The 57,671-nt window shown below is 73.3% G+C and carries 52 protein-coding genes (1 of these 52 running past the window's edge); 36 read left to right on the top strand and 16 right to left on the bottom strand.

Translation table 11 applies throughout. The features are described from left to right. Positions 1–349: 349 nt before the first annotated feature. A complete protein-coding gene (gene ileS / locus ACWGIS_RS20450; protein ID WP_453363847.1) occupies positions 350–3,496 on the bottom strand; it encodes an isoleucine--tRNA ligase in 3,147 nt (1,048 codons plus the stop codon). 610 nt (positions 3,497–4,106) lie between these two features. Between ileS and ACWGIS_RS20455 the strand changes: the two genes are divergently transcribed. The 6 genes from ACWGIS_RS20455 to ACWGIS_RS20480 all read left to right on the top strand — a co-directional run bounded on the left by ACWGIS_RS20455 (position 4,107) and on the right by ACWGIS_RS20480 (position 10,065). Continuing rightward, complete coding sequence (locus ACWGIS_RS20455) at positions 4,107–5,231, top strand: TraR/DksA C4-type zinc finger protein (protein ID WP_453363848.1); 1,125 nt, start codon at positions 4,107–4,109, stop codon at positions 5,229–5,231. A 183-nt stretch (positions 5,232–5,414) separates the two neighbouring features. After that, positions 5,415–6,041, top strand: a complete 627-nt coding sequence (gene lspA, locus ACWGIS_RS20460) for a signal peptidase II (RefSeq protein ID WP_453363849.1) — start codon at positions 5,415–5,417, stop codon at positions 6,039–6,041. Positions 6,042–6,113: 72 nt separating this feature from the next. Next, a complete protein-coding gene (locus ACWGIS_RS20465; protein ID WP_453363850.1) occupies positions 6,114–7,058 on the top strand; it encodes an RluA family pseudouridine synthase in 945 nt (314 codons plus the stop codon). Beyond that, positions 7,055–7,522 (top strand): GNAT family N-acetyltransferase, encoded by a 468-nt coding sequence (locus tag ACWGIS_RS20470; protein ID WP_453363851.1) that lies wholly within the window; start codon positions 7,055–7,057, stop codon positions 7,520–7,522. The genes ACWGIS_RS20465 and ACWGIS_RS20470 overlap by 4 nt, the downstream gene beginning before the upstream one ends. Before the next feature lie 145 nt (positions 7,523–7,667). Then, on the top strand, positions 7,668–9,254 hold the full coding sequence (locus tag ACWGIS_RS20475) for a Na+/H+ antiporter (RefSeq protein ID WP_453363852.1): 1,587 nt from the start codon (positions 7,668–7,670) through the stop codon (positions 9,252–9,254). A gap of 73 nt (positions 9,255–9,327) precedes the next feature. Further along, positions 9,328–10,065, top strand: coding sequence for an SDR family NAD(P)-dependent oxidoreductase (locus ACWGIS_RS20480; RefSeq protein ID WP_453363853.1), 738 nt, complete (start codon positions 9,328–9,330; stop codon positions 10,063–10,065). A gap of 98 nt (positions 10,066–10,163) precedes the next feature. Here the strand turns inward: ACWGIS_RS20480 and ACWGIS_RS20485 are convergent, their stop codons facing one another. After that, entirely contained in the window at positions 10,164–11,276 is a 1,113-nt protein-coding gene (locus tag ACWGIS_RS20485; RefSeq protein WP_453363854.1) for a mechanosensitive ion channel family protein, read from the bottom strand. Positions 11,277–11,381: 105 nt separating this feature from the next. Here ACWGIS_RS20485 and ACWGIS_RS20490 point away from each other — a divergent pair, with 105 nt between their 5' ends. Further along, positions 11,382–11,951, top strand: a complete 570-nt coding sequence (locus ACWGIS_RS20490) for a dienelactone hydrolase family protein (protein WP_453363855.1) — start codon at positions 11,382–11,384, stop codon at positions 11,949–11,951. Between the two features lie 13 nt (positions 11,952–11,964). Here ACWGIS_RS20490 and ACWGIS_RS20495 read toward each other — a convergent pair whose 3' ends face one another. From ACWGIS_RS20495 to ACWGIS_RS20515, 5 genes are all read right to left on the bottom strand, one after another. Next, the gene (locus ACWGIS_RS20495; protein WP_453363856.1) at positions 11,965–12,951 is read right to left on the bottom strand and encodes a zinc metalloprotease; all 987 of its coding nucleotides are present in this window, start codon (positions 12,949–12,951) and stop codon (positions 11,965–11,967) included. A gap of 315 nt (positions 12,952–13,266) precedes the next feature. Beyond that, positions 13,267–14,949 carry an alkaline phosphatase D family protein gene (locus ACWGIS_RS20500; protein WP_453363857.1) on the bottom strand — a complete coding sequence of 561 codons (1,683 nt, stop codon included), beginning with the start codon at positions 14,947–14,949 and terminating at the stop codon, positions 13,267–13,269. 125 nt (positions 14,950–15,074) lie between these two features. Then, positions 15,075–15,887 carry a DsbA family protein gene (locus ACWGIS_RS20505; RefSeq protein WP_453363858.1) on the bottom strand — a complete coding sequence of 271 codons (813 nt, stop codon included), beginning with the start codon at positions 15,885–15,887 and terminating at the stop codon, positions 15,075–15,077. 89 nt (positions 15,888–15,976) lie between these two features. Continuing rightward, positions 15,977–16,663 (bottom strand): hypothetical protein, encoded by a 687-nt coding sequence (locus ACWGIS_RS20510; protein WP_453363859.1) that lies wholly within the window; start codon positions 16,661–16,663, stop codon positions 15,977–15,979. 133 nt (positions 16,664–16,796) lie between these two features. Continuing rightward, on the bottom strand, positions 16,797–18,125 hold the full coding sequence (locus tag ACWGIS_RS20515) for a DUF2252 domain-containing protein (protein ID WP_453363860.1): 1,329 nt from the start codon (positions 18,123–18,125) through the stop codon (positions 16,797–16,799). 246 nt (positions 18,126–18,371) lie between these two features. Between ACWGIS_RS20515 and dnaE the strand changes: the two genes are divergently transcribed. After that, entirely contained in the window at positions 18,372–21,911 is a 3,540-nt protein-coding gene (gene dnaE / locus ACWGIS_RS20520) for a DNA polymerase III subunit alpha (RefSeq protein ID WP_453363861.1), read from the top strand. A 114-nt stretch (positions 21,912–22,025) separates the two neighbouring features. Here dnaE and ACWGIS_RS20525 read toward each other — a convergent pair whose 3' ends face one another. Then, on the bottom strand, positions 22,026–22,199 hold the full coding sequence (locus ACWGIS_RS20525) for a hypothetical protein (RefSeq protein ID WP_453363862.1): 174 nt from the start codon (positions 22,197–22,199) through the stop codon (positions 22,026–22,028). Between the two features lie 230 nt (positions 22,200–22,429). On the opposite strand from ACWGIS_RS20525, the gene ACWGIS_RS20530 reads away from it, so the two are divergent. The 4 genes from ACWGIS_RS20530 to ACWGIS_RS20545 all read left to right on the top strand — a co-directional run bounded on the left by ACWGIS_RS20530 (position 22,430) and on the right by ACWGIS_RS20545 (position 26,348). Next, the gene (locus ACWGIS_RS20530) at positions 22,430–23,647 is read left to right on the top strand and encodes an NYN domain-containing protein (RefSeq protein ID WP_453363863.1); all 1,218 of its coding nucleotides are present in this window, start codon (positions 22,430–22,432) and stop codon (positions 23,645–23,647) included. Positions 23,648–23,699: 52 nt separating this feature from the next. After that, complete coding sequence (locus ACWGIS_RS20535; protein WP_453363864.1) at positions 23,700–24,722, top strand: ABC transporter ATP-binding protein; 1,023 nt, start codon at positions 23,700–23,702, stop codon at positions 24,720–24,722. A gap of 116 nt (positions 24,723–24,838) precedes the next feature. Then, positions 24,839–25,660, top strand: a complete 822-nt coding sequence (locus tag ACWGIS_RS20540) for an ABC transporter permease (RefSeq protein ID WP_453363936.1) — start codon at positions 24,839–24,841, stop codon at positions 25,658–25,660. Positions 25,661–25,694: 34 nt separating this feature from the next. Next, positions 25,695–26,348: an AAA family ATPase gene (locus ACWGIS_RS20545; protein WP_453363865.1), complete on the top strand. Its 654-nt coding sequence runs from the start codon at positions 25,695–25,697 to the stop codon at positions 26,346–26,348. 250 nt (positions 26,349–26,598) lie between these two features. Here the strand turns inward: ACWGIS_RS20545 and ybaK are convergent, their stop codons facing one another. The 4 genes from ybaK to ACWGIS_RS20565 all read right to left on the bottom strand — a co-directional run bounded on the left by ybaK (position 26,599) and on the right by ACWGIS_RS20565 (position 30,654). Continuing rightward, positions 26,599–27,102 carry a Cys-tRNA(Pro) deacylase gene (gene ybaK, locus ACWGIS_RS20550; protein ID WP_453363866.1) on the bottom strand — a complete coding sequence of 168 codons (504 nt, stop codon included), beginning with the start codon at positions 27,100–27,102 and terminating at the stop codon, positions 26,599–26,601. Between the two features lie 36 nt (positions 27,103–27,138). Next, positions 27,139–27,879: an LON peptidase substrate-binding domain-containing protein gene (locus ACWGIS_RS20555; protein ID WP_453363867.1), complete on the bottom strand. Its 741-nt coding sequence runs from the start codon at positions 27,877–27,879 to the stop codon at positions 27,139–27,141. Positions 27,880–27,890: 11 nt separating this feature from the next. Next, complete coding sequence (locus ACWGIS_RS20560; protein WP_453363868.1) at positions 27,891–28,931, bottom strand: hypothetical protein; 1,041 nt, start codon at positions 28,929–28,931, stop codon at positions 27,891–27,893. 142 nt (positions 28,932–29,073) lie between these two features. After that, complete coding sequence (locus ACWGIS_RS20565; RefSeq protein WP_453363869.1) at positions 29,074–30,654, bottom strand: oxidoreductase; 1,581 nt, start codon at positions 30,652–30,654, stop codon at positions 29,074–29,076. 209 nt (positions 30,655–30,863) lie between these two features. Between ACWGIS_RS20565 and hisD the strand changes: the two genes are divergently transcribed. From hisD to ACWGIS_RS20630, 13 genes are all read left to right on the top strand, one after another. Further along, positions 30,864–32,186 carry a histidinol dehydrogenase gene (gene hisD, locus ACWGIS_RS20570; RefSeq protein ID WP_453363870.1) on the top strand — a complete coding sequence of 441 codons (1,323 nt, stop codon included), beginning with the start codon at positions 30,864–30,866 and terminating at the stop codon, positions 32,184–32,186. Next, positions 32,183–33,319: a histidinol-phosphate transaminase gene (locus ACWGIS_RS20575; RefSeq protein WP_453363871.1), complete on the top strand. Its 1,137-nt coding sequence runs from the start codon at positions 32,183–32,185 to the stop codon at positions 33,317–33,319. Before hisD ends, ACWGIS_RS20575 begins: the two co-directional genes overlap by 4 nt. Further along, entirely contained in the window at positions 33,316–33,909 is a 594-nt protein-coding gene (hisB, locus tag ACWGIS_RS20580; protein ID WP_355783631.1) for an imidazoleglycerol-phosphate dehydratase HisB, read from the top strand. The genes ACWGIS_RS20575 and hisB overlap by 4 nt, the downstream gene beginning before the upstream one ends. Then, complete coding sequence (locus tag ACWGIS_RS20585; RefSeq protein ID WP_453363872.1) at positions 33,906–34,070, top strand: hypothetical protein; 165 nt, start codon at positions 33,906–33,908, stop codon at positions 34,068–34,070. Before hisB ends, ACWGIS_RS20585 begins: the two co-directional genes overlap by 4 nt. Then, positions 34,061–34,708, top strand: coding sequence for an imidazole glycerol phosphate synthase subunit HisH (gene hisH, locus ACWGIS_RS20590; protein ID WP_453363873.1), 648 nt, complete (start codon positions 34,061–34,063; stop codon positions 34,706–34,708). The genes ACWGIS_RS20585 and hisH overlap by 10 nt, the downstream gene beginning before the upstream one ends. Continuing rightward, positions 34,708–35,436: a bifunctional 1-(5-phosphoribosyl)-5-((5-phosphoribosylamino)methylideneamino)imidazole-4-carboxamide isomerase/phosphoribosylanthranilate isomerase PriA gene (gene priA / locus ACWGIS_RS20595; protein WP_453363874.1), complete on the top strand. Its 729-nt coding sequence runs from the start codon at positions 34,708–34,710 to the stop codon at positions 35,434–35,436. The genes hisH and priA overlap by 1 nt, the downstream gene beginning before the upstream one ends. Then, positions 35,433–35,831, top strand: a complete 399-nt coding sequence (locus ACWGIS_RS20600; RefSeq protein WP_453363875.1) for a RidA family protein — start codon at positions 35,433–35,435, stop codon at positions 35,829–35,831. Before priA ends, ACWGIS_RS20600 begins: the two co-directional genes overlap by 4 nt. Beyond that, positions 35,828–36,583, top strand: coding sequence for an imidazole glycerol phosphate synthase subunit HisF (gene hisF / locus ACWGIS_RS20605; protein ID WP_453363876.1), 756 nt, complete (start codon positions 35,828–35,830; stop codon positions 36,581–36,583). The genes ACWGIS_RS20600 and hisF overlap by 4 nt, the downstream gene beginning before the upstream one ends. A 281-nt stretch (positions 36,584–36,864) precedes the next feature. After that, positions 36,865–37,827 carry a bis(hydroxyethyl) terephthalate hydrolase gene (bdeA, locus tag ACWGIS_RS20610; protein ID WP_453363877.1) on the top strand — a complete coding sequence of 321 codons (963 nt, stop codon included), beginning with the start codon at positions 36,865–36,867 and terminating at the stop codon, positions 37,825–37,827. A gap of 964 nt (positions 37,828–38,791) precedes the next feature. Further along, positions 38,792–41,128, top strand: a complete 2,337-nt coding sequence (locus ACWGIS_RS20615) for a LuxR C-terminal-related transcriptional regulator (protein WP_453363878.1) — start codon at positions 38,792–38,794, stop codon at positions 41,126–41,128. A gap of 116 nt (positions 41,129–41,244) precedes the next feature. Continuing rightward, entirely contained in the window at positions 41,245–42,780 is a 1,536-nt protein-coding gene (locus ACWGIS_RS20620; RefSeq protein WP_453363879.1) for a PucR family transcriptional regulator, read from the top strand. A 36-nt stretch (positions 42,781–42,816) separates the two neighbouring features. Beyond that, entirely contained in the window at positions 42,817–43,404 is a 588-nt protein-coding gene (locus tag ACWGIS_RS20625; protein WP_453363880.1) for an ArsR/SmtB family transcription factor, read from the top strand. A 118-nt stretch (positions 43,405–43,522) separates the two neighbouring features. Continuing rightward, complete coding sequence (locus tag ACWGIS_RS20630) at positions 43,523–44,737, top strand: MFS transporter (RefSeq protein WP_453363937.1); 1,215 nt, start codon at positions 43,523–43,525, stop codon at positions 44,735–44,737. A gap of 309 nt (positions 44,738–45,046) precedes the next feature. Here ACWGIS_RS20630 and ACWGIS_RS20635 read toward each other — a convergent pair whose 3' ends face one another. Further along, positions 45,047–45,682, bottom strand: a complete 636-nt coding sequence (locus ACWGIS_RS20635; RefSeq protein ID WP_453363881.1) for a TIGR03085 family metal-binding protein — start codon at positions 45,680–45,682, stop codon at positions 45,047–45,049. A 111-nt stretch (positions 45,683–45,793) separates the two neighbouring features. Here ACWGIS_RS20635 and hisI point away from each other — a divergent pair, with 111 nt between their 5' ends. The 11 genes from hisI to lgt all read left to right on the top strand — a co-directional run bounded on the left by hisI (position 45,794) and on the right by lgt (position 55,031). Further along, positions 45,794–46,195 carry a phosphoribosyl-AMP cyclohydrolase gene (gene hisI / locus ACWGIS_RS20640; protein ID WP_453363882.1) on the top strand — a complete coding sequence of 134 codons (402 nt, stop codon included), beginning with the start codon at positions 45,794–45,796 and terminating at the stop codon, positions 46,193–46,195. Between the two features lie 11 nt (positions 46,196–46,206). Then, complete coding sequence (locus tag ACWGIS_RS20645; protein WP_453363883.1) at positions 46,207–47,685, top strand: anthranilate synthase component I; 1,479 nt, start codon at positions 46,207–46,209, stop codon at positions 47,683–47,685. A 52-nt stretch (positions 47,686–47,737) separates the two neighbouring features. Next, positions 47,738–48,379, top strand: coding sequence for a TIGR02234 family membrane protein (locus ACWGIS_RS20650; RefSeq protein WP_453363884.1), 642 nt, complete (start codon positions 47,738–47,740; stop codon positions 48,377–48,379). 170 nt (positions 48,380–48,549) lie between these two features. Beyond that, positions 48,550–48,798: an HGxxPAAW family protein gene (locus ACWGIS_RS20655; RefSeq protein ID WP_358852213.1), complete on the top strand. Its 249-nt coding sequence runs from the start codon at positions 48,550–48,552 to the stop codon at positions 48,796–48,798. A gap of 110 nt (positions 48,799–48,908) precedes the next feature. After that, entirely contained in the window at positions 48,909–49,370 is a 462-nt protein-coding gene (locus ACWGIS_RS20660) for a DUF2752 domain-containing protein (RefSeq protein WP_453363885.1), read from the top strand. Positions 49,371–49,536: 166 nt separating this feature from the next. After that, a complete protein-coding gene (gene trpC, locus ACWGIS_RS20665; protein WP_453363886.1) occupies positions 49,537–50,346 on the top strand; it encodes an indole-3-glycerol phosphate synthase TrpC in 810 nt (269 codons plus the stop codon). Between the two features lie 37 nt (positions 50,347–50,383). Beyond that, entirely contained in the window at positions 50,384–50,641 is a 258-nt protein-coding gene (trpM, locus tag ACWGIS_RS20670) for a tryptophan biosynthesis modulator TrpM (RefSeq protein WP_453363938.1), read from the top strand. 146 nt (positions 50,642–50,787) lie between these two features. Then, complete coding sequence (trpB, locus tag ACWGIS_RS20675) at positions 50,788–52,074, top strand: tryptophan synthase subunit beta (protein ID WP_453363887.1); 1,287 nt, start codon at positions 50,788–50,790, stop codon at positions 52,072–52,074. Then, positions 52,071–52,886: a tryptophan synthase subunit alpha gene (trpA, locus tag ACWGIS_RS20680; protein ID WP_453363888.1), complete on the top strand. Its 816-nt coding sequence runs from the start codon at positions 52,071–52,073 to the stop codon at positions 52,884–52,886. Before trpB ends, trpA begins: the two co-directional genes overlap by 4 nt. 152 nt (positions 52,887–53,038) lie before the next feature. Continuing rightward, positions 53,039–53,815, top strand: coding sequence for a DsbA family protein (locus ACWGIS_RS20685; protein WP_453363889.1), 777 nt, complete (start codon positions 53,039–53,041; stop codon positions 53,813–53,815). Between the two features lie 130 nt (positions 53,816–53,945). Beyond that, positions 53,946–55,031 carry a prolipoprotein diacylglyceryl transferase gene (gene lgt, locus ACWGIS_RS20690; protein WP_453363890.1) on the top strand — a complete coding sequence of 362 codons (1,086 nt, stop codon included), beginning with the start codon at positions 53,946–53,948 and terminating at the stop codon, positions 55,029–55,031. Between the two features lie 91 nt (positions 55,032–55,122). On the opposite strand, the gene ACWGIS_RS20695 is transcribed toward lgt, so the two are convergent. The 3 genes in view from ACWGIS_RS20695 to rbsK are tightly spaced (each overlapping or abutting the next) and all read right to left on the bottom strand, a layout consistent with a single transcriptional unit that may run on beyond the window. Then, a complete protein-coding gene (locus ACWGIS_RS20695; RefSeq protein ID WP_453363891.1) occupies positions 55,123–55,959 on the bottom strand; it encodes an HpcH/HpaI aldolase/citrate lyase family protein in 837 nt (278 codons plus the stop codon). Beyond that, positions 55,956–57,278, bottom strand: coding sequence for a CaiB/BaiF CoA transferase family protein (locus ACWGIS_RS20700; RefSeq protein WP_453363892.1), 1,323 nt, complete (start codon positions 57,276–57,278; stop codon positions 55,956–55,958). The genes ACWGIS_RS20695 and ACWGIS_RS20700 overlap by 4 nt, the downstream gene beginning before the upstream one ends. After that, a protein-coding gene (gene rbsK / locus ACWGIS_RS20705) for a ribokinase (protein ID WP_453363893.1) crosses the window boundary here: on the bottom strand, positions 57,275–57,671 show its 3' end. Its footprint extends 506 nt past the window's final position; 397 of the gene's 903 nt are visible here — the last part of the coding sequence; its start codon lies beyond the right edge, outside the window — the gene reads right to left on this strand; the stop codon is at positions 57,275–57,277. The genes ACWGIS_RS20700 and rbsK overlap by 4 nt, the downstream gene beginning before the upstream one ends.

Consider the following 57,671-nt stretch of genomic DNA (forward strand, 5'->3'; position numbering starts at 1 on the left):
GCCCGGTGCGGGGCGGGCGTGGGGGTTTCTTCGCCCCCTCCGCCCCTTCCCGTCCCGTTCCCGGGGGCTGCGCCCCCGGACCCCCCTGTCGCGCTGCGCGCTCGTCCTTGAACGCCGGACGGGCTGAAAGCAGTCCCCCCGGGCTCTTGGCGTGCGCCTGTCCTCGAACGTCGGACGGGCTGAAAGCAGCCCCCGGGCTTTCGGCGTGCGCCTGTCCTCGAACGCCGGACGGGCTGAAGCAGTCCCCCCGGGCCCCCTTGCGCTGCGCGCTCGTCCTCAAGCGCCGGACGGGCCGACATCAGCCCGTCCGGCGTCTGTCGGACGGGCCGACAGGGGTGAGCGGGCCGGCTCAGTGGGTCTTGCGGAGATGGAAGGCCAGGGTCAGGGGGGTGTCCGTGAAGGCGGGGCCGTAGGTGTCGTCGGGCTCGCCCTGGGCGAAGTCCGTGGCGAGGACCTCGTCGGCGATGAGGCCGGAGTGCTCGGACAGGGCCGCGATCACCGCCGGGTCCGTCGCCGTCCAGCGCAGGGCGATGCGGTCGGCCACGTCGAGGCCGCTGTTCTTGCGGGCCTCCTGGATCAGGCGGATCGCGTCACGGGCGAGGCCCGCCCGGCGCAGCTCCTCGGTGATCTCCAGGTCGAGGGCGACCGTCGCGCCCGAGTCGGAGGCGACCGACCAGCCCTCGCGGGGGGTCTCCGTGATGATCACCTCGTCCGGGGCGAGGCCGACCGTCTCCCCGTCGACCTCCACCGAGGCCGTGCCCTCGCGCAGGGCGAGGGACAGGGCGGCCGCGTCGGCGTTCGCGACGGCCTTGGCGACCGCCTGGACGCCCTTGCCGAAGCGCTTGCCGAGGGCGCGGAAGTTCGCCTTGGCCGTGGTGTCGACCAGGGAGCCGCCGACCTCGGAGAGCGTGGCGAGGGAGGTGACGTTCAGCTCGTCCGTGATCTGCGTGTGCAGCTCCGGGTCGAGGGACTCGAAGCCGGTCGCGGCGATCAGCGCGCGGGACAGCGGCTGGCGCGTCTTGACGCCCGACTCCGCGCGGGTGGCGCGGCCCAGCTCCACCAGCCGGCGGACCAGGGTCATCTGCCGGGACAGCTCCGGGTCGATCGCGGACAGGTCCGCCTCCGGCCAGGACGACAGGTGCACCGACTCCGGGGCGCCCGGGGTGACCGGGACGACCAGGTCCTGCCAGACCCGCTCGGTGATGAACGGGGTCAGCGGGGCCATCAGGCGCGTGACGGTCTCGACGACCTCGTGCAGCGTGCGCAGGGCCGCCTTGTCGCCCTGCCAGAACCGGCGGCGCGAGCGGCGCACGTACCAGTTGGACAGGTCGTCGACGAACGCCGACAGGAGCTTTCCGGCGCGCTGGGTGTCGTACGACTCCAGTGCCTGGGTCATCTGGTCGGTGAGCGCGTGCAGTTCGGAGAGCAGCCAGCGGTCGAGGACCGGGCGGTCGGCCGGGGCCGGGTCGGCCTCGCTCGGGGCCCAGCCCGAGGTGCGGGCGTAGAGGGCCTGGAAGGCCACCGTGTTCCAGTAGGTGAGGAGCGTCTTGCGGACGACCTCCTGGATCGTGCCGTGGCCCACCCGGCGGGCGGCCCACGGGGAGCCGCCCGCGGCCATGAACCAGCGCACGGCGTCGGCGCCGTGCTGGTCCATCAGCGGGATCGGCTGGAGGATGTTGCCCAGGTGCTTGGACATCTTGCGGCCGTCCTCGGCGAGGATGTGGCCGAGGCAGACGACGTTCTCGTAGCTGGACTTGTCGAAGACGAGCGTGCCGACCGCCATCAGCGTGTAGAACCAGCCGCGCGTCTGGTCGATGGCCTCGCTGATGAACTGCGCCGGGTAGCGGCTCTCGAACAGTTCCTTGTTCTTGTACGGGTAGCCCCACTGCGCGAACGGCATGGAACCCGAGTCGTACCAGGCGTCGATGACCTCCGGGACGCGGGTCGCCGTGCGTCCGCAGCCGTCCTCGGGGCACGCGAAGGTGACCGCGTCGATGTACGGGCGGTGCGGGTCCAGGCCCGACTGGTCGGTGCCCGTCAGCTCGGTCAGCTCGGCGCGGGAGCCCACGCAGGTGAGGTGGCCCTCCTCGCACGTCCACAGCGGCAGCGGCGTGCCCCAGTAGCGGCTGCGGGACAGCGCCCAGTCGATGTTGTTGTTCAGCCAGTCGCCGAAGCGGCCGTGCTTGACCGAGTCGGGGAACCAGTTGGTCTTCTCGTTCTCCTGGAGGAGACGGTCCTTGATGGCGGTGGTGCGGATGTACCAGGACGGCTGCGCGTAGTACAGCAGCGCCGTGTGGCAGCGCCAGCAGTGCGGATAGCTGTGCTCGTACGGGACGTGCTTGAACAGCAGGCCGCGGCCGAGGAGGTCCTCGGTGAGCTTCTCGTCCGCCTTCTTGAAGAAGATCCCGCCGACGAGCGGGACGTCCTCCTCGAAGGTGCCGTCCCGGCGGATCGGGTTGACGACGGGGAGCCCGTACGCCCGGCAGACCTTGAGGTCGTCCTCACCGAAGGCGGGGGACTGGTGGACCAGACCCGTACCGTCCTCGGTCGTCACGTACTCGGCGTTGACCACGTAGTGGGCCGGCTCCGGGAACTCGACGAGCTCGAAGGGACGTTGGTACGTCCAGCGCTCCATCTCCGCGCCGGTGAAGGTCCGGCCCGTGGTCTCCCAGCCCTCGCCGAGCGCCTTCTCGACGAGCGGCTCGGCGACGACGAGCTTCTCCTCGCCGTTCGTCGCGACGACGTACGTGACGCCGGGGTGCGCGGCGACCGCGGTGTTGGAGACCAGCGTCCAGGGGGTCGTCGTCCAGACCAGGAGGGCGGCCTCACCGGCGAGCGGACCGGAGGTGAGCGGGAAACGGACGTACACGGAGGGGTCGACGATCGTCTCGTAGCCCTGCGCCAGCTCGTGGTCCGACAGACCCGTCTCGTCGCGCGGGCACCACGGGGCGACGCGGTAGTCCTGGACCAGCAGGCCCTTGTTGAAGATCTCCTTCAGCGACCACCAGACGGACTCCACGTACTCGGGGTCCATGGTGCGGTAGGCGTCGTCGAGGTCGACCCAGTAGCCCATGCGGTTGGTGAGCTCGGTGAACGCGTCGGTGTGGCGGGTCACCGACTCGCGGCACTTGGCGTTGAACTCGGCGATGCCGTACGCCTCGATGTCCTTCTTGCCGTTGAAGCCGAGTTCCTTCTCGACCGCGATCTCGACGGGGAGGCCGTGGCAGTCCCAGCCGGCCTTGCGGGCCACGTGGTAGCCGCGCATGGTGCGGAAGCGGGGGAACACGTCCTTGAAGACGCGCGCCTCGATGTGGTGGGCGCCCGGCATGCCGTTGGCGGTGGGCGGGCCCTCGTAGAACACCCACTCGGGGCGGCCCTCGGACTGCTCCAGGCTCTTGGCGAAGATCTTCTGCTCGCGCCAGAAGTCGAGCACGGCGTGCTCGAGGGCGGGCAGGTCGACCTGGGCGGGCACCTGGCGGTACGTCGGCGCTGTCATCGGCGAGCTTCCTCCAACGGACTTTCTGCCTTCCGTCGGAGGGACGAGAGCTCTGCTGCCGTAGCAACCCACGCCGTGTGCGGCGCGCTCCCGCGGTACCACCCTCCTTGGCCCTCCGGCGCGCGGTGTGCACCGGTGAGCCCCCTCATTGGGGTCGCGATGCCGGGTCTACTGGCCCCACGCGGGGTGTTCTTCCGGCGGCTCCGGGGTGATCTTCACGTCGCGCTGGCCCCCGGGCTTCCACCGCCCCCGGGTCGCTCCTGGCCGCCTACGCCGCTACTCGTCCCCATCCACGCTTCTCGCTGCGCCCAGTGTACGGCGCCCCGGGGACAGCGGCCGACCGGTTTCCCGGGGCCCGCCGGGGGCGGCCACCGGCACCGCGCCGGCCTGCGGGCTGACCCGAATGGCGCGGTCCCCGTATCCGGATCCCGGGACGCCGCGCTCGGCGGATTACCCGGCGGGGAGCTGGGCACAACGCTTGCAGGCTCGCCGCGCGACACGCGTGGGGCGGGCGAATCGTTGGCGTGCCCCGTTGCCGCGGGCCTGAAGTCGATTTATCGTCCCAGCACGATTCGCGAGCAAGATCACAATATGTGAAGGGGCCGCGGCCATGGTGGCGAAAAAGACCGCCGTACAGCAGTCGGCGTCCGGCAGATCCACGGGTCCGGCGGCCAGGGAGACGGGGAGCGGCGAGCAGGCCGGGGGACGGGCCCGGGGGACCTCGGCCGCCGGGGCGAAGACCTCCGCCGGGGACGTCCCCGGCGAGGAGGCGCCCGTCGGGAAGGCGGCGGCCGGGAAGAAGACGGCTGCCGGGACGAGCGGCGGGAAGACGTCGGCGGGGAAGAAGTCGGCTGCCGGGACGACGGGCGGGAAGACGTCGGCTTCGCGGAAGGTTGCGGGGAAGACGGCTGCCACGAAGGCGGCCGGTGCGGAGGTGGCCGCCGGGTCCGAAGCGGGTCCGGCGAAGGCGGCGGAGGGCGGCAGGACGGCGCGGGCGAAGACGCCGGCGAAGAAGGCCCCGGTGAAGAGGACGCGGACGGCCGGAGGCGGGAAGAGCGCGGAGCACGAGGCGGTGGCGGACGGGCGGGACCCGGCGAAGGGCGACGCGGCGCCGGGCGCCGGGAAGAACGGCACCACCAGGAGGGCCGGCGCGAGGAGCGCGGCCGGCAGGAGCACCAGCACAACCGACAAGGCGGCCGCTTCGGCCGCCGAGGGCGCGGCCGAGGCCGCGAAGAAGACGGGAGCCACGACGGTGGTTGCGAAGAAGACCCCTGGCACGGCCACGGCGGCGAAGGACCCCAGCGCGGTTCCCAAGGCGCGGCTCGCGGCGGTGGAACCCGGCGAGCTGGCGGTGCGCCCGGGCGAGGACCCCTGGACGCCCGAGGAGGTCGAGGAGGCACGCGCGGAGCTGGCGTCCGAGGCGGCCAGACTGGGCGCCGAGATCACCGCCTCGGAGGAGGCGCTGGCCGGTCTGATGCGGGACTCCGGTGACGGCGCGGGCGACGACGAGGCCGACACCGGCACCAAGAACATCACCCGCGAGCACGAGATGTCCCTCGCGGCCAACGCGCGCGAGATGCTCGACCAGACCGAGCGCGCCCTGCTCCGCCTCGAAGCGGGCACGTACGGCCTGTGCGAGAACTGCGGCGAGCCCATCGGCAAGGCCCGTATGCAGGCCTTCCCGCGCGCCACCCTGTGCGTGGAGTGCAAGCAGAAGCAGGAGCGCCGTTACTGACCGGCCGGAGACGGGTGCCCGGCGCCGCGTCCGGTGCGCGCCGCCGGGCGGCCCGGGGCCGGCCGCGGGCCGGTCCCGGATCGGCTGCCACCGGGGCGGCCGGCGGGACCTCCTGAGCACGTGGCCGCCGGGGCTCGTGCCGTACTCTCGTCCTCAGTCAGGCACCTAGGTTGAGGGACTCACGTGGCAGAGGCGGAGCGCATCATCGGTACGCCGGAAACCCCAGACGCGTCGGGGGCCGGGCCGGAGCAGCCCGACGGGGACACGGCGCCGGCCGGGCGCCCCGGGTCCGAGGGCTCCCCGGACACGCCCGCGCGCCCCAGGGGCGGCCGGCGCATCGCCGTGCTGTTCACGGTCGCCGCGCTGGCGTACGCCCTCGACCTCGTCAGCAAGATGCTCGTGGTCGCGAAGCTGGAGCACCACGCGCCGATCGAGATCGTCGGTGACTGGCTCCGGTTCGAGGCGATCCGCAACGCGGGCGCGGCCTTCGGCTTCGGTGAGGCCTTCACCATCATCTTCACCGTGATCGCGGCCGCCGTGATCGTGGTGATCGCCCGGCTGGCGCGCAAGCTCTACAGCCTGCCGTGGGCGATCGCGCTCGGCCTGCTGCTGGGCGGCGCGCTGGGCAACCTGACCGACCGGATCTTCCGGGCGCCCGGCGTCTTCGAGGGCGCGGTCGTCGACTTCATCGCCCCCAAGCACTTCGCCGTCTTCAACCTCGCTGACTCGGCGATCGTCTGCGGCGGCATCCTGATCGTGCTGCTGTCCTTCCGCGGGCTGGACCCGGACGGCACCGTCCACAAGGACTGACGGCACCGCGCACGGGCACTGGCGTTCGGGTTCTGGTCAGGGGGTGCCGGACCCGTCCGGCATACTCGACGGGTGAGCACGATTCCCGAGATCCGTACCCTGCCCGTGCCGGACGGCCTGGAGGGCGAGCGTGTCGACGCCGCCATCTCCCGCATGTTCGGCTTCTCCCGTACGAAGGCGGCCGAGCTGGCCGCGGCAGGCAAGGTGCTGGTCGACGGCGCGGTGGTCGGCAAGTCCGAACGGGTGCACGGCGGCGCCTGGCTCGAGGTGGAGATGCCACAGGCGCCCGCACCCGTGCAGGTCGTCGCCGAGCCCGTCGAGGGCATGGAGATCGTGCACGACGACGACGACGTGCTCGTGATCGTCAAGCCCGTCGGAGTGGCCGCCCACCCCAGCCCCGGCTGGTCGGGGCCGACCGTGATCGGCGGGCTGGCCGCCGCCGGGTACCGGATCTCGACCTCGGGCGCCGCCGAGCGCCAGGGCATCGTGCACCGCCTCGACGTGGGCACGTCGGGCCTGATGGTGGTCGCCAAGTCGGAGTACGCGTACACCTCGCTCAAGCGTCAGTTCAAGGAGCGCACGGTCGACAAGCGCTACCACACGCTGGTCCAGGGCCACCCGGACCCGACGAGCGGCACCATCGACGCCCCCATCGGACGGCACCCGAACCACGACTACAAGTGGGCGGTGACCGCCGAGGGCAAGCCCTCCGTCACGCACTACGACCTGGTGGAGGCGTTCCGCGCGGCGTCGCTCCTCGACGTGAAGCTGGAGACCGGCCGCACCCACCAGATCCGCGTCCACATGGCCGCCCACCGCCACCCCTGCGTCGGCGACCTGACCTACGGCGCGGACCCGACCCTCGCCAAGCGCCTCGGGCTGACCCGGCAGTGGCTGCACGCCGTGCGCCTCGGCTTCGAGCACCCCGGCGACGGGCAGTGGGTGGAGTTCGGCAGCGAGTACCCGCAGGACCTCCAGCAGGCGCTGGACAAGGTGCGTGAGGAAAGCAACGCGTGAGCGAGGGGTACGTGCTGCGGGTCGCCGAGGACGCCGCCGACCGTGAGGCGTGCTTCGCGGTCCGCAAGGAGGTCTTCGTCGTCGAGCAGGGAGTCCCGGAGGACGTGGAGTACGACGCGTACGACGCCGGCGCGCTGCACGTCCTGGCGGTGCGGGACGACGGCGTACCGCTGGGCGCCGGGCGGCTCCTGTACGGCGAGGAGGCCGCCGCCAAAACCGGCGGCGACCCGTCCGTCGGTTCCCTGGGCCGCCTCGCGGTGAAGCGGGAGGCCCGCGGACTCGGCGTCGGTGCCGCGCTGGTGCGGGCCGTCGAGGACGCGGCACGCGCGCGTGGACTGGCGGCCGTGGACCTGCACGCGCAGACCCACGCCATGGGCTTCTACGAGCGGCTCGGCTACGTGGCGTACGGGCCGGAGTTCCCCGACGCCGGGATTCCGCACCGGTCGATGCGGCGGGCCCTGTAGCAAGGGGCGGCGGTCCGGTCCGCCGGTCGCGGACGGCGACGTGCGGCGCTCCCGGGCGCCCGCCGTCGCGGCGTGAGGATTCGGCGCGTGGCACGCTGGACGTCTGGCTGTTCTTGATCGTCTAGACCGTCGGAGCGCTGAGACCGTGGATCAGTTGGCCCTGCTGTTCGTGCTGCTGCTCGGGGCCGTGGTGAGTGTCCCCGTCGGTGACCGGTTCGGGCTGCCCGCGCCGGTCCTGATGACACTCCTCGGGATCGTGCTGGCCCTGCTGGACTTCGTCCCGAACGTGGACATCCCGCCGGACCTGATCCTGCCCGCCCTGCTGCCGCCCCTGCTGTACGCCGCCGTGCGGCGGACCTCGTGGAGACAGTTCGCGGCCAACAAACGGCCGATCTTCCTGCTCGCCGTCGCGCTCGTCTTCGTGACGACCGCGGTGGTGGCCGCCGTCGCCGGCGCGATCGTGCCGGGCCTGCCGGTCGCCGCCGCCGTGGCGCTCGGCGCCCTGGTCGCGCCGCCCGACCCGGTGGCGGCGACCGCCGTCGCCGGACAGCTCGGGCTGCCCCGCCGGCTGGTGTCGATCCTGGAGGGCGAGGGCCTGTTCAACGACGTGACGGCCATCGTGCTGTACCACGTCGCCATCGCCGCCGCCGTGAGCGGGTCGTTCTCCCTGCCGGGCGCCGCCCTCGACTTCCTGCTGTCCGCGGTCGTCGCCCTCGTCGTCGGCGTCGCGCTCGGCTGGGGCGCCAACAAGCTCATGGACCTGCTCGGCGACCCGACCCTGCAGATCGGCCTGACCCTGCTGGTGCCGTACGCCTCCTACGTCCTCGCGGAGGAGCTCCACGGCTCCGGGGTGCTCGCCGTGCTGACCACCGCGCTCTTCCTGGCCGAGTACTCCACCGACGCCGACGACGTGCTGACCCGGCTGGCCGGGCACACCTTCTGGGACGTGGTGGACACCCTGGTCACCGGCGTCGCCTTCGGGCTCATCGGGCTGGAACTGCACAACGCGATCAGGACCGCGGAGGGGCAGTGGGGCGAGATGCTCGGCTGGGCCGGGGCGATCGTCGCCGTGGTCGTCCTCGTACGGCTGGCCTGGCTGCTGCCGGCGACCTGGCTGACCCAGCGGCTGCACGCGAAGCGGGACTACGACGAGGACATCCCGACCTCCTGGCGGGAGACCGTGGTGATGTGGTGGTCGGGGATGCGGGGCGTCGCCTCGGTGGCCCTGGCGCTGGCGATCCCGCTGAAGATGGACGACGGCTCGCCGTTCCCGAACCGGGACGAGATCATCTTCATCGCCTTCGGGGTCATCATGGCCACGCTCGTGCTCCAGGGGCTCACCCTGCCGTTCCTGGTCAGGAAGCTCGGCGTGCGCCCCGACGTCGACAGCGAGAAGGAGTTCGAGAAGGGCCTGGCGATCCGCGCGGCCAAGGCCGCCAAGCGCAGGCTGAAGGAGATCGAGGAGGTGGAGGAACTGCCGGAGGAGCTGTCCGAGCAGCTGCTGCGCCGGGCCTTCGACATCGGGCTGCGGATCAGCCCCGAGCTGGGCGACGACGAGCGGCGGGAGGCGCACGAGCAGCGGGCCCGGCGGATCAGGCGGGTCCGGCGCATCCAGGCGGAGATGCTGAGCGCGGCCCGGCACGAGGTGCTGTCCGCGCGCAGCGAGCCGGGGGCCGACCCGGAGATCGTGGACCGGGTGCTGCGCCATCTGGACGTGCGCAGTCTGCGCTGACGCCCGCCCTTGCGGCGCGCGGCGCGCGCTCCCGGACCGGCGTGAGCCCCAACGGCCTTTGTAGGATCGGCTCATGGCACGCAACGTGGTGATCAGCGGCGGTGGTACGGGGATCGGGCTGGCGGCGGCGCAGACGTTCGCCGCGGACGGGGACCGGGTCCTGCTGCTCGGCCGCCGGGGCGATGTGCTGGAGCGGGCGGCCGTGCCCGGGGCGCTGGCCTTCGCGGCGGACCTCAGCGATCCGCAGGACGTGCGGGAGGCCGCCGCCTTCGTGGCGTCCGAACTCGGCACGGTGGACGTGCTGGTGCACAGCGCCGGGGGCAACGGCAGCCGCGAGACGGCGCCTGACGAGGACCCGCTGGACGCGCTCGCGCGCACCTGGACCACCAACTTCCGGCTCAACACCCTGACCGCGGCGCTGCTGACCGAGGCCCTGCGGGACCGGCTCGCCTCACCCGGCGGGAGGGTGCTGTTCCTGAGCTCCATCGCCGCCTACCGGGGATCGGGCACCGGGGCCTACGCGGCGTCCAAGGCGGCGCTGCATCCGTACGCCTTCGACCTGGCCCGGGAGCTGGGACCGCGCGGCGTCACGGTCAACGTGGTGGCGCCCGGCTACGTCGAGGACACCGAGTTCTTCGGCGCCGGCATCGAGGAGGAGCGGCGGGCGCGGCTCGTGGCGGAGACCTCGACAGGGCGTGCGGGTACGCCCGGTGACGTCGCGTCGACCCTGCACTGGCTGGCGTCGCCGGGCGCCGGGCACGTCACCGCCCAGGTGATCCAGGTCAACGGCGGGGCGGAACGCGGCCACTGAGCGGCACCCGGCCGACGTGCGGCGGGGCCCGGCGGCCACCTCGGTGACCGCCGGGCCCCGCCGCTCGGGGTGCCCGCGGGCGTGCGGGCCGGGTGGGGTCAGCCGCGTCCGGTGCGCGGTGTCTCGTGCGTGCGCCGGGGCGCGCCGTCGAAGGGCGACCGGCCGTTCCGGCGGCCCGGCAGCAGCACGGCGTCGGCGGTGTTGATCCGGGGCAGCGCGTACGGGTGCTCCTGGGTCAGCCAGCGGATCATCTGCTCGCGCACCACGACCCGCACGGTCCAGATGTCGTCCGCGTCCTTCGCGGTCGCCAGGGCGCGGACCTGCATGGTGCTGGGCGTGGTGTCGGTCACCGCGAGGCCCCAGTCACGGCCGTCCCAGGCGGGGCACTCCCGCAGGATGTCGCGCAGCTTCTCGCGCATCAGCGGCACCGGAGCCGTGTGGTCGAGGTGGAAGAAGACGATGCCCGTCATCTGGGCGCTGCCGCGCGACCAGTTCTCGAACGGCTTCGACGTGAAGTACGACACGGGCATCGTGATCCGGCGCTCGTCCCAGGTCCGCACCGTCAGGAACGTGAGCGTGATCTCGTCGATCACACCCCACTCGCCGTCCACCACGACCGTGTCACCGAGGCGGACCATGTCGCCGAAGGCGATCTGCAGACCCGCGAAGAGGTTGCTGAGGGTGGACTGGGCGGCGACACCGGCGACGATGCCGAGGATGCCGGCCGAGGCCAGCAGCGAGGCGCCGGCCGCGCGCATCGCCGGGAAGGTGAGCAGCATCGCGCTGACCGCCATCACCCCGACGATCGCGGTGACCACCCGCTGGATCAGCGACACCTGCGTGCGCACCCGGCGGACGCGGGCGGGATCGCGGTGGGCGTTGGCGTAGCGCGCGTACGAGGTCTCGACGACGGCCGCCGCGATGCGCACCACCAGCCAGGCGGTCGCTCCGATGAGGACCAGGGTCAGGGCGCGGCCTATGCCGACGCGGTGGTCCCTGAGCAGCGCGGCCTCGTCGTAGGCGCCTCTGAGCAGGGCGGCGCACAGGACGAGCTGGAAGGGGACACGGCCGCGGCGCAGCAGGCCCCACATCGGGGTCTCGTGGTGGCGGGCGTCGGTTCGTCGCAACAACTGGTCGACGGCCCAGCCGACGACCAGAGTGAGGACGACCGAGCCGCCGACGACGATCAGCGGGCGCAGTACGTTCTCCATGCCTCCGAACCTAACCGGCCCCGGAGCACATGAACCTGTGATCTGTGTCCGATCCCGGGTACGGGCCGGCCCGTCACTGTGGGTGCGGGCTGGCACCATGGCCTCATGAACATCATGCTCTTTCACTCGGCCTACGGGCCGCGCCCCGCGGTGCGTGCGGCGGCGGAGCGGCTGCGCGCGGCGGGACACGAGGTGTGGACGCCCGATCTCTTCGAGGGGCACACCTTCGAGACCGTCGAGGAGGGCATGGCCTTCAAGGACGGGATCGGCAAGGACGAGCTGCTCAAGCGCGCGATCCTGGCCGCCGCGCCCTATTCGGAGCGCGGGCTGGTGTACGCGGGCTTCTCCTTCGGCGCCTCGGTCGCGCAGACCCTGGCCCTCGGCGACGACAAGGCCCGCGGGCTGCTGCTCCTGCACGGCACCTCGGACATCGCGGACAGCGCCTCGGTGGACGAGCTGCCGGTCCAGCTGCACGTCGCCGAGCCCGACGCCTTCGAGACGGACGACTGGCTCAGCGCCTGGTACCTGCGGATGCAGCGCGTCGGCGCCGACGTCGAGATCCACCGCTACGCCGGCGCCGGGCACCTCTACACCGACCCGGACCTGCCGGACTTCGACGCGGAGGCGGCCGAGGCCACCTGGCGGGTGGCGCTCGGCTTCCTCGACTCGCTCTAGGGAGCTACGCGGCTCAGCCGGCGGCCCGGTACGCGGCCCAGCTCTGCTGCATACGCGTCACCTGGCCCGCGGTGAACTGGTACATGCACGCGTCGTACGTGTAGTCCATGAAGTTGTGGATGGGGTCGACGCCCGTCTTGTTGGTGCAGGTGTCGCGGCCGGTCGGGCACTCGAACGCGGCGCTCTTCTCGGCCGGGGTGTCGGTGACGTAGTCGCCGTTGCCGTTACAGCCGCCCTGGAAGGTGTGGTAGAGCCCCATCCAGTGGCCGACCTCGTGGGTGGCGGTGTCGCCCTCGTCGTAGTTCGCCGCCGAGCCGCCGGGCAGCGAGGCGTCGAGGACGACCACGCCGTCCATGGAGGGGCTGGTCTTGTAGGAGCTGGGGAAGGTGGCCCAGCCGAGCAGCCCGCCGCCGAGGTTGGCGGTGTAGATGTTGAGGGCGTTGGCGCCGCCCTTGCGGAGGGCGGACTTCATCGCCTTCTCCGCGGTCGAGCCCGAACTGAGGTTGTACCAGGATGCGTTGTCCGTGTAGTCCGTGCCAGCCAGCGTGAACTGGTAGCCCGAGTCGGTGTTGCCGGTGCCCTGACCCGCGTACGCGGCGTTCAGCACGCTCATCTGGCTGCTGATCTGGGCCGAGGTGAGGTTGCCCGCGGCGCCGCTGTGGATGACGTGGAAGTACACCGGGATGGTGGTGGACGCGGCGGCCGAGGACAGGCTCTGGCCGCTCGCGCGCAGCTTGTCTAGCTTCTTGTGCAGATCGGCGTCCATGGCCTGGGCCTTGGCCTGGGTGATCTCGTTCGGCTCGGCCCGGTGCTCGCCGGCCTTGGGGCGGGCCTCGCGGGCGAGGGAGTTCACGTCGTCGGCGCAGTCGGTGGCCGGAGTCTTGGCCGCCGCGAGGCCGGTGGGCGCGGAGAGCGGAGCGAGCATGAGGGTTCCGGCCACGACGGCCGTGCCGAGAAGGCGTCTGCGCAGAAGGGGGGATATTCGGGCAAGCGCACGCATGCTGACTCCTAGCGGATGCGGTGGGGAGGGCCTTTCTGGCCGCCGCCGGGAGATTACGTGGACATGATGAATGTTGAAGAGGATCGATCAGGCCCAATCAAACGTCAGGCAAACAAGGGCATTTGGGGGAAGAAATTCGGCCCCCGTCCGAAGTTTGAGATGTCGACGTAACGGGCGCGGTAACCACGGCGGGTGGTGTGTCCGGATTCGGACGGTGCGCGGCACCACCCGCCGTAGTGGCGTGATCTTCCGTTAACAGGGCTCAGCCGGTGTACTGGTGGCCGAAAATCACCGCTCGTGCACCCGGTAGTCGGGCTAGCGCACCGGCGCGTACACCCGCTCGACCTTCTGCGTACCGCTGCGCGTGCGGTACGAACGGGCCCAGGACGAGGTCGCGTCCGGGTCCCGGCGGTCGGAGAGCACGTAGTAGTCCATCTGCGCGCGGTCCGCGGTGAGGTCCAGGACGCCGTAGCCGTGGCGGTCCGTGTCGACCCAGTGCACGTGCCGGTTGGCGGCCCGGATCAACGGCGAGGCCACCGCCGAGACGGTCCCCTCGGGGACCTTCACGAGGTCGTCGAGGTTGTCGGAGGTGACCGAGGTGACGACGAACTCCGTGGCCGCCGAGGGCGACAGCGGATACGTGCCCGCGTCGACCGGCACGTCGTTGGCCCAGGCCATGTGGATGTCGCCGGTCAGGAACACGGTGTTGCGGATGGCGTGGGAGCGCAGGTGGGCGAGGATCTCCCGGCGGTCGTCCGTGTACCCGTCCCACTGGTCGGTGTTGAGGGCGATGCCCTCCTGCGGCAGCCCGAGCAGCTTGGCGAGCGGCTTGAGCAGATCGGCGGGCAGGGCGCCCACCGCGAACGGCGAGATCATCACGGAGTTGCCGACCAGCCGCCAGGTGGTGTCCGAGCTCTGCAGGCCCGCCTTGAGCCAGTCGAGCTGCGCCCGGCCCGTGAGCGTACGGTCCGGGTCGTCCACCGAACCGCTGCCCGTGGACGCCTGCTGGGAGCGGAAGGAGCGCAGGTCCAGCAGCGAGAGGTCGGCCAGCTTGCCGAAGCGCAGCCGGCGGTAGGTGGTGCCCTCGATCGCCGGGCGGACCGGCATCCATTCGAAGTACGCCTGTTTGGCGGCCCGCTGACGGTCGGCCCAGGCGCCCTCGGCACCCTCGGTGTGGTTCACCGCGCCGCCCGACCACGCGTTGTCGGCGAACTCGTGGTCGTCCCAGATCGCGACGACCGGAGCCGCGTGGTGGAGGGCCTGGAGGTCCGGGTCGGTCTTGTAACGCCCGTGCCGGACGCGGTAGTCGGCCAGGGTGACGATCTCGTGCGCCGGGGCGTGCGGCCGCACGACGGTGCCCCGCGTGCCGTACTCGCCGGACTTGTACTCGTAGATGTAGTCGCCCAGGTGCAGCCAGGCGTCCAGGTCGCCGCGCGCGGCGAGGTGGCGGTACGGCGAGAAGAAGCCCGCCTCCCAGTTGGCGCAGGAGACCACGCCGAAGCGCATCCCGGACACGGCGGCGTCGTGGGCCGGGGCGGTGCGGGTGCGGGCGGCGGGCGAGTCGGTGCCGTCGCAGGAGAAGCGGAACCAGTAGTCGGTGGCCGGCGCCAGCCCGCGGATGTCGGCCTTGACCGTGTGGTCGGAGGCGGCCGAGGCGGTGGTGGAGCCCTTGGCGACGACGGTGGTGAACGACCGGTCCGCGGCGACGGTCCAGGAGACCTCGACGTCCGGGCCGAGGCCCGAACCGGGTATCGCCTCGGACGTGGGCGTCACCCGGGTCCACAGCAGGATCCCGTCGGGCAGCGGATCGCCGGAGGCGACACCGTGCAGGAAGGCCGGGGTCCCGGCGGCGGCGCGGGCCGGGACGGCGGCGGCGAGCGGAGCGGCGAGGACGGCGCCGGCGGCCGCGGCCTTGACGACCGTACGGCGGCGGGGGGCGCGCAACTCTGCGGCGCCCAGGGGATGTTGCGGCTCGGTGGATCTGTATCGACTGGTCACGGACGATCAGATTACTGACCGGTACGACGTCGGAGCGGGCGAACCGCGAAAAGTTCGCCCGCTCTTCGGCTGCCGGACCGTCAGGTTTCCGGCCGACGGCTCCCGGGCGCGTCGGCCGGCGTCCGTCAGCCCTTGAGTGCCTTGTCGATCGCCGTCCGGTACTCGGCCTCGGTCATCGGCGCGGTCTTCCCGTCCGAGCCGACCACCTCCTTGCCGTCCATCTTCAGCGTCGGCGTCGCGGAGACCCCGCTCTTGTCGAAGGACTTGGACATCTCCAGCGCCCACCGGTCGTAGGTGCCGTCCTCGACCGCCTTCTGGAACTCCTTGTTGCCCTTCAGCGCGTCGACGGTGTCCGCGACCTTGATCAGGTAGGCGTCGTCCTTGAACTTGTCGTCCGTCTCCTCGGGGTGGTACTTCGCCGAGTAGAGGGCGGTCTTGTACTCCAGGAACGCGTCGGTGCTCACGTTCAGGGCGGCGCCCATGGCGCTCAGGGCGTTCTTCGAACCCTCGCCCTGGGCGTTGTTGTCGATGAACGTGGCCCCGACGTACTGGATCTTGTACTTGCCGTCCGCGACGTCCTTGTCGACGGTCGGGCCGACCGTCTGCTCGAAGCTCGCGCAGATCGGGCAGCGCGGGTCCTCGTACATCTCCAGCGTCTTCTTGGCGTCGCTCTTGCCGATGACGACGGTCGTGCCCTTGGCGCCGGTCGTGTGGGCGGGCTTGACGAGCTTGTCGTCCTTGGCCGCCTCCCAGTAACCGGGCTTGTTGTTCTGCACGACGGTGTACCCGATGCCGCCGGCTATCGCGAGGACGCCGACGACCGAGCAGGCCACGACGACCTGCCGCTTGACCTTGGTGCGCCGGGCCTCGCGCTCGCGCTCCTGGCGCAGCCGCTCACGCGCGGCCATCTTGGACGCCTGGCTGTTCCGCTTGCTCATAGTGGTGATCTCCATGGGGGACGCGCACACGTCGTACGCACTACAGGTAGGGGGGACTGCTGGTGCTCGGGATGTTCGCCGCTTCCCGCTCAGGCGGGAAGGGCCGAGCGGGGCGGTCCGCGGCGTCCCAGGGAGTGCACGAACAGCCGGGTCCGGGCGGCGCCGGTCCGGTGCGCGGGGCGCGGCAGCCGGCGGGCCGGGGCGAGCCGTACGCCGACGGACGCGACCGCGAGCGACAGCGGCCGGAAGGTGGCGGCGCCGACCGCGCGCAACAGCTGGGCCAGGGCCCGCTCGCCGCGCCGCAGCCAGGCGGCCGCGAGCAGTCCGACGCCGACGTGGGCGCCGAGCAGCAGCCAGGCGGCACCCGGGTCGGCGTGCGCCAGCAGGGCCGCCGCGCCGTCGCCGTGCCCGGCGGTCACGCGGGCGAGCGGGGTGCCGACGTCGCCGCCGCCGCACAGCACGTCGAGGCCGACGGAGCGCAGCGGGCCGGCGACCGGTCCGCCGGCCCGGCCGTAACAGACGTGCTGGCCCGTGGTGAACACCGTGTCGGCGGCCAGTTCCAGGGGGATCAGCAGGGCCGCGATCCGGCCGAAGCCGCGCTCGCGGCCCGCCAGCGCGTACGCGGCGGCGAAGACGGCGCCGGTGATCGCCGCCACGGTGCTCAGGGGCAGCGGGGCCCGGGACAGCAGCACGTGCGACGCCGTCGAGAGCGTCACGACGACGGCCGTGAACAGAGCCGCCCGAAGGGCTCTGAGCTGGGTCCCGGATATGTCCATAGCGCTGGAGAGTGTCCCACGGGCCGCCGTAAGAGCCCCCTAAAGGGTTCCTGTGCGTTACGGGAGCGTTGTACGGCGTCCCGCGCGGCGGCGGCCCGGACCGGCCTGTGGGTCCCACGGCCGGGGCGGAGGGCTACAGGCCGGGGATCCGGCCGTTGCGGAAGAGGTCCACGAAGATCTGGTGGTCGGCACGCGCGCGTGCGCCGTAGTCGTGCGCGAAGTCCACCAGGAGGTCCGCGAAGCCGTCCTCGTCGGCGGCGATCGCCGCGTCGATGGCGCGCTCCGTGGAGAACGGCACCAGTTCCGAGTGGCCGCTCTCGTCGTCCGCCGCCGCGTGCATCGTGGCCGTGGCCCGGCCGAGGTCCGCCACGACCGCGGCGATCTCGTCCAGGTCGTCGATGTCGCCCCAGTCGAGGTCGACCGCGTACGGCGACACCTCGGCGACCAGCTGGCCCGCGCCGTCCAGCTCGGTCCAGCCGAGCCACGGGTCGGCGTGCGCCTGGAGGGCGCGCTGCGAGATCACCGTGCGGTGGCCCTCGTGCTGGAAGTAGTCGCGGATCGAGGGGTCCGTGATGTGCCGGGAGACGGCCGGGGTCTGGGCCTGCTTGATGTAGATCACCACATCGTTCTCCAGGGCGTCGCTGTTGCCCTCCAGAAGGATGTTGTACGACGGCAGGCCGGCCGAGCCGATGCCGATGCCGCGGCGGCCCACGACGTCCTTCACCCGGTAGGAGTCGGGGCGGGACAGGGAGGACTCCGGGAGCGTCTCCAGGTACCCGTCGAAGGCGGCGAGCACCTTGTAGCGGGTGGCCGCGTCCAGCTCGACCGAGCCGCCGCCCTCCGCGAAGCGGCGCTCGAAGTCGCGGATCTCCGTCATCGAGTCCAGCAGCCCGAAGCGGGTCAGCGAACGCGCCACGCGCAGCGCGCCCAGCAGCGGGCCCTCGGCGGTGTCCAGCGTGAAGGGGGGCACCTCGTCGCTCTTCGCGCCCGTGGACAGGGCGTGGACGCGCTCGCGGTAGGCGGCGGCGTAGACCCTGACCAGCTCGGTGATCTGCTCGTCGCTGAGCGCCTTCGCGTAGCCGATCAGCGCCACGGAGGCGGCGAAGCGCTTGAGGTCCCAGGTGAAGGGCCCGACGTACGCCTCGTCGAAGTCGTTCACGTTGAAGATCAGGCGGCCCTGGGCGTCCATGTACGTGCCGAAGTTCTCGGCGTGCAGGTCGCCGTGGATCCACACCCGGGAGGTGCGGTCGTCCAGGTACGGGCCGCCCCGCTTCTCCGCGTCCAGGTCGTGGTAGAAGAGGGAGGCCGTGCCCCGGTAGAACGCGAAGGCGCTGGCCGCCATCTTGCGGAACTTCACGCGGAACGCGGCCGGGTCGGCGGCCAGGAGCTCGCCGAAGGCGGTGTCGAAGACGGCGAGGATCTGCTCGCCGCGTTGCTCGGCGCTGAGCTGCGGGACCGACATCGCTGGGTGCCTCCTGGTGCAGGTGATGCGTGACATGGGGGACGGTCGCGCCGCCCTCTCGGGGACGGACGGCCCCGTCCACTTCCAACGGACGAAGGTACGCGGGAGTGCCCGCGGCCCCCGCACGAAGGTACGGGGGAGAGCCCTCGGAGTGTCAGTGCCGAGGCATAGACTTCGACGCTGTCCCCCCAGACTGTCCGCAGCCTGTCGACGAGTGTTCTTCTGTTCTTCCTGGAGGCCGAAGCCGTGTCAAAGCCGCCGTTCACGCACCTGCACGTCCACACCCAGTACTCGCTGCTGGACGGTGCCGCGCGGCTCAAGGACATGTTCGCCGCCTGCAACGAGATGGGCATGACGCACATCGCGATGAGCGACCACGGCAACCTCCACGGGGCCTACGACTTCTTCCACACGGCCAAGAAGGCGGGCGTCACGCCGATCATCGGCATCGAGGCGTACGTCGCCCCGGAGTCCCGGCGCAACAAGCGCAAGATCCAGTGGGGCCAGCCGCACCAGAAGCGCGACGACGTGTCCGGTTCGGGCGGTTACACGCACAAGACGATCTGGGCGGCGAACAAGACGGGCCTGCACAACCTCTTCAAGCTCTCCTCGGACGCCTACGCCGAGGGCTGGCTGCAGAAGTGGCCGCGCATGGACAAGGAGACCATCTCCCAGTGGTCGGAGGGGCTCATCGCGTCCACCGGCTGCCCGTCCGGCGAGCTGCAGACCCGGCTGCGCCTCGGCCAGTTCGACGAGGCCCTGAAGTCCGCCGCCGAGTACCAGGAGATCTTCGGCAAGGACCGCTACTTCCTGGAGCTGATGGACCACGGCATCGAGATCGAGCGCCGGGTCCGCGACGGCCTGCTGGAGATCGGCCGCAAGCTCGGCATCCCGCCCCTGGTGACGAACGACTCGCACTACACGTACGCGCAGGAGGCGACCGCCCACGACGCGCTGCTGTGCATCCAGACCGGCAAGAACCTTTCGGACCCCGACCGCTTCCGCTTCGACGGCACCGGCTACTACCTGAAGTCCACGGACGAGATGTACGCCATCGACTCCTCGGACGCCTGGCAGGAGGGCTGCGCCAACACCCTCCTGGTCGCCGAGCAGATCGACACCACCGGCATGTTCGAGGCCAAGAACCTCATGCCGAAGTTCGACATCCCCGAGGGCTACACCGAGGTCACCTGGTTCCAGGAGGAGGTCCGGGTCGGCATGAACCGCCGCTACCCGGGCGGGGTCCCCGAGGACCGCCAGAAGCAGGCGGAGTACGAGATGGACGTCATCATCCAGATGGGGTTCCCGGGATACTTCCTCGTCGTCGCCGACTTCATCATGTGGGCCAAGAAGAACGGCATCGCGGTCGGCCCCGGCCGGGGGTCCGCGGCCGGCTCGATCGTCGCGTACGCCATGGGCATCACCGACCTCGACCCGATCGAGCACGGACTGATCTTCGAGCGGTTCCTCAACCCCGAGCGCGTCTCCATGCCCGACGTCGACATCGACTTCGACGAGCGCAGGCGCGTCGAGGTGATCAGGTACGTGACCGAGAAGTACGGCGCCGACAAGGTCGCCATGATCGGCACGTACGGCAAGATCAAGGCGAAGAACGCCATCAAGGACTCCGCGCGCGTGCTGGGCTACCCGTACGCGATGGGCGACCGGCTCACCAAGGCGATGCCCGCCGACGTCCTCGGCAAGGGCATCGACCTGAACGGCATCACCGACCCCTCGCACCCGCGCTACAACGAGGCCGGCGAGATCCGGGCGATGTACGAGAACGAGCCGGACGTCAAGAAGGTCATCGACACCGCCAAGGGCGTCGAGGGACTGGTCCGGCAGATGGGCGTGCACGCCGCCGGCGTGATCATGTCCAGCGAGCCCATCGTGGACCACGCCCCGATCTGGGTGCGGCACACCGACGGCGTCACCATCACGCAGTGGGACTACCCCCAGTGCGAGTCGCTCGGCCTGCTCAAGATGGACTTCCTGGGCCTGCGCAACCTGACCATCATGGACGACGCCGTCAAGATGGTGGAGGCCAACAAGGGCGTCAAGCTGGAGCTCCTGGAGGTCCCGCTCGACGATCCGAAGACGTACGAGATGCTCTGCCGCGGCGACACCCTCGGCGTGTTCCAGTTCGACGGCGGCCCGATGCGCTCGCTGCTGCGCCAGATGCAGCCCGACAACTTCGAGGACATCTCCGCCGTCTCGGCGCTGTACCGGCCCGGCCCGATGGGCATGAACTCGCACATCAACTACGCCGAGCGCAAGAACGGGCGCCAGGAGATCACCCCGATCCACCCGGAGCTCGAAGAGCCCCTGAAGGAGACGCTGGGCCTCACCTACGGCCTCATCGTCTACCAGGAGCAGGTGCAGAAGGCCGCCCAGATCATCGCCGGGTACTCGCTCGGCGAGGCCGACATCCTGCGCCGCGTGATGGGCAAGAAGAAGCCCGAGGAGCTGGCGAAGAACTTCACGATCTTCCAGGCCGGCGCCAAGAAGAACGGCTTCTCCGACGAGGCGATCCAGGCCCTGTGGGACGTCCTGGTGCCCTTCGCCGGCTACGCGTTCAACAAGGCGCACTCCTCCGCGTACGGCCTGGTCACCTACTGGACCGCCTTCCTCAAGGCCAACTACCCGGCCGAGTACATGGCGGCCCTGCTGACCTCGGTGAAGGACGACAAGGACAAGTCGGCCGTCTATCTGAACGAGTGCCGGCGCATGGGCATCAAGGTCCTGCCGCCCAACGTGAACGAGTCCGAGCACAACTTCGCCGCCCAGGGCGACGACGTGATCCTCTTCGGCCTCTCCGCCGTGCGCAACGTCGGCACCAACGTGGTCGAGGCGATCATCCGGGGCCGCAAGGCCAAGGGGAAGTACACCTCGTTCCCCGACTACCTCGACAAGGTCGAGGCGGTCGCCTGCAACAAGCGCACCACCGAATCGCTGATCAAGGCGGGCGCGTTCGACACGATGGGGCACACCCGCAAGGGCCTCACCGCGCAGTACGAACCGATGATCGACAACGTGGTGCAGGTCAAGCGCAAGGAGGCCGAGGGGCAGTTCGACCTCTTCGGCGGCATGGGCGACGACGCCGCGGACGAGCCGGGCTTCGGACTCGACGTCGAGTTCACGACCGACGAGTGGGACAAGACCTATCTCCTCGCGCAGGAGCGGGAGATGCTCGGCCTGTACGTCTCCGACCACCCGCTGTTCGGTCTGGAGCACGTCCTGTCCGACAAGGCGGACGCGGGCATCTCCCAGCTCACCGGCGGTGAGCACGCGGACGGCGCCGTGGTGACCATCGGCGGCATCATCTCCGGTCTCCAGCGCAAGATGACCAAGCAGGGCAACGCCTGGGCCATCGCGACGGTGGAGGACCTCGCGGGCTCCATCGAGTGCATGTTCTTCCCGGCGACGTACCAGCTCGTGTCGACCCAACTCGTCGAGGACGCCGTGGTGTTCGTCAAGGGACGCCTCGACAAGCGCGAGGACGTGCCGCGGCTCGTCGCGATGGAGCTGATGGTCCCCGACCTGTCGAACGCGGGCACCAACGCGCCCGTGATCCTGACCATCCCGGCCGTGAAGGTCACCCCGCCCATGGTCAGCCGCCTCGGCGAGATCCTCAGTCACCACAGGGGCGACAGCGAGGTCCGCATCAAGCTCCAGGGTCCCCGCAAGACGACCGTGCTGCGCCTCGACCGGCACCGGGTGAAGCCCGACCCGGCCCTGTTCGGCGACTTGAAGGTGCTGCTCGGCCCGTCCTGCCTGGCCGGCTGACACCCGGGGAGGCGGCTCCGCGAGGAGCGAGGGAACGGAAGCGGCGAGGGGCGCACCCACAGGCGGGTGCGCCCCTCGCTGCGTGCTCGGGCGTCAACGGCCCCGGCGCCCGCCTCAGTTGTGCCCGAAGCGCTTCTGGTGCTTACGGGCTACGTCGGCGGGGCTGCCCTGGACCTGAGCCAGCTGCGCTGCCTCGGTCGCGGTGGAACGCGCGTGCTCCGGGGCCTGGTCCGGCTGAGCGGAACGGTCCTGGGCGGCGCCCTGCTTGCGGTTCTTGTTCTTGGCCATGGTGATCTGCCTCCTGAAGGGGATCTAGGGGCCAGGGCCGCAACCAGATTCACACGGGCCGACAACCCGCGCATGTCGGATAATTACCGTGCGTGACAAGCGCCGTGGAGGACCGGTACGCCGCTGCGCCACGCCGAAGATCGAGTTCGGGCCGTTAACCTTCGCGCCGTCGGGCAGACTCGAAGCAGGCCCGAAGCAAACCTCCCGGAAACCGGAAAGAGGGTGGACCCGTGGACCGCTGCATCGTCCTGGTGGACGCCGGGTACCTGCTCGGGGCTGCCGCCAGTCTTCTCGCCGGGGAACCCTCTCGCTCCCGGATCACCGTCGACCACGCCGCCCTCATCCAGGGGCTGCGCGAGCGCGCCGAGTCCGACACGGAACGGCCCCTGCTGCGCATCTACTGGTTCGACGGCGCCCCCGACCGCGTACCCCAGCCCGAGCACCGCAGACTCCGGGTGATGCCCCGCGTCACGGTGCGCCTGGGCGCGCTGACCCGCAGCGACGGGCGGTGGGCGCAGAAGGGCGTCGACGCCGCCATGCACGCCGAACTGACCGAACTGGCACGCAACCGCGCCTGTTCCGACGTGGTCCTGGTCACCGGCGACGGGGATCTGCTGCCCGGCATGATGGCCGCGAAGGAGCACGGCGTCGCCGTCCACCTGTGGGCCGTCCAGGCCGCGGACGGCGACTACAACCAGTCGGAGGACCTGGTCGCCGAGGCGGACGAGCGCCGCGTGCTGGACCGGATCTGGATCACCAAGGCCGTCCGCCCCAAGGAGATCGGCGGGATCTGCGCGCCGCCGCCCGTGCCGCGGCCCGAGATCGCCGCGATCCTCTCCGCGCCGCTGCCCGAGTCGGCGCTCGCCGCCGCGGCCGACCGCTCCCAGGAGCCGGCCGAGCACGTCACGGCGGAGGAGCCGCGCGACACCGCGCAGGAGCGGATCCCCGCCCCCAAGGGCGTCCCGACCCCCAAGGACCTTGCCGCCCTCCGCGGACCCGGCACCCAGCCCGCCCAGCACCCGACGACCGCGACCCTGCGCTGGTCCTCCGACAAGGGCTGGGTCGAGCGCCCGGGCGGCGGCGGGGAGCCCGCGGAGGCCGCCGCGCTGCCCACCCTCGCCCAGCTGACCTCCGCCGAGCAGCGCTGGGCGGACCGCGAGGAGGACATCACCACCGTCGGCGGCGACCCGTACGAGGTCGGGCAGGTGTTCGCGCGCCGGTGGATGGCGCGGCTCACCGACCAGAGCCACCTGCAGAAGCTGTCGGCGATGTACCCGCGCGTCCCGCACCGGGTGGACGGGGAACTCCTGCGGTACGCGGCCCGCTTCGGCCTCCTCGCGCACAAGGACGACCAGATCGACGAGCACGACCGGTACGCGATCCGGGCCGGCTTCTGGCGCGAGATCGACGTGCGTACGGCGGCCGAGCACGCGCCCGCGGGGGAGTGAGCCACGGCCCCGGGCGCATAACGGGGCATCGGACCCCGTAGGCTCGTCCCTCGTGAGTACGCGCACGGCACAGTCAGTCCGCAGGGGACACGGTGGTGCCCTCGTGTGCGCCGTGCGGGACCTGACGAAGACCTACCCGGCGGTGCGCGGACGGCGCGGCAGCCCCGCGACGCCCGAGGTGCGGGCCAACGACGGGGTGCGCCTCGACATCCGGCGCGGGGAGATCTTCGGGCTCCTCGGGCCCAACGGCGCCGGCAAGTCCACCCTCGTACGCCAGCTGACCGGGCTCATGCGGCCCGACAGCGGCAGCGTCGACATCCTCGGGCACGACATCGTGCGCCACCCGGAGCGGGCGGCGCGCATCCTCGCGTACCTCGGGCAGGAGTCCACCGCCCTCGACGACCTGACCGTGTCGCTCGCCGCGGAGACGACCGGCCGGCTGCGCGGCCTCGACCTCCGGCAGGCGCGCGCCGAGCGCGACGCCGTCCTGGACGAACTCGGCCTCGCCCTCCTCGCCTCCCGCCCCCTGCGCAAGCTCTCCGGCGGACAGCGGCGGCTCGCCTGCTTCGCCGCCGCGCTGGTCGGCCGGCGGCCGCTGCTCGTCCTGGACGAGCCCACCACCGGCATGGACCCCGTCGCCCGCCGCGCGGTGTGGGGCGCGGTCGACCGGCGCCGCGCCGAGCACGGCACGACCGTCCTGCTGGTCACCCACAACGTCATCGAGGCCGAGACGGTGCTCGACCGGGTCGCCGTCCTCGACCGGGGCCGGGTCATCGCCTGCGACACCCCGGCCGGGCTGAAGGAGCAGGTCGCCGGGGAGGTACGGGTCGACCTCGTCTGGCGGCAGAGCGCCCCCCTCGACGTCCCCGAGGTCGCCGCGCTGCGCGACCGCGCCGTCGAGTCCGGCCGCCGCTGGACGCTGCGCCTCGCCCCCGAGGAGGCCCGCGCGGCCGTCGCGACGGTCACCGGCGGTGCCGCCTTCGCCGCCCTGGACGACTTCACGCTGGCCACGCCGAGCCTGGAGGACGTGTACCTGGCGCTGGGCGGCAACGGGCAGGGGCTGGTGAGATCGTGAGCGCACGGACCGCGGCATCCGTACGTGAGACCGAGGACGTCGCCGGGCACCGCCCGGGCGGACTCGCGGACACCGGTGATCAGCACGGCTGCCGGAGCGAAGAGGAGCAGCTCGACGTGAGTGTCGTACCCGCTGGGGTTCTGCCGGGCAGCGCGCCGCCCCTGACCGCGGACGCCGGCGAGGCCGCCGAGCTGGGCCCGCGGGCCCGCCTGTGGCCGTCGCTGGCCGCCGTGTACCGGGCGCAGCTCTCCCGGGCCCGGGTCGCGCGCATCCCGCTGCTGTTCGTCGCCACCTTCCAGTCCGTCGGCATCATGATCCTGATGCGGGGCGTGGTGGACGGCGGCGGCGAGGCCCGGTCCGTGGTGGCCGGGGCGTCGGTCCTGGTCGTCGCCTTCGTCGCCCTGAACCTGCTCGCCCAGTACTTCGGGCAGCTCCGCGCCGGCGGCGGACTCGACCACTACGCGACGCTCCCGGTGCCGCCCGCGGCCGTGGTGCTCGGCGCGGCGGGCGCGTACGCCTCGTTCACCGTCCCCGGGACGTTCGCCACCGCCCTCTTCGGCTGTGTGCTGTTCGGGCTGCCGCTGACCCACCTGTGGGTGCTCGTCGCGGTGGTCCCGCTCGCCGGTGCCGCCCTCGCCGGACTCGGCGCCGCCCTCGGGCTGCTCGCGCCCCGGCCCGAGCTCGCCACGCTCCTCGGCCAGCTGGGCATGTCGGCGGCGCTGCTGCTCGGGGTGCTCCCGCCGGAGCGGCTGCCGACCGCGGTCCAGTACGCCCGTGACCTGCTGCCGTCGACGTACGGCGTCGAGGCCTTCGCGCGGACCTTCGACGCCCACCCCGACTGGGCCTTCGTGCTGGGCGACCTCGCGGTGTGCGCCGCGGTCGGCGTCGCCTCGCTGGCCGTCGCGACCTGGGCCTACCGCCGGGCGGCCGTCCGGTGACGCGGCCGGCGGCGGGGCCTGGCACGATGTCAGGGTGACCGCACCGCTGACTCCGCCTCCGCCGCCGCACCAGGGTCCCCCGCACGACGCCTGGCAGGCGCCGCCCGCCGCCGGGACGTCCGCGTACGAGCAGGACGGCCCCGGGATGAAGACCGAAGTGCGGGAGGCCGCCGTCGTCACCGTCGCGGTGGCGCTCGCCGGGGTGCTGCTCGGTCTGCTGTGGTGGTGGCTGGCGCCGCACGTCCCGCTCGTCGGCGGCCTCGTCGACAAGAAGTGGGTCGTCTACTTCAAGGACACCGAGGGCGAGCAGGCCATCGGTGTCGACGGAACGTTTACCCTCCTCGCGGTCGCGTTCGGCGCGCTCAGCGCGCTGGGCGTGTTCCTGGCGCGACGGCGCGGGGGTGTGCCGCTCGTGGTGGGACTCGCCGTGGGAGGGCTGCTCGGGTCGCTGCTGGCCTGGCGGATCGGGGTGTGGCTCGGGCCCACCCAGAACGTGATCGCCCACGCGCAGTCCGTGGGCAAGGGCGTCACCTTCTCCGCGCCGCTGAAGCTGAACGCCAAGGGGGCGCTGCTGGCGTGGTCCCTGGCGGGGCTGGTGGTGCATCTGGGGCTGACCGCGTTGTTCGGGCCCCGGGACCCGGAGCCGTACCCCGCGCCGTACGGGGCGGCCACGCCTCCGGGGTCGTAGGCGCGGCGGGCGCCCGCCGGGGTGCTCTCGCTCCCCGCCCTTTCGCGTCCCGTCCTCGGGGACTGAGACCCCGGACCTCCTGTCGCGCCGCCCGCCCCGTTCTCGGACGCCGGGCTGGGCGTGGGCTCAGGGCCCTTGAGCCGGCCGCCCTCCATGGTGAGGGCGGCCCTCGCACATGCGCCGCCTCCGCCGGCGGGTTCGTGGCCCCACGTTCCTCGTACCCGACCGGGCAACAGGCCCCGGCGAGGGGTCAGGCGCGGGCGACGGGGGCCGACACCGCCTCGGTGAGGGCGGCGAGGTCGGCGGGGGCGAGTTCGACCTCCAGGCCGCGGCGGCCGGCGGAGACGCAGATCGTGGCGTGCCCCGCGGCGGAGGCGTCGAGGACCGTCGGGAGCCTCTTGCGCTGGCCCAGCGGGGAGATGCCGCCGCGTACGTACCCCGTCGTGCGTTCGGCGGCCGCCGGGTCCGCCATCGCGGCCCGCTTGCCGCCCACCGCGGTGGCCAGCGCCTTGAGGTCGAGGGAGCCCGCGACGGGGACGACGGCGACCACGAGGGAGCCGTCGACGTCCGCCACCAGGGTCTTGAAGACCCGGTCGGGGGAGACGCCCATGGCCTCGGCGGCCTCCTCGCCGTACGAGGGGTGGGCGGGGTCGTGCTCGTAGGCGTGGACCGTGTACGGCACCCCCGCGGCGGTCAGGGCCACCGTCGCCGGGGTGCCGCCCGCCTGCTGCTGCTTCTTCTGCTTCTTCGCCATCGCCTTCTCGGATCCGGGAGACGGGTCGGGGAGCCGTCAGTTCGGGCTCGTCGGGCCGCGCGTCAGCTCCGACGCCGGCAACGACGGCAGATTACGGATGATCGCCGTCTCCGCGCGCAGGAGTTTCAGCTCGTCGCGCAGGCGTGAGGCGGTGTCCGGGGCTTGGAGCAGCCGCTGCTTCACCGGGATGTCGTGCATCATGGCCGCCGCGACGAGGTACGAGACGACGGACGGCTCGTCCGGCAGGTCCGCGCCGGTCGCCAGTGAGCGCTCCCGCGCGCCGGCCAGCCGCTTCTGGTACTGCCGGAAGGCCCGCAGGACGCCCTCGGCGAGCGCCCCGGCCTCGTCACCGGGCTCCTCCTCCAGCTCCTCCAGCTCGGCCGTGAGGTACGCGCCGGACGCGTCCACGGACAGCAGCCGGACGCGGGTCGTGCCGGTGGCCAGCACCTCGAAGCTGCCGTCGGCGCGCTCACGGACGGTCGCCGCGTCCGCGACGCAGCCCACCTCGTGGAAGGCGGCGGCGGGCTCGTCCCCGAAGCCGGCGGCGGGACCGCGCTCCAGTACGGCCGTCGGGTCCGGCATGCCGGGCCCGGTGGGCGCGACCTCGTGGCCGTCGCGGATGGCGACGACGGCGAACCGGCGCGGTTCGTCCTCGGGGGTTTTCAGGAGATCGCGCATCATGGCGCGATAGCGCTCCTCGAAGATGTTCAGGGGCAGCACGAGGCCCGGGAACAGAACCGAGTTGAGCGGGAAGAGCGGGAGCCGGACGGTGGTCACGACGGCAAAGCCTAGTGGTCGCCGGTGGCGCGGCGTCCGCCCCGCCCACCCTGTGGATGGCCGGACGGCCCGCGCGTGCCCAGCGGCAGCCCGGAGGCGACCTCCAGACGGATCCCGTCCCGCAGCTCGAGGAACTGCCCCAGCGGGTCGTCCGAGATCCGGTCCCAGGGGAACGAGGTGGCGTACGGGCCGATCTGCCGCAGCTGGTCGAGTGCGTCCTGCCAGCGGTCGAGCGTGATGAGCACGTAGGTCAGGAGGTTGCGGACCTCCGCGGGCCAGGGGTCGGCGGCCGGGTAGGCGGCGGAGACCTCGATGGCGAGGTCGGCCGCCGTGTCGAGACGCCGGCGCGGCACCGCGGGCCCGCCGCCCTCGGTCAGGTAGGCGAAGGCCGCCCGGACGGGCAGGGCCCGCACCAGGGAGCCGGGCAGGGCGTCCTGCGCCGCCCGCTCGGCGAAGTCGAAGCACTCGCGGTGGGAGCCGTACCAGGCCGCGGAGAGGTACTGGAGCGCCGCCACGTGGCAGCCGTAGTGGTGCGGGGAACGGCGTACGGCCTCGCCCCACAGCTGCTCGAACTCGGAGTGCCCGGCGTTCGTGCCGCGGGCGTGGTCGAGCGCGATCCGCCAGGGCACCGGATCGCGCGGGTCGGCCTCGGCGGCGGCGGTGACGAGCGGGGCGACCTGGCGCAGCAGCTCGGCGCGGGCGGGCGACTCCCAGCCCCGGCGCACCGCCAGTTCGGCCCGGACGAGCAGGGCGTCGGCGTCGTGCGGCGCGGCGGCCTGCCAGGCGCGCAGCCATCCGTCGCGCGAGCGGGCGAAGGCGGCCAGGCGGATCGCGTAGCGGTCGCGGCTCTCCCACTCGGCGGCGTCGCGCGTGCCGGCCAGGAGCTTGGCGGCGGGCCCGTACTCGCCGCCGCCCGCGGCGACGAGCGCGGGGCCCAGCCGCTCGTCGGGCGCGTCGAGGAGCACCTCGTCGTCGGTGGGCAGTCCGGCCGCGAGGCGCGACGTGTGCGTCGCCATCCGGGCGGTACGAAGGAGCGCGCGCAGCAGTGCCATGGTGGGCCCATTGAAAACCGCAGGTGGGGACAGGGCCAGGGGGTATGCGGTGACGCTTTCGTAACCCTCTCCCGGTTGCCCGCCCGAGGGTCAAGGAAAGGTAAAAGATGACGGGTGTTCACCTCTCGGCGGCCGGGAGCCGTCAGTTCCTGCGCAGGGTGCGGGTCGCGCCCGCCGCCACGGTCGTCGCCAGGATCCAGCCCAGCAGGATCACCACCGCCGCCAGCCACTGCCATCCGCCCCGCAGTTGCCAGTAACCCACCTGGCCCAGGTCGATGACGGGCAGCAGCAGGTCCAGCGCGAACAGGGAGGGGTTCCACGGCGGATGCTCGCCGTCCTTGATCGGCGGATGGCTCGCGTGGGCGAAGGCGAACGAGCCGGCCGCCCACAGCACCGCCATCCACACCGCGGCCCGGCCCGGCCGGTACCCGTAGGCGACCGCCCAGTCCTGGGCGTACCCCCACAGCTTGCCCGCGAGCGGCAGCGTCTCGCGGCGCCGGCGCTGCTTCTCCAGGAGCACCTCGCGCGCGTCCTCGTCCTCACCGGAACCGCGCAGCACGGCCGCGAGGCGTTCGTAGGGCTCCGGGTTGTACTCGGCGGTCGCCGCGGCCACCCACTCCAGGCGCCGGGTCAGCGGGAAGGCGCCCTGCGGCACCAGGTTCTCGTAGCCGAAGCCGCCCATGTGCAGGCTGCCCGGGCCCGGCCAGCTGGCCGCCCTGTCGACCAGGTTCACCACTCGCGCGCCCGACAGGACGACCTTGCCGCGCTCGGGCCGCTCCCCGAGGAACCGCAGCTCCGGCGTCTGGACCCGGCGCAGGGACAGCTCCTGGTCGTCCTCGAAGACGAACCGGGCCTGGTCGAGGTCCAGGGCGTCCCCGAACCGGCCGTCGTCCAGCCGGACGCCGCCCTGGCACACGAAGCGCTGGAGGCGGGTGCCGCGCGCCGGGGTGCCGCCGCCGGCCAGCAGCGGACCGCCGACGCCGGCCGGGGTCAGGTAGAGCGTCCGTTCGACCGTCAGCTGGGGCGCGTTCAGGGCGAGGCGGCCGTAGGGGTTGGCGAGGCGGCTGCCGCGCAGGCTGAGCGAGACGCCGACCTGGGCGCCGCGCAGACTCAGCTCGCCGTGCGACTCCAGCATCTCCGCCTGGAGGTCCTGGCCCACGCTCATGCCGTCGGCGGTGATCGAGCGCATCCGCCGGTCCCGGTAGACGACGGCCTGGTTCAGCAGCAGGTCCGTGCCGATCCGGGCGTCGGTGAGCCGGACGCCGTTGTGGAAGCGGCAGCGCGGCAGATGGAGGTCGCCCTCGGTGTGCAGCCGGGCCGCCTCCAGCCGCGGGACCGAGCAGTCGACCAGGCGCACGGTGGTGAACCGGGCCTCCGGCAGCAGGACCTCCTTCTCGAATCGGCACCCCTTCAGCTCCAGGTACGGCTGGATCGTGCCGCCCGCCAGGTCGAGGGTGTCCATGATCTGCACGCCCGTCAGCTTCAGGGAGGAGACGCGGCCGTCCAGCGCCGGCGGTCCGTCCAGCAGCAGCCACGCCACGATCCTGGCCCGTACGCTGCGCTCGGGTCCCCAGGGGTGGCCCCCGTGCGGATCGTCCACGACGGTGTCGCCGCTCCGCAGGTCGTAGACGCTGCCGTTGCGGAAGGCCTGCCACATGCCGGCCTCGGCGGCGGTCAGGTCGTCCGGCAGGTCCCCGTTCCTGACGCCGGCACCCTCGGTCACGTGTCTCCCTTCCGCCCCGGCTACTCGCCGGTTTCGCACACCCGTTCAATGCCCGTTCGGTGACGGGCGGAACGCTAGCGGTGACGGCCGTCTCCCGGGGCCACTGTCGGCCACCGGTTCCGGCCACGGCCGGGCCGTCTGTCCAGGTCTTGTATCAGCCATTGATACGGGCGTCCGGTGCCCGACGGCGGTCTGAGAGAATTGGCCATGTGATCTCCCGAATCGATCTGCGCGGCGACGCCCTCCCCGAGGGCTCCGCCCTGCGCGACCTGCTGCCCCGAGCCGACTTCGACGTTGCGGCCGCCATGGAGAAGGTGCGTCCGATCTGCGAGGCCGTGCATCATCGGGGCGACGCGGCGCTGATCGACTACGCGGAGAAGTTCGACGGCGTACGCCTGGAGTCCGTCCGCGTCCCCGTCCAGGCCCTCACCGACGCCCTGGAGCGGCTCGACCCCGCCGTGCGCGCGGCCCTGGAGGAATCCGTCAGGCGCGCCCGGATGGTCCACCGCGCCCAGCGCCGCACCCCGCACACCACCCAGGTCGTGCCCGGCGGCTCGGTCACCGAGAAGTGGGTCCCCGTCGGCCGGGTCGGGCTGTACGCGCCCGGCGGCCGCTCGGTCTACCCCTCGTCCGTGGTCATGAACGTGGTCCCGGCGCAGGAGGCCGGCGTCGGGTCCATCGCGCTCGCCTCCCCGGCCCAGGCCGAGTTCGGCGGCCTGCCGCACCCGACCATCCTCGCGGCCTGCGCCCTCCTCGGCGTCGACGAGGTGTACGCGGCCGGCGGCGCCACGGCCGTCGCGATGTTCGCGCACGGCACCGAGTCCTGCCCCTCCGTGAACATGGTCACCGGACCCGGCAACATCTGGGTCGCCGCCGCCAAGCGCTACTTCACCGGCCGCATCGGCATCGACGCGGAGGCCGGACCCACCGAGATCGCCATCCTCGCCGACGACACCGCCGACCCGGCGCACGTCGCCTCCGACCTGATCAGCCAGGCCGAGCACGACCCGCTCGCGGCCGCCGTCCTCGTCACCGACTCGGTCGCGCTGGCCGACGCGGTCGAGAAGGAACTGGCGCCGCAGGTGGCCGCCACCAAGCACGTCGAGGACCGGATCGCCCCCGCGCTAGCGGGCCGCCAGTCCGCGATCGTGCTGGTCGACGGCGTGGAGGAGGGCCTGCGGGTGGTCGACGCGTACGGCGCCGAGCACCTGGAGATCCAGACCGCCGACGCCGCAGCCGTGGCCGAGCGGGTCACGAACGCCGGCGCGATCTTCGTCGGCCCGTGGGCGCCCGTCTCCCTCGGCGACTACTGCGCCGGCTCCAACCACGTCCTGCCCACCGGCGGCTGCGCCTGCCACTCCTCGGGCCTGAGCGTGCAGTCCTTCCTCCGCGGGATCCACATCGTCGACTACTCGCGCGACGCCCTCGCCGAGGTCGCCCACCACGTCGTGACGCTCGCCGAGGCCGAGGACCTGCCCGCCCACGGCGCCGCGGTCAAGGCCCGGTTCGGCTGGAAGGTGCCCAGCGCGTGACCGACATCGACGACCTCCCCGTCCGCGACGAACTGCGCGGCAAGTCCCCGTACGGCGCACCCCAGCTGGACGTGCCCGTCCGGCTCAACACGAACGAGAACCCGTACCCGCTGCCCGAACCGCTCGTCGAGCGGATCGCCGAGCGGGTGCGCGAGGCCGCCCGCGGCCTCAACCGCTACCCCGACCGGGACGCGGTGGAGCTGCGCACCGAGCTGGCCCGGTACCTGACGGACACCGGCAAGTACGCCGTCGGCCCGGAGAACGTCTGGGCGGCCAACGGCTCCAACGAGGTCATCCAGCAGCTGCTGCAGACCTTCGGCGGCCCCGGCCGGACCGCGATCGGCTTCGAGCCCTCGTACTCCATGCACGCGCTCATCGCGCGCGGCACGGGCACGGGCTGGATCGCCGGCCCGCGCAACGAGGACTTCACGCTCGACCTCGCGGCGGCCGAGGCGGCCGTCGCCGAGCACCGGCCGGACGTCGTCTTCATCACGACACCGAACAACCCCACCGGCAACTCGGTGCCGCCCGAGACCGTCCTCGCGCTGTACGAGGCCGCGCAGGCGGCGAAGCCGTCCATGGTCGTCATCGACGAGGCGTACGTCGAGTTCAGCCACGGGGCCTCGCTGCTGCCGCTGCTCGAAGATCGGCCGAATCTCGTCGTCTCCCGCACGATGTCGAAGGCCTTCGGCGCCGCCGGACTGCGCCTCGGCTACCTCGCCGCGCACCCCGCGGTCGTGGACGCCGTCCAGCTCGTCCGGCTGCCGTACCACCTGTCGGCCGTCACCCAGGCGACCGCGCTGGCCGCCCTGGAGCACACCGGCACCCTCCTCGGCTACGTCGAGCAGCTGAAGGCCGAGCGGGACCGGCTGGTCACCGAACTGAGCGCGCTCGGCTTCGAGGTCACCGCCTCCGACGCCAACTTCGTCCAGTTCGGGCGGTTCGAGGACGCCCACAAGGCCTGGCAGGAGATCCTCGACCGGGGCGTCCTGGTCCGGGACAACGGCGTACCGGGCCGGCTGAGGGTCTCCGCGGGCACCCCCGCCGAGAACGACGCGTTCCTGGACGCGGTCCGTGAACTACCGAGTCTCGTGGGGTTCACCCCCACACCCCCGAAGGAGCAGAGCGCATGAGCCGCGTAGGCCGCGTGGAACGTACGACGAAGGAGACGTCGGTCGTCGTCGAGATCAACCTCGACGGCACCGGCAAGGTCGATGTGGCGACCGGCGTCGGCTTCTACGACCACATGCTCGACCAGCTCGGCCGGCACGGTCTGTTCGACCTGACCGTGAAGACCGAGGGCGACCTGCACATCGACTCGCACCACACCATCGAGGACACCGCCCTCGCGCTCGGCGCCGCCTTCCGGCAGGCCCTCGGCGACAAGGTCGGCATCTACCGCTTCGGCAACTGCACCGTCCCGCTGGACGAGTCGCTCGCCCAGGTGACCGTCGACCTCTCCGGCCGCCCCTACCTGGTGCACACCGAGCCCGAGAACATGGCGCCGATGATCGGCGAGTACGACACGACGATGACCCGGCACATCCTGGAGTCCTTCGTCGCCCAGGCCCAGATCGCCCTGCACGTGCACGTGCCCTACGGGCGCAACGCGCACCACATCGTGGAGTGCCAGTTCAAGGCGCTGGCCCGCGCCCTGCGGTACGCCTCCGAACACGACCCGCGCGCCGCGGGCATCCTCCCCTCCACGAAGGGCGCACTGTGACCGGCCTGTCGAGCATCCTGATCGTCGTCGGCCTCTTCCTGCTCGGCGGCGTCTACTCCTTCGCCAAGCAGCAGATGCCCAAGGGCCTGATCGTGCTGCTGTCCATCGGCGCCGCGATGTGCCTGCTCGCGGGCGTCGTACGCCTGGAGGTGTGGAATTGAGCACCGCGAAGAAGGTCGTCGTCTTCGACTACGGCTTCGGCAACGTGCGGTCGGCCGAGCGGGCCCTCGCCCGCACCGGGGCCGACGTCGAGATCACGCGTGACTTCGACCGGGCCATGAACGCGGACGGGCTGCTGGTGCCGGGCGTCGGCGCCTTCGCCTCCTGCATGCAGGGGCTGAAGGAGGCGCGAGGCGACTGGATCGTGGGCCGGCGGCTCGCGGGCGGCCGCCCGGTGATGGGCATCTGCGTCGGGATGCAGATCCTCTTCGCCCGCGGCATCGAGCACGGCGTGGAGACCGAGGGCCTGGACGAGTGGCCCGGCGCGGTCGAGCCGCTCCAGGCCGACATCGTGCCGCACATGGGCTGGAACACCGTCGAGGCCCCGGCCGGCTCCCAGCTCTTCGCGGGACTCGACGCCGACGCGCGCTTCTACTTCGTGCACTCCTACGCCGTCCACGACTGGTCCCTGGAGATCACGAACCCGGCGCTGCGGGCACCCCTGGTGACCTGGTCGACGCACGGCAAGCCGTTCGTGGCGGCCGTCGAGAACGGCGCCCTGTGGGCCACCCAGTTCCACCCCGAGAAGTCCGGCGACGCCGGAGCGCAGCTGCTGAACAACTGGATCGGAACCCTCTGATGCCTTCGAAGCTCGAACTCCTCCCCGCCGTGGACGTCCGCGACGGCCAGGCCGTCCGCCTGGTGCACGGCGAGTCCGGGACGGAGACGTCGTACGGCTCCCCGCTGGAGGCCGCCCTCGCCTGGCAGAACGCGGGCGCGGAGTGGCTGCACCTGGTCGACCTGGACGCCGCCTTCGGCACCGGCGACAACCGCGCGCTGATCGCCGAGGTCGCCGGCGCCATGGACATCAAGGTGGAGCTGTCCGGCGGCATCCGCGACGACGACACCCTCGCCGCCGCCCTCGCCACCGGCTGCACCCGGGTCAACCTCGGCACCGCGGCCCTGGAGACCCCCGAGTGGGTCGCCAAGGTCATCGCCGAGCACGGCGACAAGATCGCGGTCGGCCTCGACGTACGCGGCACGACCCTGCGCGGCCGCGGCTGGACCCGCGACGGCGGCGACCTCTACGAGACGCTGGCCCGCCTCGACGCCGAGGGCTGCGCGCGCTACGTCGTCACCGACATCGCCAAGGACGGCACCCTCCAGGGCCCCAACCTGGAACTGCTGCGCAACGTGTGCGCGGTGACGGACCGCCCGGTGGTGGCCTCCGGCGGCGTGTCCTCCCTGGACGACCTGCGCGCCATCGCCGAACTCGTGCCGCTCGGTGTCGAAGGCTCGATCGTAGGGAAGGCGCTGTACGCGAAGGCGTTCACCCTGGAAGAGGCCCTGGAGGCGGTTGCCCAGTGAGCGACGTACGACGTGTGACGACGGGCGCGCCCTGGGAGGACACCTTCGGGTACTCCCGCGCGGTGCAGCTCCCCAACGGCCTGGTGCTGGTCTCCGGCTGCACCTCAGTCGTGGACGGCGAGATGGCCGGTGGCGGCCCCTACGAGCAGACGCTGAACGCCTTCGACGTGGCGTTCGCGGCACTGAAGGAGCTGGGTCTCGGGCGCGAGGACGTCGTCCGTACGCGGCTGTACCTGACGCACGCCCGTGACGTGGAGGACGTGGGCCGCGCGCACAAGGAGCTGTTCGACTCCGTGCGGCCCGCCGCGTCCCTGCTCATCGTCTCCGGCTTCGTCGACCCCAGCCTGGTCGTCGAGGTCGAGGTGGAGGCCTACCGGGGAGGGTCCGCGCCGTGACCCTCGCCGTACGCGTCATCCCCTGCCTGGACGTGGACGACGGCCGGGTCGTCAAGGGCGTCAACTTCCAGAACCTGCGCGACGCGGGCGACCCCGTCGAGATGGCCAAGGTGTACGACGCCGAGGGCGCCGACGAGCTGACGTTCCTGGACATCACCGCGTCCTCGGGCAACCGCGAGACCACCTACGACGTGGTGCGCCGCACCGCCGAGCAGGTCTTCATCCCGCTCACGGTCGGCGGCGGTGTGCGCACCGCCGAGGACGTGGACAAGCTGCTGCGGGCCGGTGCGGACAAGGTCGGCGTCAACACGGCCGCCATCGCCCGCCCGGACCTCATCCGAGAGATCGCCGAGCGCTTCGGCCGGCAGGTGCTGGTCCTGTCGGTGGACGCGCGCCGCACGGACACGGGCTCCTTCGAGGTCACCACGCACGGCGGCCGCAAGGGCACCGGCATCGACGCCGTCGAGTGGGCGCACGAGGCCGCCGAGCTGGGCGCGGGCGAGATCCTGCTCAACTCGATGGACGCCGACGGCACGAAGAACGGCTACGACATCGAGATGATCGAGGCCGTCCGCAAGCACGTCGGCGTGCCGCTGATCGCCAGCGGGGGAGCCGGACGGCTGGGCGACTTCCCGCCCGCCGTGGCGGCGGGCGCCGACGCGGTGCTGGCCGCGTCCGTCTTCCACTTCGGTGATCTGCGCATCGGCCAGGTGAAGGAGACGCTGCGGGAAGCCGGACACCCCGTCCGCTGACCCCGCCCGCCCAGGCCCTTTCGACGGCCCGTACCGGGCAGCCTCCACGGCTGCCGGGTACGGGCCGTCCGCCGTGTGCCGGGCACCGGGGCGGGCCCGGTCCGGGTGCGGGTCCGGGGGGAGACCGGTGATTCTGCCGATGTGCGGGCGCGGGCGGGCCGGGACAGTTGCCGCTGCAACCACCCGAGACGGACCCCGCCGTTCCGCAGGCGTTCACCTTCCGGCGCCCCACGCCATGGAAACGCCTGCCGGCGGCAGGGTCCGTCGACCCTCCCGAGAGGATGCACACCGTCGTGCAGCAGCCGAGCAGCGCACTCCCCACCGCCGCCCCCGCCGGTTCCCGGCCGAGCCGCCTGAAGTCCCGCCTCGTACGGTCCGGCGTCGCGGCCGTCCTGGCCGTCGGCGGACTCGTCGCCGGCCAGGCCACCGGAGCCCAGGCCGCCGTGACGGAGGCCGCCGCGAACCCCTACGAGCGGGGTCCGGCGCCGACCGAGTCGAGCATCGAGGCCCTGCGCGGCCCGTACGCCGTCTCCGAGACCTCCGTCTCGTCCCTCTCCGTCACCGGCTTCGGCGGCGGCACCATCTACTACCCGACCTCGACCAGCGACGGCACCTTCGGCGCCATCGCCATCTCGCCCGGGTACACCGCCTATCAGTCGTCCATCGCCTGGCTCGGACCGCGCCTCGCCTCCCAGGGCTTCGTGGTGTTCACCATCGACACCAACACCACGCTGGACCAGCCCGCCAGCCGCGGCGACCAGCTGCTGTCCGCGCTGGACTACCTGACCACGCGCAGCACCGTCCGCACGCGCATCGACAGCACCCGGCTGGGCGTCATGGGCCACTCCATGGGCGGCGGAGGCACCCTGGAGGCGGCCAAGGACCGTCCCTCGCTCCAGGCGGCGATCCCGCTCACCGGCTGGAACCTCGACAAGAGCTGGCCGGAGATCAAGACGCCGACCCTGATCTTCGGGGCCGACGGCGACACGATCGCGCCGGTGGCCTCGCACTCCGAGCCGTTCTACACGAGCCTGCCCAGCTCGCTCGACAAGGCGTACCTGGAGCTGAACGGCGCCACGCACTTCACGCCCAACAGCTCCAACACGACGATCGCGAAGTACAGCATTTCGTGGCTGAAGCGGTTCATCGACAACGACACCCGCTACGAGCAGTTCCTCTGCCCGCTGCCGCGCCCGTCCCTCTCGATCGAGGAGTACCGCGGCAACTGCCCGCACACCTCCTGACCCCGCCGGCTCCGGCCGGTCCTGACGGCTCCGCCTGAGCCCGGAAGGACCGCCGGACCCCGGTGCACCGATGACGGCCGTGTGACACGCGGCCGTCATCGGCGTGTCGGGAGTTCCCCGGCCCTGACTCGCCCCGTGCGCGAGGGCGTTGACGGGCCGTGAGGGCCCCGGGCACTGTGCGGCTGCACAAGCTTGCCTCGCCGGGGCTGGGACGGTGCCCATCGCGCACCGTGCCGTCGGGCACCTTTGAGCTGGTCACGTGGGGTGCCGGGACGAGCGGAACAAGTGAAGGCGGGACTTCCGCGTTCGGTTACGCGGAAGTAACGTAACGGACGTGACCGGAATGACGACTGAGCGAAGTCCTCTCCGGATATACGACCGGAGTGCTGAACCGCCGCCCGCAGGGGAGGCGTTGGAGGAGCCCGGGGGAAGCGCCGGCCAGGTGCCGTCGCCCGTCCCCGGGCACGCTCCCGGACCGGGGCCCGGGCCGGCCCCCGCCTGGGCGCCGGCCTGCGCTCCGGTGGCCGGACCGCCCGACGGGCGGCCACCCGGCACCGGACAGCCCCCGTCGCGGGGAGGGGACGCGACGGGGGCCCCGGCCCCAACGCCGTCCGATCCTTCGCCCGTTGACGTACCGGCGTCCGCCGTATACGCCGACGCGCCCTCCGGAACGGTCACCGCCACGCGGGCCGCCGTGGACGGTGAGGCGTCCGGCGAGGGCCTGAGCGGAGCAACTGCCGCGGTCCTACGCGGAAGTTGCGCCGGTACGAGTGGTCCGGTGTCCGGCGGGGGCCGGCGTGCCGCGTCGGGTGAGGAGCCGCGTGAGGGGGCCGGGAGTGCACCGGCGCCCGGTGCCGTACCCGGTGGTGCCGTCGCGGATCACGGCGGTGCGTCCGCCGGGCCGGGCGGGCCGCCCTTCGGCGAGGACGCGCATGACGGTGGACTTCCGCTCGCGGTCAGGGAGTTGCTGCTGCTGGCGGCGGCCGAGCAGGAGCGGGACGCGGGGGCCGCGGGAGTGGACGCGGGGGTCGTGCTGCGAGCCGCCGGGGCGGCCGGGCTGGACGCCGGTGCCGTCGAGGCGGCGGAGGCCGCGGGGGCCGTCCGGCTGGCCGGGGGCCGCCTGCGCTTCACGGACCCGGACCTGCCCCGCTCGGTCTACACCGCCGCCCCGCGCGCCCACCGCCGCGCCGCCCACCGCCTGCTGGCGGACGCCTTCGCCCCGGACCGGTGTACGGGGCACTCCCTGCCCTCGCGTTCCGTCCCGGAGGAGGGCGCCGTCGCCGGGTCCGGTGCTGTGCCCTCTGCTGAAGTGGCTCAAGACCGACGGAGGTTGTCGGGACGAGGCTCGGGCGAGGCCGAGGTCTCGCCGGGGGCTGGCGTGTCCGGTGCCGGGGACGCGCAGGTGGAGCCGTCACCCGGCGGACGCGGTCCGGCGGTGGGGGGTGCCGTGTCCGGGTCCTGCGGTGTCGACGGCGGCCCGGGGGACGGTCCGCCGACACCGACCGCGGGAGCGCCCGCGGGTTCCCTCGGCGCGGAATCCGCGGGCGGGCCGGAGGACGTGCTCGGCGAGGAGCGGTGGGCGCTGGCGGTGCTGTACCACCGGGCCTCCGCCGTCGAGGGTCCGGCGCCGGACCTGGGCGACGAACTGGCCGCCGCCGCGGGCGCCGAACCCGGCCCGTACCGGCGGCCCACGCACCCGGAGCGGGCCGCGGCCTACGCGCGGGCCGCCGAACTCGCCGCGGACGCCGGCCCGCGGGCCGCCCGGCTGACGGCGGCGGCGGAGCACGCCCGGCTCGGCGGACTCCCGCACCTGGCGCGGGAGTTGCTGGAGGCGGCCGGCTGCGAGGATCTGCCCGAGGCGTTGCGCGGCGCCGCCGAACTCGTCCGCGGTCTGCTCTCCCTGGGGGACGGCCCGGTCGCCGACGCCCGCGAGACGCTGCTCCTGGCCGCCGAACTGCTCGCCCCGCACGACTCCGCCCGCTCCCGCGCCGCCCGGCTCGCCGCCATGGAGGCGGCCTGGGCGGCGGGCGACGCCGCTGCGTACGTGGAGGCGCTGGAGCACCCCTCCGCCCGCACCGACCCCGACCGGCGCCTGGCCGGCTACCGAGCCGGGATGGCCGCGGTGATGCGCGGACGCCTGCACGCCGGACGGGAGCGGCTGCGGGGATACCTGGCGAGCGGCGCCACCGACGCCGCCGACGACCCGGAACGCCTGCTGCGCACCGGGGTGGCCGCCCTCGTCGTCGGCGACCTCGCGGCGGCCGGCCGGATCAACTCCCGTGCCCTGGCCGTCGTCCGGGCCCGGGGGCCGTACGTCCTCGTGCCGCAGGCCCTGGAGCACCTCGCCTACGGGGAGCTGCGCGCCGGCCGCCATGCCCGCGCCCGCGCCCACGCCGAGGAGGGTCTGCGCAGCGCCCTCGCCACCGGCCAGCACAACATCGCCGCGCACCACCACGCGATCCTCGCCCTCGCGGCCTCCGTCGAGGGCGACCCCGGTGCCGTGGCCGAACACGCCACCGCCGCCGAGCGCGTGGCCGCGCCGCACGGCCTGGTCCAGGCGGCCACCCTGGCCCAGTGGGCGCGGGCCCGCGCCGACCTGGGCCGGGGCCGGGTCCCGGAGGCCGCCGCGCGCCTCGGCCCGCTGGTCGGTCCCGGCCCCCGGCACGGTCACTTCGCCGTGCGCATGCTGGCCATCCCCTGCTTCGTGGAGGCGTCGGCGCGCGCCGGGCAGCCGGAGGCCGCCCGTTCGGCGGTGGCCGAGTTCGCCCGCTGGGCCGCGCAGGGCGCCGACCCGCAGGCCCCGGCCCAGCTGGCGCGCTGCCACGCGCTGCTGGCCGGACCGGAGGAGTGCGAACCGTTCTTCGCCACGGCCCTCGCCCACCACGACCGCGCGGGCGGCGACTTCGAGCGCGGTCGCACCCTGCTGCTGTACGGGGCCTGGCTGCGGCGCCGGCGCCGGCCGGGGGAGGCCCGCGGGCGGCTCCGCGACGCCCTCGTCTCCTTCGAGCGCGGCGGCGCCCTGGGCTGGGCGACCCTGGCGCGGGCGGAGCTGCGGGCCACCGGAGAGGCGGGTGCGCAGGAGCCGCCCGGGCCGCTGGCGCTCCTCACGCCGCAGCAGCTGCGCATCGCCCGCTGTGTGGCGGAGGGCGCCACCAACCGGGAAGTGGCGCTCAGGCTGTCCGTGAGCCCGCGCACAGTCGACCACCACCTGCGGAACGTCTTCGCAGCTCTGGGGGTCCGCTCGCGTGTCGAGCTGTCCCGATTGGTGGACCGGGCGGAGAAGACCGTCGCACACCCCTAGGTACCGACCGGGCGGTATGTCATCCTGCGGACTCAGGAAGGTCCGGTGGGACCGGCGTGCCGTGCGGTGGCGCGCCGTGCCGAGCCGGGCCGAGCCGACTCCGGTGGAGGACAGCGATGCAGCACCTCGTACAGGACCACGTCCGGACCGTGTCCGGTCCGCGGCCACTCGTACCCGCCGCCCGCTCGGCCGTCGACGGGGAGGCGCTCTCCGTGCTGCACAGGGCGGCCCGGGTCCTGCTGGCGGGACTGCCCGAGCTCACGGAGCGCCTGATGGTCGTCCTGCGGGAGCGTGAGCCCGCGTACCGGGCCGCGATCCAGAGCGACATCGACAGCGTGCGCGAGGAGGTGCAGCGCTCCCTGCGGCTCAACGTGGGCTCCCTGCTGCGCCCCGGCGAACTGCGCGAGGCCGCGCGCCGCTGCTCGTGGGGGATCGGCAGGACGCGGGCCGAACGCGGTCTCCCGCTGGATGCCCTGCTGCGCGCCTTCCGGCTGGGCGGCGGGATGGTCTGGCAGGGACTGGTGGACGAGACGACGCGCCGCCACCCCTCGGACGTACGCCTCCTCGTGCACGTGGCCGCCGACGTGTGGAACTTCGTGGACGAGCACTGCGCGATCGTCGCCGACGCCTACCGCCAGACGGAACGCGAGCTGACCTGGCGCCGGGAGAACCGGCTGCGCCTGATGACCGCCGCGCTGCTGGACGGCACCGCGCGCATCTCCGACCTGCCGGCCACGGCGTCCGCGCTCGGCCTGCCCGAGCAGGGGCGGTACGCGGTCGTGCTGGCCCAGCTGCCCGCCGGCCCGGCGCTCGTGAACGGCCGGACCCCGGTGGACCTGCCGGGCCTGCGGGTGCAGTGGTACCGCGAGGGCGGCGGCGACTACGGCATCGTGCTGCTCGGCGGCCACGTCCGCGGCGAGGCCGACCGGGCGCCCGGTGACGGCGCCCGGTTCCCCGGCGCGCACGCGCACGGCGACCCGTCCCCCGGCCATGGCGGCCACCCGGCCGGCGAGGGCGTCCGCCCCCACGGCGACGGCGAGCACGACCGGGCCGACGGCGGCGACGGGGGCGCCGGCGAGGTGAGCGGGGCGCAGGAGCGGCCGCGTGCCCACGGGCTCGTCGAGGACGCCGGTGACATCGCGCGCGTGCTGTCCGCGCCACCCGGCACCCGGATCGGGCTGAGCCCGGTGGTCGACGGCCTCGCCGCCGTCGGGGACGCCCGGCGGCTCGCCGACACCGCGCTGCGCGCCTGTCCGCGCGCCGGCGGCACCGTCGTCCTGGAGGAGAACCTGCCGGCCGCCCTGGTCGTCTCCGCCCCGGCGCTCGGCGCGGCGCTCGCCGAGCGGGTGCTGGGCCCCCTGCTGCGGCTGGACCCCTCCGACCGTGACATCCTGCTGGACACCCTCACGGCCTGGCTGGCCTGCGACGGTTCGGCCCAGCGGTCGGCCGCCCGGCTCTACTGCCACCGCAACACGGTCCTGAACCGGCTGCGCCGCTGCGAGCAGCTGACGGGCCGCTCCCTGACCCGTCCGACGGACGTGGTGGAGCTCTCGCTGGCGCTGGCCGCCCGGACGCTGCTCGACCCCTGCCGGACGGGCAGGGCCGACGGTGCGGACGGCGGAAGGAGCGAAAGGAAGGTTGCGCAATATTAATTGCGCAATTTTCGCTTCGTACTCTACGCTGCCGGCATGGCCGACCATCAGCAGCGCCGTGTCACGGACCTGGGCACCCTCAAAGCGCTCGCCCATCCACTCCGCTCGCAGTTGTACCGGGCGCTGTTCCTGGCGCGGACGGCGACGGCCTCGCAGCTCGCCGAACAGGCGGGCGAGGCCGTGTCGCTGGTCAGCTACCACCTGCGCAAGCTCGCCGACCACGGTCTGATCGAGGAGGCCGAGGCGCCCCGCAAGGACGGGCGCGAGCGCTGGTGGCGGCCCGCGTCGGACGGGATCGACATCCACGAGGCGGACTTCCGGGACGCGCCGGAGAAGGCCGCCGCGCACCAGGCGGCCACCCGCCTCTTCCACGAGCAGCGCACCGAGGCCCACCGCCGCCACCTCGACGAACGCGCCACCTGGGACGAGGAGTGGCGCAACGCGTCCACCGACTCCGAGTCCCTGATGCGGCTCACGGCCGGTGAACTGTCCGCGCTGACCGGCGAACTGCTCGCCGTGTGCCGGAGATACGAGGAGCGGGGCCGGACCGCGGAGGCGGCGGGCGACACCGAGGGCCGCGAGAACGTGGCGCTGTACGTGACCGGGTTCCCGTTCCGTGACTGAGAGGACGCCGCCCGTGACTCTCGGGACCGCACCCGCCGTCGAGACCGCCCCCGCCGCCGTACGGCCCGCCCACCGCGACGGCAACGTCCTGCGCTGGCTCGGCGCCTACACGGCCTCCATGGTGGGCGACAACGTCTACTACATCGCCCTGTCCTGGGCCGCCGTCCAGGCCGGGACGCCCTCCCAGGCCGGTCTGGTGATGGCCGTGAGCGCCGTGCCCAGGGCCCTGCTGATGCTCGGCGGGGGAGTGGTCGCGGACCGGTTCGGGCCGCGGAGGGTCGTCATCGGCAGCGACGCCGTGCGGTGCGCGGCCGTCCTCGCGGTCGCCGCGCTGCTGTTCGTGTCCGCGCCGGGGCTGTGGCCGCTGGCCGCGCTCGCCCTGGTCTTCGGCACCGTGGACGCCGTCTTCATGCCAGCCGTCGGCGCCCTGCCGGCCCGCGTCACCTCGCGCGCCCAGCTCGCCCGCGTCCAGGGCATGCGCGGCCTCGCGATCCGCTTCGCCAACGTGGTGGGCGCCCCCCTCGGCGGCCTCGGCGTGGCGCTGGGCGGCGCGGCGGCCGCGTTCGGGCTCGCCGGCCTGCTGATCGCTGTCTCCGTGCCGCTGCTGGTCTCCGTCCGGATGAGGGACCTGCCCGTCGACGAGGAGCCCGCCACCCCGGCCACGCCCGGATCGTCCGCCCCTGCCGACGGGGCCCCGCAGAGCGCCGCCCACGAGGCCGCGCCGACCGCCTGGCGCGATCTCCGCGACGGCCTGCGCTACATCCGCCGCCACCCGGTGCTGGCCCCGCTGATGTTCGCCATAGCCCTGGGCGACCTGGGCTTCGTCGGCCCGCTGAACGTCGGGCTGGCCCTGCTCGCGGACCAGCGCGGCTGGGGCGCCTCCGGCATGGGCTGGGTGCTGGCCGGCTTCGGAACCGGCGCGGGGCTGGTCTCGCTGCTGGTCACGGCACGCGGCCGGCTCCCGTACGCCGGACGCGTCATGGCCGTCTCCCTCCTCCTCGGCTGCGTCGCGATCGGGTCCCTCGCGTACGTCCCCGGGGTGGTCGCCGCCGTGGGCACGGCCCTGCTCGTCGGACTCCTCGCCGGGCTCAGCGGCGTCCTGTGCGGCGCGCTGCTCCAGACCGAGACCGACCCCGCCTACCTCGGCCGGGTGAGCGCGGTGGCGGGTCTGGTCAGCCTCGGCTTCGCCCCGCTGAGCATGCCGGTGTCCGCCGCCGCCGTCGGCCTGTGGGGCACCGGCCCCGTCTTCGTCGTCAGCGCCGTCGTCTGCGGCCTGGGCGGGGTGGTCGCCCTGTGCTCGCCCCCGCTGCGCCGCGCGGAACTCCCCGCCTGAGCACGCGGGCGCTCCCCGATCCGCCGGACAGGTGAACCGACGCCCGGCGTGCACCCGGCCCGGGGGAGCCCTCTAGGCGACGGCGTGCTCTCACGCCCCGGCCGGACGCCGAGCTGCCGTCTCTGGCCAGCTCCCCGGGACCCGACGCCGGACGGCCGGCGTTCGCGCCCCGGACGCGCGCAGGCGAGGGCGCCCGGCGGCGGGGACGGCGCCCGTCGGACTCCGGACGGGCGCCCGGGTTCGCACGGCGTCCGCTGGACCCAGGGCGGGCACCCGGGGCCGCCGACGGGCCGGGGCGGGCCCCCGGGATCAGATGCCGAGCTGCTTCGCCTCGTGCAGCTTGGCGATCGCGTCCTTGTCGCCCTCCAGCTCCACCTCGGCCACGTTCTTGCGGCCGTAGGCGAACAGCAGCAGCTCCGAGGGCTCGCCGGTCACCGTGACCACCGGCGTGCCCTTGCGGGCGACCGCCGTCTGCCCGTTCGGGCGGCGCAGCACCAGACCGGTCGGCGCGCCGCGGCCCAGCAGCCGGGCCGTGCGGTCCAGCCGCGACCACAGGGCGTCCTGGAAGACGGCGTCCAGGGGCCGGGGCGTCCAGCCGGGCCGGGCCCGCCGCACGTCCTCGGTGTGGACGTAGAACTCGATCGTGTTCGACGCCTCGTCGATCTGCTTGAGCGAGAAGGGCGAGAACCGCGGAGGCCCCGTACGGATGAGCTGGATCAGCTCCTCGTACGGCTTCTCGGCGAACTCCGCCTGCACCCGTTCGAGCCGGGGCGTCAGCTGCTTGATGAGGATCCCGCCCGCGGCGTCCGCCCGCCGCTCGCGCACCACGACGTGCGCCGCGAGATCACGGGTCGTCCAGTCCCCGCACAAGGTGGGGGCCTCGGGTCCCTCGGCCTCCAACAGGTCGGCGAGGAGAAGTCGTTCACGCTTCGCATGGGTCGACATGCCAGCCAGCCTACGACCGCCGCACCCGTCCGCCCAGTGCGGGCGCGGCCCGGGGCGGTGCGCGGTCCGTCCTGTGGACGTCCGTCGGCCGGGTCCGCCCGGGGCGGCACAATGGTCGGCATGACCAGCGCGCCCCCTCCCAGCAGCCTCGACCCCGCGATCGCCGCCCGCCTCCGGCGCAGCGCCGACGGGCTCGTCCCCGCCATCGCCCAGCAGTACGACACCGGCGAGGTGCTGATGCTCGGCTGGATGGACGACGAGGCACTGCACCGCACGCTCACCACCGGCCGCTGCACCTACTGGTCGCGCAGCCGCCGGGAGTACTGGGTCAAGGGCGACACCTCGGGACACGTGCAGCACGTGCGGTCCGTGGCCCTGGACTGCGACGCCGACACCGTCCTCGTCAAGGTCGACCAGGTCGGCGCCGCCTGCCACACCGGCGACCGCACCTGCTTCGACGCCGACGTCCTGCTCGCGGACACCGCGTCCCCCGCGCCGTCCGCCGGTCAGTAGGGTCGGCCGCCATGGACCTCGAGACGTTCCGCAAGCTGGCCGCCGACCGCCGGGTCATCCCGGTCGGCCGCAAGCTCCTGGCGGACGGTGACACGCCCGTCGCCCTGTACCGCAAGCTGGCCGCCGAGCGCCCCGGCACGTTCCTGCTGGAATCGGCCGAGAACGGCCGGTCCTGGTCCCGCTACTCCTTCGTGGGCGTCCGCAGCCACGCGACCCTCACGGAGCGCGGCGGACAGGCCCACTGGCTCGGCACCCCCCCGGTCGGCGTGCCCGTCGACGGCGATCCCCTGGTCGCCCTGCGGGCCACGATCGAGGCGCTGCACACCCCGCACGAGGACGGCTTGCCGCCCTTCACCGGCGGCATGGTCGGCTACCTCGGCTACGACATCGTGCGCCGCCTGGAGAAGATCGGCCCCGGCGAGCGGGACGACCTGCGGCTGCCCGAGCTGACCATGCTGCTCACCAGCGACCTCGCCGTCCTCGACCACTGGGACGGCACGGTCCAGCTGATCGCCAACGCGATCAACCACAACGACCTCGACACCGGGGTCGACGAGGCGTACGCCCACGCCGTGGCCCGCCTCGACGCCATGGAGGCGGACCTCTCCCGGGCGGTCTCCCAGCCGCCGGCCGCGCTCCCGCCGTCCGAGCTGCCCGAGTACACCGCGCTGTGGGGCGGACCGCAGTACCAGGACGCCGTCGAGGACATCAAGGAGCGCATCCGGGCGGGCGAGGCCTTCCAGGTCGTCCCCTCCCAGCGCTTCGAGACCCCCTGCACGGCGAGCGCGCTGGACGTCTACCGCGTCCTGCGGGCCACGAACCCGTCGCCGTACATGTACCTCTTCCGCTTCGACGGCTTCGACGTCGTCGGGTCGTCCCCCGAGGCCCTGGTCAAGGTCGAGGACGGGCAGGCGATGGTCCACCCCATCGCGGGCACCCGGCCGCGCGGCGCCACCGTCCAGGAGGACCAGGCGCTCGCCGACGAGCTGATCGCCGACCCCAAGGAGCGCGCCGAGCACCTGATGCTCGTGGACCTCGGGCGCAACGACCTCGGCCGGGTCTGCGAGCCCGGCTCCGTCGAGGTCGTCGACTTCATGTCCATCGAGCGGTACTCGCACGTCATGCACATCGTCTCGACGGTCACCGGCCGCGTCGCCGAGGGCCGCACCGCCTTCGACGTGCTGACCGCCTGCTTCCCGGCGGGCACCCTCTCGGGGGCGCCCAAGCCGCGCGCCATGCAGATCATCGACGAACTGGAGCCGTCCCGGCGCGGCCTGTACGGCGGCTGCGTCGGCTACCTGGACTTCGCCGGCGACTCCGACACCGCCATCGCCATCCGTACCGCGCTGCTGCGGGACGGCACGGCGTACGTGCAGGCCGGCGCCGGGGTGGTGGCCGACTCGGACCCGGCCGCGGAGGACGCCGAGTGCCGGAACAAGGCCGCGGCCGTGCTCCGCGCGGTGCACACGGCGAACCGGCTCGGCCGATAGGACGAGTCTCACGTGAACCCCGGGTGACGGTTCGCCCGGGGTTCAGGCGATAGTGGAGTACGTGACCGCTGTACCTCACCCCCGATCCGAAGCCGCCGCAGGACCCGCCGGGTCCGGCCGCCGCAGCCTCGCCACAGCCCTGTTGTGCGGCGCGCTCGGCGCCGCCGTGACGCTGCTGTCCACCCGGCGCAACTGGTCGGAGGGCACCGCGTCGGTGGCCGGCGGCGACTTCCCGCTGACCGCCAGCGGCAGCGACGTCACGGGCGTGCCCGCGGCCCTCGCCGTCGTCGGCCTCGCCGCCCTCGTCGCCGTCTTCGCCGTACGCCGCTCCGGCCGGCTGCTCGTCTCCGCGCTGCTCGCGCTCTCGGGCGCCGGCATCGTCGTCGCGGCGCTGCTCGGCGCGGACGACGCTTCCGCGCTCGACGAGAAGGCCGCCGAGGCCTCCGGCGACACGGCCGCGACGGTGGACGCGCTCAGCCACACCGCCTGGCCGTACGTCGCCGCCGTCGGCGGGGCGCTCATCCTCCTCGCGGGACTGCTGGCGCTGCGCTACGGACGGCTGTGGCCCGCCATGTCCGGCCGCTACGAGCGCGACGGCACCCCCCGGCCGCGCAGGACCAGGCCCGTCGACCCCGACCGCCCCGAGGACCTGTGGAAGGCCCTGGACCGCGGCGAGGACCCGACCGGGACGTAGGACCCCCCGCGCGGACGGGCCCGCCGGGACCTTCGGCCCGGGGCGCACGTCCCGACCCGGCCGCGACGGCGGAGCGGGTGCCACCCCGCGCTCAAGGCGGCCGCGCCGATACGGGACAATGGACGTCGAGCGTCCGACTCACACACGTACACAGCACTGAGGAGCAAGTCATGGCGGGCAGCAGCCACGGTCACACCCCGGCCGCCTGGACCGGTGTCATCATCGCCTTCATCGGTTTCTGCGTTTCCGGTGCCTTCATGGTGCTGGCCAACCCGCTGGGCTTCTGGGCCGGCATGGTGATCGTCGTCCTCGGTGGTGTCGTCGGCGGCATCATGCGGGCGATGGGCATGGGCCAGCCGAAGGAGGCGCACGTGCAGAAGCCGCACTCGGCGCCCCAGGTCGCCGGCGCGGAAGGCTGACCCGCCCGGCCGGGCCACGCCCGCCCCGCAGTCACGCACAGGAGAGCGGCCCCCGCACCGGGGGCCGCTCTCCCGTACCCGGCGGGCGCCGGTCGCGCCCGAGGGGCACAATGCGTCAGGTGAACGCCGAAACCCAGAGGGTGACCCCGCCGGGCGCGGGCACCGGCCCGGTGGCCGGGGCCGTGCGGCGGCTGGCCGCCCCCGCGGGCGTCCTCGCCGCGGTCGCCGGCGCCTTCGCCTACGTCGGGGCCGTCGACCCGAACGAGCCCGGGCACTACCCGGTCTGCCCGATGCTGCGCTACACGGGGCTGTACTGCCCCGGCTGCGGCGGACTGCGCAGCGCCCACGCCTTCGTGCACGGGGACTTCGCCACCGCGCTCACGGACAACGCGCTCGCCGTCGCGGGGTACCTGCTGTTCGCGGCGGTGTGGACCGTCTGGGTGGTCCGCGTGGCGCGCGGCCGGCCGGTACGGGTGGAGCTGGGCAACGTGCAGCTGTGGACGGCGGGCGTGCTGCTGCTGGCCTTCACCGTTGTCCGGAACCTGCCGTCCGGCGGCTGGCTGCACCCGTGAGCATGCGGCACATGTCCAGGTCGTGGGACCGGCGTCAACCGGATGCGAGCCCTGAGCCCTCCTCCGGATACCATCGCAGTGACCCGTGTGAACCGCCGGGACGGCGGGAGCCGGGTCCGACCGCTCGACCGCTCAACTGTCCACCGCAGGGAAGGGGGCCGCTCGCGTGAGTGTGCTCGACGAGATCATCGACGGAGTCCGTGCCGACCTCGCGGAACGGCAGGCGCGCGTCAGCCTCGACGAGCTCAAGGAGCGCGCGGCGAAGGCTCCGGCGGCCAAGGACGGCGTGGCCGCGCTGCGCGGCGACGGCGTCAAGGTCATCTGCGAGGTCAAGCGCTCCAGCCCCTCCAAGGGCGCGCTGGCCGCCATCGCCGACCCCGCCGCACTGGCCGCCGACTACGAGGCGGGTGGCGCGTCCGTCATCTCCGTGCTGACCGAGCAGCGCCGCTTCGGCGGTTCGCTGGCCGACCTGGAGGCCGTCCGCGCCAAGGTCGACATCCCCGTGCTGCGCAAGGACTTCATCGTCACCTCGTACCAGCTGTGGGAGGCCCGGGCGTACGGCGCCGACCTCGCCCTGCTGATCGTGGCCGCCCTCGACCAGGCCGCCCTGGAGTCCCTCATCGAGCGAGCCGAGTCCATCGGGCTCACCCCGCTGGTCGAGGTGCACGACGAGGACGAGGCCGAGCGGGCGGTGGACGCCGGCGCGAAGGTCATCGGCGTCAACGCGCGCAACCTGAAGGACCTCAAGGTCGACCGCGGCACCTTCGAGCGGGTCGCCCCCGAGATCCCGGACCACCTCGTCAAGATCGCCGAGTCCGGCGTCCGCGGACCGCACGACCTCATCGCCTACGCCAACGCCGGCGCCGACGCGGTCCTGGTGGGCGAGTCCCTCGTCACCGGCCGCGACCCGAAGGCCGCCGTCTCCGACCTCGTGGCGGCCGGGGCCCACCCCGCCCTGCGGCACGGACGGGGCTGACGCTCCCGTGGCCGGCCCGACCGCCCCCCGCCCCCGGGTGAGCCCGTGCTCACCCGGCGTCGGCGGGTGCCTGCGGTCGGCCGCCCCGCTTCCCGCCGCCCCGGCGGCGCGGGACCCCTACGCCCGCCTCGCCCGCGGCTGCCGCCCGCGCGGCTGCCGGGCGCCGGCCCGCCGTGTGCACGGCCGCCGGGTCCGCTACGTCATCGGGGACGAGCCGGGGCAGGTCAACGGCATGCGATGGCGCCGGCGCGTACCCGCGCCCACGCCGGCCCCGGCCGCCCTCAGGGTGGCCTGACCGTCCCGCACCGCCGCCGGTGGCCCCGCCACCGGCCGCGACGGCGGGGACGGCCCGGGTCCGGTGCCCGCGCGGCGTGCGCGTCCGTGCATCACGTGACCCCTTCCGACCCGTGACCGGGGCAGACGCCCCAGCGAGGTATCCGCATGCCCAGCGAGTTCTTCATTCCCGACCCCGAGGGTCAGGTCCCCAGCGCCGAGGGGTACTTCGGCGCGTTCGGCGGCAAGTTCATCCCGGAGGCGCTGGTCGCCGCCGTGGACGAGGTCGCCGTCGAGTACGACAAGGCCAAGGCCGACCCCGAGTTCGCCCGCGAGCTGGACGACCTGCTCGTCCACTACACGGGACGCCCGAGCTCCCTGACCGAGGTGCCGCGTTTCGCCGAACACGCGGGCGGCGCCCGGGTGTTCCTCAAGCGCGAGGACCTGAACCACACCGGCTCACACAAGATCAACAACGTGCTCGGGCAGGCCCTGCTCACCCGGCGCATGGGCAAGACCCGTGTCATCGCCGAGACCGGGGCCGGACAGCACGGCGTGGCCACCGCCACCGCCTGCGCCCTGTTCGGGCTCGACTGCACCATCTACATGGGCGAGATCGACACCCAGCGCCAGGCGCTGAACGTGGCCCGGATGCGGATGCTCGGCGCCGAGGTCATCGCCGTGAAGTCCGGCAGCCGCACCCTCAAGGACGCCATCAACGAGGCGTTCCGCGACTGGGTCGCCAACGTCGACCGCACCCACTACCTCTTCGGCACCGTCGCGGGACCCCACCCCTTCCCCGCCATGGTCCGGGACTTCCACCGGGTGATCGGCGTCGAGGCCCGCCGGCAGATCCTGGAGCGCGCCGGACGGCTGCCCGACGCCGCCGTCGCCTGCGTCGGCGGCGGCTCCAACGCCATCGGCCTCTTCCACGCGTTCATCCCCGACGCCGACGTGCGTCTCATCGGCTGCGAGCCCGCCGGGCACGGCATCGAGACCGGTGAGCACGCGGCGACCCTGACCGCGGGCGAGCCCGGCATCCTGCACGGCTCGCGCTCGTACGTCCTCCAGGACGACGAGGGCCAGATCACCGAGCCGTACTCGATCTCGGCCGGCCTGGACTACCCCGGCATCGGCCCCGAGCACGCCTACCTCAAGGACAGCGGCCGCGGCGAGTACCGCGCGGTCACCGACGACGCCGCGATGCAGGCACTGCGCCTGCTCTCCCGCACCGAGGGCATCATCCCGGCCATCGAGAGCGCGCACGCGCTGGCCGGCGCCCTGGAGGTCGGCCGGGAGCTGGGCCCGGACGGGCTGATCGTCGTCAACCTGTCCGGGCGCGGCGACAAGGACATGGACACGGCCGCCCGCTGGTTCGGCCTGTACGACACCGACGCCGCCGTCCGGGCGGACGAGGCCGGCGACGGCGCGGAGATCGAGGGGGACGCCAAGTGAGCGGCAACATCCGGCTGCTGAGCGACACGCTCGCGGGCGCCAGGGCCGAGGGCCGGGCCGCCCTCATCGCCTACCTCCCGGCGGGCTTCCCGACCGTGGACGGCGGGATCGAGGCCGTCAAGGCCGTCTTCGACGGCGGCGCCGACGTCGTCGAGGTGGGGCTGCCGCACAGCGACCCCGTCCTCGACGGCCCCGTCATCCAGACCGCCGACGACATCGCCCTGCGCGGCGGCGTCAGGATCGCGGACGTGATGCGCACGGTCCGTGAGGCGCACGCCGCCACCGGGAAGCCGGTGCTCGTGATGACGTACTGGAACCCCATCGACCGCTACGGCGTCGAGCGCTTCACGGCGGAGCTGGCCGAGGCGGGCGGGGCCGGCTGCATCCTGCCCGACCTGCCGGTGCAGGAGTCGGCGCTGTGGCGCGAGCACGCCGAGAAGCACGGCCTCGCGACCGTCTTCGTCGTCGCCCCCAGCAGCAAGGACGCCCGGCTCGCCGAGATCACCGCGGCGGGCTCCGGCTTCGTCTACGCGGCCTCGCTGATGGGCGTCACCGGCACCCGCGAGTCGGTGGGCGCGCAGGCGCAGGACCTGGTGGGGCGCACCAAGGCCACCACCGACCTGCCCGTCTGCGTCGGCCTCGGCGTCTCCGACGCCCGGCAGGCAGCCGAGGTGGCCGGCTTCGCCGACGGCGTCATCGTCGGCTCGGCCTTCGTCAAGCGGATGCTGGACGCGCCCGACGAGGCCGCGGGACTGGACGCCGTACGCGCCCTCGCGAGCGACCTGGCGAAGGGCGTGCGCCGCACGGCGTGACCCCTCCGCGCGGTGCGCGGGGCGCCCGGCCCCGCCCACCGGCGCGACAGCGTCCGTCGTATACGCGCACGTAAAGGACAATCCGCTCACTCGAACGGGTGGACCTGGGGCCGGGGAGGCGCGCTGCGCCTCCCCGGTTCGTTCTGCCGGATGTGAGCGAGAAGAACCGTGACGGAAAGCGCACCGCCCGCGAGCGGCTGGCGGTCGAGCGAGAGAAGCACAAGGCCGCGGAGAAGCGCCGGCGCGCGCTGATCGTGGGTGCGTCGGTGGTCTGCGTCCTTGGTCTGGCCGCGGTGGTGGGCGTCCTCGCCGCCAACGCGGGCAAGGACGACAAGAGCGACAGCGCGGGCCCCGTCGTGTCGCCCTCGGGGGCGCGGGGCAAGGACGGTCTCGCCCTCCCCGTCGGCAAGGACGCCGCCAAGTCCACCCTCACGGTGTACGAGGACTTCCGCTGCCCGGCCTGCAAGTCCTTCGAGACGGTGTACCGCCCGACGATCCACGAGCTGGTGGCGGCCGGTCAGCTCAAGGTCGACTACCACCTCGCCACCCTCATCGACGGGAACATGGGCGGCAGCGGCTCCCGCCAGGCGGCCAACGCCGCGGCCTGCGCCCAGGACGCCGGGAAGTTCACCGCGTACCACGACGTGCTGTACGACAACCAGCCCCAGGAGACCGACGACGCCTTCGCCGACAAGGACAAGCTCATCGAGCTCGCGGGCAAGGTCGACGGTCTGGACACCCCGGCGTTCCGCGCGTGTGTGAACGACGGCACGCACGACAGCTGGGTGATGAAGTCGAACCAGGCCTTCCAGGCCGGTCACTTCGGCGGCACGCCGACGGTCCTGTTCGGCGGCAAGAACATCTACGCGGACCGCACGATGACCCCGGCGAAGCTCAAGCAGATGGTCCAGGCGGAGAACAAGGGCTGAGCCCCCCGTCCCGCGCCGCGCGTCCGGCGCCGCCCCCGGTCTCCCGCAGGCCGGGGGCGCTCCCCGTTATGGACCCGTAGCCGGGCCGCCCGCCGTGGCCCCCGTCCGGCACGGTAGCGTCGACCCTGCCATGGAACTTGCCTACATCCCCAGCCCGTCGCGCGGTGTGCTGCACCTCGGCCCCATTCCGCTGCGCGGCTACGCGTTCTGCATCATCATCGGCGTCTTCGTGGCCGTCTGGCTCGGCAACAAGCGCTGGGTCGCCCGCGGCGGGCGTCCCGGCACGGTGGCCGACATCGCGGTCTGGGCCGTTCCGTTCGGCCTGGTCGGCGGACGGCTCTACCACGTGATCACGGACTACGAGCTGTACTTCAGCGAGGGCCGCGACTGGGTGGACGCCTTCAAGATCTGGGAGGGCGGACTCGGCATCTGGGGCGCGATCGCCCTCGGCGCCGTGGGCGCGTGGATCGGCTGCCGCCGCCGCGGCATCCCGCTGCCCGCGTGGGCGGACGCCCTCGCACCCGGCATCGTCTTCGCCCAGGCCATCGGCCGCTGGGGCAACTGGTTCAACCAGGAGCTGTACGGGCGGGAGACGTCGCTGCCCTGGGCGCTGCACATCACGTCCTCGACGGACGGACGGGTACCGGGCTACTACCACCCGACGTTCCTGTACGAGTCGCTGTGGTGCGTCGGCGTCGGCTTCCTGGTGATCTGGGCCGACCGCCGTTTCAAGCTCGGGCACGGCCGGGCGTTCGCGCTGTACGTCGCGGCGTACTGCGTGGGCCGCGGCTGGATCGAGTACATGCGCGTCGACGACGCCCACCACTTCCTGGGCCTGCGCCTGAACAACTGGACCGCGATCGTGGTCTTCGTCCTCGCGGTGGTCTACATCGTCCTCTCGGCGCGACTGCGGCCGGGACGCGAGGAGGTCGTGGAGCCCGGGGCCGGCCCGGACGGCTCCGGTGACGGCGACGGCAAGGGCGACGGAGCGGACGGCGACGACGCCGGGACCGCCGACGACACCACCGACGGAACCGGCCCCGAGGCCGTCGACCTCGGCAAGAAGGCCGACGGCGGGACCGACGGGAAGGCCGAAGGGACCGACGGGAAGTCCGCCGACGCCTCCGGGTCCGCGAAGGCGGACGAGGGCACGGCGGACGGCGCCGCGAAGGCCCCGGCGACGAAGGACGAGGCCGGGTCGGCCAACAAGAGCTGACACACCGCGCTGCGGGACGGAGGGCACCGGATCACGGATCCGGTGCCCTCCGTCCGTGTGCCGGGCGGGCGACGCCGTGGGCCCGGACGCCTCATCCGCGGCGGCGGGCCAGCGCCAGCGTCCGCTGGGCGCCCGCCACCACGGCCGCGTCGACGAAACGGCCGTCGGGGAGGGCCTGCGCCCCCGGGTGGGCGGCGGCCGCCTTCAGGACCGCCTCCGCGGACTCGGTCTCCTCCGGGGTCGGGAGATACGCCCGCTCGATGACGGGCAGTTGCCGCGGATGGATGGCGGCGCGTCCGAGGAAGCCCAGGGCGCGCCCGTGGGCACAGGACACGGCCAGCCCGTCCAGGTCCCGGATGTCCGGGTAGACCGACTGGGTGGGCGGCGCCAGACCCGCGGCCCGGGCGGCCACGACCACGCGGGAGCGCGCCCAGTCGAGACCCGCGTCCTCCCGTACGCCGAGGTCCGCCCGCAGGTCCGCCTCGCCGAGCGCGATGCCGCGCAGGGCGTGGTGCGAGGACGCGACCGCGAAGGCGTGCTCCACACCGAGGGCCGACTCCAGCAGGGCGTACAGCCGCGGGGCGCCGCCCTCGGCGGGCACGGCGCCCTCCGCCACCCGCACGACGTCCCGCGGCGAGGTCACCTTCGGCAGCCGCAGCCCGGACAGTCCGGGGAGCCGGGCGAGCACGTCCAGGTCGGCCTCGGCCAGAGGGCCGTCCAGGGCGTTCACCCGGACGTGGACCGGGACCGGCGGGATGTCGGAGAGCAGGTCCGCCGTGGCCTCGCGGGCGTACTCCTTCCGGTCGGGGGCCACCGCGTCCTCCAGGTCGACGATGACGACGTCCGCGCCGCAGCCGAGCGCCTTGGCCACCACGTCGGGGCGGTCCCCGGGCACGTACAGCCAGGTGAGCAGGGGTTCCGGGGTCACAGGGCACCCTCCGCCCGCAGGGCCTCGATCTCCGGCCCGGTGAGGCCGAGTTCGGTGAGCACCGCCCGCGTGTCCGCACCGTGCGGACGGCCCGCCCAGCGGATCGCACCGGGGGTGTCGGAGAGCCGGAAGAGGACGTTCTGCATGCGCAGCGGGCCCAGTTCGGGGTCGTCGACCGTCGTGATGCTGTCCAGGGCCGCGTACTGCGGGTCCGCCATGACGTCCCGGACGTCCTGGATCGGCGCCACCGCCGCCTCCGCCTTCTCGAAGGCCTCCAGGACCTCCTCGCGGGTGTGGCGGGCGATCCACGTGCCGACGGCCTCGTCCAGGACGTCCGCGTTGCGCGCCCGCTCCGCGCCCGTCGCGAACCACGGCTCGTCGATCAGCTCCGGGCGGCCGACCAGCCGCATCAGCCGCTCCGCTACCGACTGCGCCGACGTGGACACCGCGACCCACATGCCGTCGGCCGTGCGGTAGGTGTTGCGCGGCGCGTTGTTGGCCGAGCGGTTGCCGGTACGGGGCTGGACGTGGCCGAGCTGGTCGTACCAGAGGGGCTGCGGGCCGACCACGGTGAGGATCGGCTCGATGATCGCCGTGTCGACCACCTGGCCCGCGCCCGTGCGGTCCCGGGCCGTCAGCGCCGTCATCACCGCGTACGCCGTCGCCAGGCCGGCGATCGAGTCGGCCAGCCCGAACGGCGGCAGGGTCGGCGGGGCGCCCGGTTCGCCGGTGATCGCCGCGAACCCGCTCATCGCCTCCGCCAGCGTGCCGAAGCCGGGGCGGTGCGCGTACGGGCCGAACTGGCCGAAGCCGGTGACCCGGGCCAGCACCAGCCGCGGATTGACGGCCGACAGCTCCTCCCAGCCGAGGCCCCACTTCTCCAGGGTGCCGGGGCGGAAGTTCTCCACGACCACGTCGGCGGTCGCGGCGAGACGGAGCAGGGTGTCCCGGCCGCCGGGGCTCGACAGGTCCAGGGTGATCGCGCGCTTGTTGCGGCCGAGGAGCTTCCACCACAGCCCCACACCGTCCTTGGAGGGGCCGTGGCCCCGGGACGGGTCCGGTCTGACCGGATGCTCGACCTTGATCACCTCGGCGCCGAAGTCGCCCAGCATCGTGGCGGCCAGGGGTCCGGCGAAGAGGGTCGCGAGGTCGAGCACGCGCAGGCCGGTCAGCGGCCCGTCCCGGGTCGGCGTACCGGCGCCGGGCCGACGCGAGGCGCCCGCGCCGCCCTCTGCGCCGTCCCGGCCGTCGTCCCGGCCGTCGTCCGGGTCGGCGGCCGGGGTGTGCCGCCTGGCGCCGTGGTCCGTCCCGGCGCTCATGACGCGGGCCGGGACGCCTGGGCGTCGATCTCGGACCGGCAGGGCATCGAGGACGACGCGCCCGGCCGCTGCACCGACAGCGCGGCGGCCGCCGAGGCCCAGGCGAGCGCGGACCCCATCGGCCGGCCCTCGGCGAGCGCGACGGCGAGGGTGCCGACGAAGGTGTCGCCCGCGCCGGTGGTGTCCACGGCGGTCACCTGGGGCGCCGGGACGCTGATCGGGTCGTGGTCGCGCGCGACGTACAGGCTGCCGCCCGCGCCCATCGTGACGATCACGGCCGGGACCCGGGCGAGCAGGGCCTTGGCCGCCTCCCGGGGCTCGGTGACCCCGCCGAGCGCGGCGGCCTCGTGCTGGTTGGCGACGAGCAGGTCGACCGAGTCCAGCAGCTCGGGC

This window comes from Streptomyces sp. NPDC054842 (genome assembly GCF_053611025.1).

Coding starts and splice junctions, on each gene's coding strand:
- ACWGIS_RS20645 (WP_453363883.1), top strand. CDS start 46,207: ATGGACCTCGAGACGTTCCGCAAGCTGGCCGCCGACCGCCGGGTCATC.
- trpB (WP_453363887.1), top strand. CDS start 50,788: ATGCCCAGCGAGTTCTTCATTCCCGACCCCGAGGGTCAGGTCCCCAGC.
- ACWGIS_RS20655 (WP_358852213.1), top strand. CDS start 48,550: ATGGCGGGCAGCAGCCACGGTCACACCCCGGCCGCCTGGACCGGTGTC.
- ACWGIS_RS20700 (WP_453363892.1), bottom strand. CDS start 57,278: ATGAGCGCCGGGACGGACCACGGCGCCAGGCGGCACACCCCGGCCGCC.
- ACWGIS_RS20455 (WP_453363848.1), top strand. CDS start 4,107: ATGGTGGCGAAAAAGACCGCCGTACAGCAGTCGGCGTCCGGCAGATCC.
- ACWGIS_RS20560 (WP_453363868.1), bottom strand. CDS start 28,931: ATGGCACTGCTGCGCGCGCTCCTTCGTACCGCCCGGATGGCGACGCAC.
- ACWGIS_RS20525 (WP_453363862.1), bottom strand. CDS start 22,199: ATGGCCAAGAACAAGAACCGCAAGCAGGGCGCCGCCCAGGACCGTTCC.
- ACWGIS_RS20510 (WP_453363859.1), bottom strand. CDS start 16,663: ATGGACATATCCGGGACCCAGCTCAGAGCCCTTCGGGCGGCTCTGTTC.
- ACWGIS_RS20635 (WP_453363881.1), bottom strand. CDS start 45,682: ATGTCGACCCATGCGAAGCGTGAACGACTTCTCCTCGCCGACCTGTTG.
- lgt (WP_453363890.1), top strand. CDS start 53,946: ATGGAACTTGCCTACATCCCCAGCCCGTCGCGCGGTGTGCTGCACCTC.
- ACWGIS_RS20480 (WP_453363853.1), top strand. CDS start 9,328: ATGGCACGCAACGTGGTGATCAGCGGCGGTGGTACGGGGATCGGGCTG.
- ACWGIS_RS20505 (WP_453363858.1), bottom strand. CDS start 15,887: ATGAGCAAGCGGAACAGCCAGGCGTCCAAGATGGCCGCGCGTGAGCGG.
- ybaK (WP_453363866.1), bottom strand. CDS start 27,102: ATGGCGAAGAAGCAGAAGAAGCAGCAGCAGGCGGGCGGCACCCCGGCG.
- ACWGIS_RS20485 (WP_453363854.1), bottom strand. CDS start 11,276: ATGGAGAACGTACTGCGCCCGCTGATCGTCGTCGGCGGCTCGGTCGTC.
- priA (WP_453363874.1), top strand. CDS start 34,708: ATGCCTTCGAAGCTCGAACTCCTCCCCGCCGTGGACGTCCGCGACGGC.
- ACWGIS_RS20625 (WP_453363880.1), top strand. CDS start 42,817: ATGGCCGACCATCAGCAGCGCCGTGTCACGGACCTGGGCACCCTCAAA.
- ileS (WP_453363847.1), bottom strand. CDS start 3,496: ATGACAGCGCCGACGTACCGCCAGGTGCCCGCCCAGGTCGACCTGCCC.
- hisB (WP_355783631.1), top strand. CDS start 33,316: ATGAGCCGCGTAGGCCGCGTGGAACGTACGACGAAGGAGACGTCGGTC.
- ACWGIS_RS20495 (WP_453363856.1), bottom strand. CDS start 12,951: ATGCGTGCGCTTGCCCGAATATCCCCCCTTCTGCGCAGACGCCTTCTC.
- ACWGIS_RS20620 (WP_453363879.1), top strand. CDS start 41,245: ATGCAGCACCTCGTACAGGACCACGTCCGGACCGTGTCCGGTCCGCGG.
- hisI (WP_453363882.1), top strand. CDS start 45,794: ATGGTCGGCATGACCAGCGCGCCCCCTCCCAGCAGCCTCGACCCCGCG.
- ACWGIS_RS20660 (WP_453363885.1), top strand. CDS start 48,909: ATGCGTCAGGTGAACGCCGAAACCCAGAGGGTGACCCCGCCGGGCGCG.
- bdeA (WP_453363877.1), top strand. CDS start 36,865: ATGCACACCGTCGTGCAGCAGCCGAGCAGCGCACTCCCCACCGCCGCC.
- ACWGIS_RS20630 (WP_453363937.1), top strand. CDS start 43,523: ATGGTGGGCGACAACGTCTACTACATCGCCCTGTCCTGGGCCGCCGTC.
- ACWGIS_RS20515 (WP_453363860.1), bottom strand. CDS start 18,125: ATGTCGGTCCCGCAGCTCAGCGCCGAGCAACGCGGCGAGCAGATCCTC.
- ACWGIS_RS20490 (WP_453363855.1), top strand. CDS start 11,382: ATGAACATCATGCTCTTTCACTCGGCCTACGGGCCGCGCCCCGCGGTG.